44 protein-coding genes (1 of these 44 cut by a window edge) are annotated in these 41,497 nt (G+C 35.6%); 37 read left to right on the top strand and 7 right to left on the bottom strand.

All coding sequences use genetic code 11. From position 1 onward, the window contains the following. Positions 1-77 precede the first annotated feature (77 nt). The 3 genes from C1Y58_RS18910 to C1Y58_RS18900 all read left to right on the top strand — a co-directional run bounded on the left by C1Y58_RS18910 (position 78) and on the right by C1Y58_RS18900 (position 4,678). A complete protein-coding gene (locus C1Y58_RS18910; RefSeq protein ID WP_105617827.1) occupies positions 78-1,397 on the top strand; it encodes an MATE family efflux transporter in 1,320 nt (439 codons plus the stop codon). 128 nt (positions 1,398-1,525) lie between these two features. After that, positions 1,526-1,981: a GNAT family N-acetyltransferase gene (locus C1Y58_RS18905; RefSeq protein WP_157950200.1), complete on the top strand. Its 456-nt coding sequence runs from the start codon at positions 1,526-1,528 to the stop codon at positions 1,979-1,981. A gap of 159 nt (positions 1,982-2,140) precedes the next feature. Further along, a complete protein-coding gene (locus tag C1Y58_RS18900; protein WP_105617824.1) occupies positions 2,141-4,678 on the top strand; it encodes a glycosylhydrolase-like jelly roll fold domain-containing protein in 2,538 nt (845 codons plus the stop codon). A 20-nt stretch (positions 4,679-4,698) separates the two neighbouring features. Here the strand turns inward: C1Y58_RS18900 and C1Y58_RS18895 are convergent, their stop codons facing one another. Next, complete coding sequence (locus tag C1Y58_RS18895) at positions 4,699-5,034, bottom strand: winged helix-turn-helix transcriptional regulator (protein WP_330404478.1); 336 nt, start codon at positions 5,032-5,034, stop codon at positions 4,699-4,701. A gap of 142 nt (positions 5,035-5,176) precedes the next feature. Between C1Y58_RS18895 and C1Y58_RS18890 the strand changes: the two genes are divergently transcribed. The 10 genes from C1Y58_RS18890 to C1Y58_RS18845 all read left to right on the top strand — a co-directional run bounded on the left by C1Y58_RS18890 (position 5,177) and on the right by C1Y58_RS18845 (position 12,706). Continuing rightward, on the top strand, positions 5,177-5,704 hold the full coding sequence (locus C1Y58_RS18890) for an ECF transporter S component (protein ID WP_105617822.1): 528 nt from the start codon (positions 5,177-5,179) through the stop codon (positions 5,702-5,704). Continuing rightward, entirely contained in the window at positions 5,691-6,113 is a 423-nt protein-coding gene (locus C1Y58_RS18885) for a DUF1893 domain-containing protein (RefSeq protein ID WP_105617820.1), read from the top strand. Before C1Y58_RS18890 ends, C1Y58_RS18885 begins: the two co-directional genes overlap by 14 nt. 63 nt (positions 6,114-6,176) lie before the next feature. Further along, the gene (locus tag C1Y58_RS18880; RefSeq protein WP_105617818.1) at positions 6,177-7,286 is read left to right on the top strand and encodes an aldo/keto reductase; all 1,110 of its coding nucleotides are present in this window, start codon (positions 6,177-6,179) and stop codon (positions 7,284-7,286) included. 37 nt (positions 7,287-7,323) lie between these two features. Continuing rightward, positions 7,324-8,433, top strand: coding sequence for an aldo/keto reductase (locus tag C1Y58_RS18875; protein WP_105617817.1), 1,110 nt, complete (start codon positions 7,324-7,326; stop codon positions 8,431-8,433). A gap of 144 nt (positions 8,434-8,577) precedes the next feature. Then, positions 8,578-9,948 (top strand): MATE family efflux transporter, encoded by a 1,371-nt coding sequence (locus C1Y58_RS18870; RefSeq protein WP_157950199.1) that lies wholly within the window; start codon positions 8,578-8,580, stop codon positions 9,946-9,948. A gap of 7 nt (positions 9,949-9,955) precedes the next feature. Next, a complete protein-coding gene (locus C1Y58_RS18865) occupies positions 9,956-10,432 on the top strand; it encodes a MarR family winged helix-turn-helix transcriptional regulator (RefSeq protein WP_105617814.1) in 477 nt (158 codons plus the stop codon). A 54-nt stretch (positions 10,433-10,486) separates the two neighbouring features. Beyond that, positions 10,487-11,113 (top strand): HAD-IA family hydrolase, encoded by a 627-nt coding sequence (locus tag C1Y58_RS18860; protein ID WP_105617812.1) that lies wholly within the window; start codon positions 10,487-10,489, stop codon positions 11,111-11,113. A gap of 207 nt (positions 11,114-11,320) precedes the next feature. After that, entirely contained in the window at positions 11,321-11,527 is a 207-nt protein-coding gene (locus C1Y58_RS18855) for a TetR/AcrR family transcriptional regulator (RefSeq protein WP_105617810.1), read from the top strand. A gap of 54 nt (positions 11,528-11,581) precedes the next feature. Continuing rightward, positions 11,582-11,941 (top strand): hypothetical protein, encoded by a 360-nt coding sequence (locus C1Y58_RS18850; protein ID WP_105617809.1) that lies wholly within the window; start codon positions 11,582-11,584, stop codon positions 11,939-11,941. Positions 11,942-11,953: 12 nt separating this feature from the next. Continuing rightward, entirely contained in the window at positions 11,954-12,706 is a 753-nt protein-coding gene (locus C1Y58_RS18845; RefSeq protein WP_105617807.1) for an alpha/beta fold hydrolase, read from the top strand. A gap of 88 nt (positions 12,707-12,794) precedes the next feature. Here C1Y58_RS18845 and C1Y58_RS18840 read toward each other — a convergent pair whose 3' ends face one another. Further along, positions 12,795-13,637 carry a creatininase family protein gene (locus C1Y58_RS18840; RefSeq protein ID WP_242985433.1) on the bottom strand — a complete coding sequence of 281 codons (843 nt, stop codon included), beginning with the start codon at positions 13,635-13,637 and terminating at the stop codon, positions 12,795-12,797. Between the two features lie 285 nt (positions 13,638-13,922). Between C1Y58_RS18840 and fliB the strand changes: the two genes are divergently transcribed. Further along, positions 13,923-15,164 carry a flagellin lysine-N-methylase gene (gene fliB, locus C1Y58_RS18835; RefSeq protein WP_105617806.1) on the top strand — a complete coding sequence of 414 codons (1,242 nt, stop codon included), beginning with the start codon at positions 13,923-13,925 and terminating at the stop codon, positions 15,162-15,164. A gap of 25 nt (positions 15,165-15,189) precedes the next feature. On the opposite strand, the gene C1Y58_RS18830 is transcribed toward fliB, so the two are convergent. The 3 genes from C1Y58_RS18830 to C1Y58_RS18820 are packed head-to-tail and all read right to left on the bottom strand — an operon-like array spanning position 15,190 to position 17,304. Continuing rightward, positions 15,190-15,939, bottom strand: coding sequence for an alpha/beta fold hydrolase (locus C1Y58_RS18830; RefSeq protein WP_105617804.1), 750 nt, complete (start codon positions 15,937-15,939; stop codon positions 15,190-15,192). Positions 15,940-15,950: 11 nt separating this feature from the next. Beyond that, a complete protein-coding gene (locus C1Y58_RS18825; protein ID WP_105617803.1) occupies positions 15,951-16,685 on the bottom strand; it encodes an alpha/beta fold hydrolase in 735 nt (244 codons plus the stop codon). Continuing rightward, positions 16,672-17,304 (bottom strand): TetR/AcrR family transcriptional regulator, encoded by a 633-nt coding sequence (locus tag C1Y58_RS18820; protein WP_170311634.1) that lies wholly within the window; start codon positions 17,302-17,304, stop codon positions 16,672-16,674. Before C1Y58_RS18820 ends, C1Y58_RS18825 begins: the two co-directional genes overlap by 14 nt. Before the next feature lie 340 nt (positions 17,305-17,644). Here C1Y58_RS18820 and C1Y58_RS18815 point away from each other — a divergent pair, with 340 nt between their 5' ends. From C1Y58_RS18815 to C1Y58_RS18705, 23 genes are all read left to right on the top strand, one after another. After that, complete coding sequence (locus tag C1Y58_RS18815; protein ID WP_105617799.1) at positions 17,645-20,401, top strand: hypothetical protein; 2,757 nt, start codon at positions 17,645-17,647, stop codon at positions 20,399-20,401. A gap of 436 nt (positions 20,402-20,837) precedes the next feature. Then, positions 20,838-21,185: an ethanolamine utilization microcompartment protein EutS gene (gene eutS / locus C1Y58_RS18810; protein WP_105617798.1), complete on the top strand. Its 348-nt coding sequence runs from the start codon at positions 20,838-20,840 to the stop codon at positions 21,183-21,185. 69 nt (positions 21,186-21,254) lie between these two features. Further along, a complete protein-coding gene (locus C1Y58_RS18805) occupies positions 21,255-21,704 on the top strand; it encodes a EutP/PduV family microcompartment system protein (protein ID WP_105617796.1) in 450 nt (149 codons plus the stop codon). Between the two features lie 127 nt (positions 21,705-21,831). Next, positions 21,832-22,410, top strand: a complete 579-nt coding sequence (locus C1Y58_RS18800; RefSeq protein WP_105617794.1) for an ANTAR domain-containing response regulator — start codon at positions 21,832-21,834, stop codon at positions 22,408-22,410. Positions 22,411-22,443: 33 nt separating this feature from the next. Then, positions 22,444-23,853 (top strand): sensor histidine kinase, encoded by a 1,410-nt coding sequence (locus C1Y58_RS18795; RefSeq protein WP_105617793.1) that lies wholly within the window; start codon positions 22,444-22,446, stop codon positions 23,851-23,853. Between the two features lie 218 nt (positions 23,854-24,071). Next, positions 24,072-25,505, top strand: coding sequence for an ethanolamine ammonia-lyase reactivating factor EutA (gene eutA, locus C1Y58_RS18790; protein WP_105617791.1), 1,434 nt, complete (start codon positions 24,072-24,074; stop codon positions 25,503-25,505). A 55-nt stretch (positions 25,506-25,560) separates the two neighbouring features. Further along, a complete protein-coding gene (locus C1Y58_RS18785) occupies positions 25,561-26,925 on the top strand; it encodes an ethanolamine ammonia-lyase subunit EutB (protein WP_105617856.1) in 1,365 nt (454 codons plus the stop codon). 14 nt (positions 26,926-26,939) lie between these two features. Beyond that, entirely contained in the window at positions 26,940-27,812 is an 873-nt protein-coding gene (gene eutC / locus C1Y58_RS18780; protein WP_242985432.1) for an ethanolamine ammonia-lyase subunit EutC, read from the top strand. Between the two features lie 16 nt (positions 27,813-27,828). Next, a complete protein-coding gene (eutL, locus tag C1Y58_RS18775; protein WP_105617790.1) occupies positions 27,829-28,482 on the top strand; it encodes an ethanolamine utilization microcompartment protein EutL in 654 nt (217 codons plus the stop codon). 11 nt (positions 28,483-28,493) lie between these two features. Continuing rightward, positions 28,494-29,033 (top strand): BMC domain-containing protein, encoded by a 540-nt coding sequence (locus tag C1Y58_RS27280; protein ID WP_105617788.1) that lies wholly within the window; start codon positions 28,494-28,496, stop codon positions 29,031-29,033. A gap of 1 nt (position 29,034) precedes the next feature. After that, positions 29,035-30,483 (top strand): acetaldehyde dehydrogenase (acetylating), encoded by a 1,449-nt coding sequence (locus tag C1Y58_RS18765; RefSeq protein WP_105617786.1) that lies wholly within the window; start codon positions 29,035-29,037, stop codon positions 30,481-30,483. Between the two features lie 148 nt (positions 30,484-30,631). Next, a complete protein-coding gene (gene eutM / locus C1Y58_RS18760; RefSeq protein ID WP_105617785.1) occupies positions 30,632-30,916 on the top strand; it encodes an ethanolamine utilization microcompartment protein EutM in 285 nt (94 codons plus the stop codon). Between the two features lie 165 nt (positions 30,917-31,081). Beyond that, a complete protein-coding gene (locus C1Y58_RS18755; protein WP_105617783.1) occupies positions 31,082-31,861 on the top strand; it encodes a cobalamin adenosyltransferase in 780 nt (259 codons plus the stop codon). 12 nt (positions 31,862-31,873) lie between these two features. Continuing rightward, the gene (gene pduL / locus C1Y58_RS18750) at positions 31,874-32,512 is read left to right on the top strand and encodes a phosphate propanoyltransferase (protein WP_330404476.1); all 639 of its coding nucleotides are present in this window, start codon (positions 31,874-31,876) and stop codon (positions 32,510-32,512) included. A 20-nt stretch (positions 32,513-32,532) separates the two neighbouring features. Next, positions 32,533-33,354: an ethanolamine utilization protein EutJ gene (eutJ, locus tag C1Y58_RS18745; protein WP_105617851.1), complete on the top strand. Its 822-nt coding sequence runs from the start codon at positions 32,533-32,535 to the stop codon at positions 33,352-33,354. A gap of 12 nt (positions 33,355-33,366) precedes the next feature. Then, positions 33,367-34,011, top strand: coding sequence for a hypothetical protein (locus tag C1Y58_RS18740; RefSeq protein WP_105617781.1), 645 nt, complete (start codon positions 33,367-33,369; stop codon positions 34,009-34,011). Positions 34,012-34,075: 64 nt separating this feature from the next. Further along, positions 34,076-34,351: a EutN/CcmL family microcompartment protein gene (locus C1Y58_RS18735; protein WP_105617779.1), complete on the top strand. Its 276-nt coding sequence runs from the start codon at positions 34,076-34,078 to the stop codon at positions 34,349-34,351. Positions 34,352-34,437: 86 nt separating this feature from the next. After that, complete coding sequence (locus C1Y58_RS18730) at positions 34,438-35,784, top strand: 4Fe-4S dicluster domain-containing protein (RefSeq protein ID WP_105617778.1); 1,347 nt, start codon at positions 34,438-34,440, stop codon at positions 35,782-35,784. After that, positions 35,777-36,325, top strand: a complete 549-nt coding sequence (locus C1Y58_RS18725; RefSeq protein ID WP_105617776.1) for a BMC domain-containing protein — start codon at positions 35,777-35,779, stop codon at positions 36,323-36,325. Before C1Y58_RS18730 ends, C1Y58_RS18725 begins: the two co-directional genes overlap by 8 nt. A gap of 99 nt (positions 36,326-36,424) precedes the next feature. Next, positions 36,425-36,742, top strand: a complete 318-nt coding sequence (locus C1Y58_RS18720; protein ID WP_105617774.1) for a hypothetical protein — start codon at positions 36,425-36,427, stop codon at positions 36,740-36,742. Between the two features lie 50 nt (positions 36,743-36,792). Further along, positions 36,793-37,911 carry an ethanolamine utilization protein EutH gene (gene eutH, locus C1Y58_RS18715; protein ID WP_105617772.1) on the top strand — a complete coding sequence of 373 codons (1,119 nt, stop codon included), beginning with the start codon at positions 36,793-36,795 and terminating at the stop codon, positions 37,909-37,911. 36 nt (positions 37,912-37,947) lie between these two features. After that, entirely contained in the window at positions 37,948-38,412 is a 465-nt protein-coding gene (locus C1Y58_RS18710) for a cupin domain-containing protein (protein ID WP_105617770.1), read from the top strand. Between the two features lie 58 nt (positions 38,413-38,470). Further along, a complete protein-coding gene (locus C1Y58_RS18705) occupies positions 38,471-39,622 on the top strand; it encodes a 1-propanol dehydrogenase PduQ (RefSeq protein WP_105617769.1) in 1,152 nt (383 codons plus the stop codon). Between the two features lie 110 nt (positions 39,623-39,732). Here C1Y58_RS18705 and C1Y58_RS18700 read toward each other — a convergent pair whose 3' ends face one another. Beyond that, a complete protein-coding gene (locus C1Y58_RS18700) occupies positions 39,733-40,629 on the bottom strand; it encodes an MBL fold metallo-hydrolase (protein ID WP_105617767.1) in 897 nt (298 codons plus the stop codon). Positions 40,630-40,707: 78 nt separating this feature from the next. Next, a protein-coding gene (locus C1Y58_RS18695) for an ROK family protein (protein WP_105617765.1) crosses the window boundary here: on the bottom strand, positions 40,708-41,497 show its 3' portion. 440 nt of this gene lie beyond the right edge of the window; only the last 790 of its 1,230 coding nucleotides appear in the window; its start codon lies off the right edge, out of view — the gene reads right to left on this strand; its stop codon occupies positions 40,708-40,710.

Genomic DNA, 41,497 nt, shown 5'->3' with positions numbered 1-41,497 from the left:
GATTACCCCAACAAAAAGGTTGGGAGAAAGGAAGATAATCCAACCACCTCAAAAAGAGGATAATTGGATTATACGTGATGAAAATGAATAAAAAAGAATTTATAAAAATCTATAAGGAGTATTCCCATAGAGTTATCACAACAAAGGTCGTAATGGCACTTGCTTCAAGTGCTGACCACATTATAGCAGCAACAGTTATTAGTTCAGCAGTTCTTGCAGCTATTACCTTGATCAATCCGATGCTATTTTTCATATTTGCTTTTGCATTTATGTTTGCATCTGGATTAGGGTCCTATATTGGTTTGCTTATTGGAAAAAATGAGATTGATGAAGCTAATAAAACTGCCAGTTTTATAGTATTAATTTTTACTGCAATAGCTGCAATGTTAGCAGTTTTCAGTTCAATTAATGCAAGTAAAGTTGCTAGTTTACTGGGGGCTTCAGGTGATTATCATAGAATTGCAACTGCTTATTTAAGATATCTATCTATTGCCTTCTTCCCTCAGATGATATCTGTGGTTTTAGATGGGTTAGTTATGAATGATGGAAGTCCAAAGTATAATTTTAGAGTAAATATTATAGCGTTGGTTATGAATGTTATCCTAAATATGATTTTTGTTATTGTTTTCAAACAAGGTGTGGTAGGCTTAGCTATAGCAACTCTTATAAGTCACAGCTACCACCTTCTTGCAGACATTTATTATCTAGTATATAAATCTAAAACAATAAAAATTAGAATGCCTAAAAAGAACTATAAGGCACTTAAGAGGGTCTTATTTAACGGAAGCAGTGACTTCCTTGGTGTCTTTATTGAAGCAATAATGATTTATATTGTTAATCTATCAATACTAAAATTTTTACCAAATGAATACCTTGAGGCATATGCAGCTTCAGCAGTATTTACTTTATTTATTACCAAGATTTATCTTGGATCACAGTATGGATTACAGCCTATATCCTCTAAACTAATGGGGCAGGGAAAATACGATGAACTTAGATACCTTTTTGCTTTCTCAGTTAAGAGAAGTGCACTTTATGCAATGGGTCTCTATGTTGCTTTAATTCCTGTTGCATGGTTTGGCTTGCCATATTTCTTAGATAGTCCTGAACTTGCGAAAATTGCTTTTATCCTCTATTTAGGAGTTGGTTTTGCGATAGTATTATCAAATATAGGTATACAATCATCTATCTTTTTTACATCTATTAATAGACCGATGGAATCATTAGGTATAGCTATCATAAGAACTTTAATTTTAATCCCTGTATTTAGTTACACTATGATTTGGTTGTTTAAGTTTACTGGAATTACTCTTGGATTCTTAATTCCAGAAATCATATTGACAATTGGTTTTATGCATTATTTCAAAAGGTTGGATTTATCACGATTAAAAGTATAAAGATAAGACATAACGGTGTCAAAGAATAATTTTAAAACAAATTAACATGGTTATATTAAGTGTGTAAATATCAAGGAATAATTGTGTTAAAGATAAGCATAATGATTAACTACGATGGAGGTAAAAATATGAACAGAAAAACATGGAGTATACGAGAAGCTATTATTGGTGATGCAAAGAATCTTAAAAATTGTATGGATATGGCTTATTCAAAGTACTTGAATAGACTCAAAGGAAAACGACTTCCACCTATGGACGTTGATTATGCAGAGGAAATAGGCTCTTTTCCTGTCTGGGTTGCCGAATTGGACAAAGAGATAGTTGGTGGTTTGATTTTAACCTTTGAAGATGGCTATACTACAATATCAAATGTGGCAGTACGTCCTGATTTTCAAGGAAGAGGTTTAGGACGAGGGCTTATGGATTTTGCTGAATCAGAAGCAAGTCGGAGAGGGTATTTGGAAATACGTTTGGCAACTCATGTATTATTGATCGAGAATATTTCATTTTATCTTAAATTGGGGTGGATAGAGTTTGGTCGTGATGATACCCGTGTTTATATGAAAAAAAACATCAGTGTTTAAATTGGATACAGTGAAGGGGATCTTGTTAAAAGATAGCAAAATGTAGCCCATGTTGAATAGGAATAAACAAAATATGCACCGAAATGACCTTAAACATATGATTATAATAATAGCTATTACGATTAAAATAGCAAAGAATTTGTTTGAGGAGGGTCATATGTGAAAAAAGATAAAAAATCTTTAGAAAATATAAAAGCTAACTTCTTAGATCCAAACCCTGAATATACACCAATACCATTTTGGTTTTGGAATGATGCACTTGACCAAGATGAAATTAGAAGACAAGTTATGGATTTTCACGAAAAGGGTGTAAATGGTTTTGTTATTCATCCAAGGATTGGTATGCCAAAATCTATAGAATATTTATCTGATACATTTATGACATATGTAGATTGTGCTATTAAAGAAGCAAAACGACTTGACATGAAGGTTGTTCTCTATGATGAAGGGATGTATCCTTCCGGATCAGCTCATGGTAAAGTTGTTGAGAAAGATGCTAATTATGCATCAAAGGGGCTTAGAAAGTTCGAATGTCAGATTCAATCCGGTGAGATTAAGTGGCCTACACTGAGTGAGAATGATAAAATTGTTTCAATTCAATTAGCTAAGAAGATAGAAAATTTTTACGAGCTTGATTCCCTTAAGATCTTTGAGGAAAGGAACTTAGATGAATTTAAGAAAAGTTTTCAGGCTTCTGATTATTGTGATTCCTTAGATGATAGCTATGTTATTCTAATTTTTATACAAGTCTTTTCAAAGGGGACAATTAGAGGGATTCATGAAGGAGAAGATGATAGACAAGAGGATGCACCAGCTTCTGCCGATTTGCTAAATAAGGATGCTATCAAGGAATTTTTACATCAAACCCATGAAAGATATTACTCCAATTTTTCTAATGAATTTGGTTCAACTATAATAGGCTTTTTTACAGATGAACCATGCATACTTGGGAGATCACCAATAAAAGGGTTAATTCCTTGGACAGATGGTTTCTTTGAGAAATACCTTGCCAGTGGCAATTTGGAAACAGATCTAGTAACTTTATTTCAAAAAGGTAATGAGAATTATGCTAAGCAACAAAAAGCATTTAGAGTAACCATTAATAAAGCCATGGAAGAAAGTTATTACCTACCAATAAGTAAGTGGTGTGAGAATCATAAAGTAGAATTAATGGGTCATCCAGAAGCTAGTGATGATATTGGCTTACTGAAACATTTTCATATACCTGGTCAAGATGTAGTTTGGCGTTGGGTGGCACCGGAAAAAAATTTAGGTATTGAGGGGATCCATTCAACAATGGCTAAATGTTCATCAGACGCAGCAAGACATTATGGACGCAAGCGAAATTTAAACGAATGTTTCGGGTGCTGTGGACCAGACGGTGTACAATGGGCTCTTAATGTGGATGATATGAAATGGTATTTAGACTGGTTATTTGTGAGGGGTGTCAACTTATTAATTCCCCATGCATTTTATTATTCTGTGGATAGAGAGATTCAATTTGGAGAACGTCCACCAGATGTTGGACCCAATAATAGTTGGTGGCCTTTATATAAGTATATTTCAACATATATAAAACGTATGAGTTATCTTATGACTGATGTTATTAATCAAACATCTATTGCTGTATTATGTGAAGAAGACAAGTTACCATGGAAAATAGCAAAACCGCTATATGAAAATCAGATAGAATTTAATTATTTAGAAGAGCATTTATTAGTATCGGATTACTGTACCATTGATACAGGCAAAATTAAAATACAGCAACAGGAATATTCTATACTACTAGTTGAAGATAAGCAATTAATAGAAGGCATTGCTAAAGTCAAAATTAGGTCTTTCTTAGAGAGTGGCGGAAAAGTAATCATCTATGATGAGAAAATGATTAGAGAATTAAATAAGTTAGACTTTGCAAGAATTAGATGTATAACAGGAAATAATAACCTTCGGATGAGTCATATTATTAAAGATAATCGTTCTATTATTATACTTGTCAATGAGGGCGACGATACTATTATAGATAGTCTAGTAGTAGAGAGTAATGCGACTTTTGAACTATGGGAGCCATGGACAGGTAAGATTAAGACGAGACTCAATCATTCAGGAGAAGTGTTCTTTGAACTAAAAAGACGCCAAAGCTTAGTTTTGGTAGCTGATAGAGCACTTAAAGGTGTTTCAAATGGAATTTATCATGTATTAAGTCATAAAGAAAAGGAGAGAAGAGATGCCTTAGAAATTGTCAACATGAATAATGAAAGAGAAAATAAAAATCAAGAAGTGGTTGAAGTAATGACCTTTAAGCAACCTTGGAAGCAACCCTTACTTGGAACCCAGAATGTCTATGTAGATGAACTAAAATCATGGGCAGACTTAGATATAGATCATGGTTATGTGGGTAAGATGACTTACGAATTGGAATTTGAACTGAAGGAATCTTTTTTTACAGATGATGAGCAGATTTGGTATTTGGATTTAGGTCGAGTTAATGAATTTGCTCATGTTCATTTAAATGGTCAAGAAATAGGTGCCTGTATGTGGAGGCCCTATGTATTGGAAGTGAGTGATGGGTTTAAAACAGGTAAAAACAAACTCAGTATTGATGTGTATAACTCAGTGATACATCGATATGAGACAATTAAGAGCGAAGATGGGCTATTAGGACCAGTAAGATTATACTTAAGTAAAAAGAAAGTTTAGAACATAATGGGGCTCAATGTTTAGCCCCATATAGCACCCCAAAGTTTCATTTCTTTAATAATTTTCTTTAAGCTTTTCCCTTTTTCTGTTAGAGAGTATTCAACTGTAGGTGGAATAGTAGGGTAGGCAGTGCGCTCGATTATTCCTTTGCTCTCAAGTTCTTTTAGACGGACCGATAAGGTTTTTGGACTAATGCCGACTAGAGACTTGCGCAGTTCACCAAATCTTTTTTTCCCCTCAAACAGATCCCTGATAATGAGAAATGTCCATTTCCCATTGAGTACATCGAGTGCTTTCTCAATTGAACATTCAATATCTATAGGATACTCCATTTTACCTGAATCTAAATCATACACCTCAATAACCCCCAATAGTTTCTTTTTTGTAACTATATGATCAAAATGTAACTACTTTTCATATTATACCAGCCGTGATATACTGTCAATGAAAATAAGGAAAATTATGAAAGTAGACAATGGAAGAGAGGTGAAGCCAATAATGAATACTAAAAAAATTGTATATATTGGTTTATTTACTGCTTTTGGAGTTTTGATCCCACAAGTTTTTCATTTAATTGGAGGACCTGGGTTGGGACCAATTTTTTTACCAATGCATATTCCTGTTTTAATAGCTGGTTTTGTTGGGGGACCATTAGTTGGACTATATACAGGGATTTTATCACCTATTTTTAGTCATTTTGTCACGGGAATGACAATGCCCCCTATACCACTGTTATATTTTATGGTCTTTGAGTTGGGTACATATGGTTTTGTATCAGGTATATTATTTAAGAAATATAAATTGAATGTTATTTTATCACTTTCAGGAGCTATGATAGGCGGGCGTTTAGTTTATGGGATTTTATTGAGTATCGTTGTTTATTTATTCAACATTAATCTACCACCTTATATTAGCGTAACAGGCGCAATCATTAAAGGGTTACCTGGTATCGTTATTCAAATCATAGTTATTCCTATTATTGTTGTGATGCTGAAGAAAGGTGGTTTTATCAATGATAGATCTTAACTTAGCTAAAGAAATATTAGTATCCGAGAAACTAACATGTGTAATTGTTAAGGGAAATAATGTGATTATGACTTCCCATGAGAAAGGTGTTCGTCCATTGCTTCAGTATCTAAGAGATTCTAATGAAAAGCCTCAAAAGGTATTTTTGGCGGATAAAGTTATTGGTAAGGCAGCCGCGCTATTAGCTGTTTTGGCAGATGTACATACCGTTTTTGCAGATATATTGAGTGAAGAAGCGAAAAAGGTTTTAGATGAAAATAATATAGTTGTTGAATACAATCAACTTGTTCCTTATATAAAAAATCGATTAGGGACAGGACAATGTCCAATGGAAAATCTAGTCGCTGATATTCAAGAACCCAACATGGCTTATCAAGCAATATTGGATTTTATTAATCAAAATAAATAGTTCTATTTTGTTTATTCTGTAGTGATTTATAAAAAATTCTAAGAATAATAAGGGGGAAGTAAAATGATTTATAAGGAATATGGACGGACTGGCAAAAAAGTGTCAGCCATTGGTTTTGGAGGTATGAGATTTCCATCACACTACTCTATTGAAGAGTCTGCTCAGGTTGTACGCCGTGCCAGCCAGCTAGGAATCAACTATTTTGATACTGCTCCTTTTTACTGTGATGATAAAAGTGAAGACATCATGGGAGAGGCATTTAAAGATATGCCTAATCCTTTCTATGTATCAACAAAAAGCGGTATTGGGAATGAGCCTGACGCCAACGCTGTACGTAAGAGAATTGATAAATCTTTAAAAAGATTAGGTGTAAAAAAGATTAACTTCTATCATATGTGGTGTATTATGAATCTAGATCATTACAAAAAAGTTATTGCACCAGGAGGACCCTATTGGGGAGCTATGAAGGCTAAAGAAGAGGGGCTTATCGATCATATTGTTGTATCAACTCATGCGAATGGTAATGAAATTGCACAGATGATAAAAGAAGGTTACTTTGAAGGGGTTACTCTGGGTTATAACATAGCTAATTTTCCCTATCGTCAGGAAGGTATTGAAGCTGCTTATGAAGAAGGTGTAGGAGTAGTTACAATGAATCCATTGGGAGGGGGCATAATTCCTCAAAATCAGGAATACTTTAATTTTATAAAGGAAAATGAGAATGAATCTGTTATACAAGCGGCTTTGAGATTTAATGCTTCCCATGAAGCAATCTCTGTTACCTTAGCAGGTATGGGTACAATCCAAGAGGTTGAACATAATGTGAAAGCAGTAGAAAATCTGAAAATCTTAACGAGTGAGAAGATTAATCAAATAAAATCAGAACTGAAAAAGGATATGAATCAGCTCTGTACAACGTGTCAGTACTGCAAAAAATGTCCTAAAGATATCGATATTCCAAAGTATATGAATCTTTATAATATGAATGTCTTAAAAGGTAAGGAAAAAGTTATTGATCGATACCAAGAAATGATCAAATACAAAGACATTAAGCAGGGAGAACCATTACCAGCAGACTGTATTGCATGCGGTAAATGTGAGAAATTATGTACACAACACCTGAATATCATTGACAGACTTAAGTGGCTAGATGAAAATATCATTAATATGTGATACTTCTATATGGATATGGATTAGGGAGGTGTAGGTAGTGTTAAAAAGAAGGTTGGGTAAGACAGATCTTGAACTATCTATTATTGGTTTTGGTGGCTTTCATTTACTTGAGATAGCTTCCAATGAAGCTAAGACATTATTAAATGCTTATCTGGATGCTGGAGGAAACTATATTGAGACTGCTGCTAGTTATGGAAATGGAATGTCCGAGTATAAGATAGGAGAAGCAGTTTCCAGTAGGAGAAATGAGTTTTATTTAGCAACAAAAACTGGCGATCGTGGGAAAAAGGAAGCTATGCAATCACTAGAGGATAGCTTAACAAGGCTTAAAACAGATTATGTGGATGTTCTTTTTATTCATGGATTACAGAAGCAGGAGGAATTAGAGCAAATATTAGGACCAGATGGAGCATTAGAAGCCTTTGAAAAGGCTAAGAAGGATGGTAAAGTCAGACATATAGCTATCAGTTCACACGGTAGACCTAACACATTATATAAAGCCCTTCAATCCTATCCTTTTGACTTATTTATGACAGGAATGAACTATTATGATAAGTTTAATTATCCTCAGCTAGAAAATGAGATTATTCCATATGCTTTAGACGAAAATATAGGTATGTTAGCTATGAAATCATTAGCTGATGGTTATTTATATCGAAGTGTGGAAAATGCATTGAAGTATTCATTATCCTTACCAGTTACCAGTGTTGTTATGGGGATTAATAATATGGAGCAACTGAAGAAAGATATTGAGTTAGCACAAACATTTAAGACATTGACTTCAGAGGATAAACAGCAGATCTATGACAACGCGCCTGAATTAGGTGATTATGTCTGTAGATTATGTGGTAAATGTATAACAGATGATTTTGATCCTACAGAGATATTTTTATTAGAAGGTTTATATGATAGACAAATGGATAATAAAATAGTTGATGATACAGCTCTCTATGCCTTACGTGAAAGATTAAAACACTGGTTCGGTCAAAAAGATGAAGCATTGAAAGAGTATAGTATTGGAGAAACAGTTATAGACATTAACAAAGATTATTCCTACTTAAATCAAGTATGTCCTTATGGTATTGATATCGATAAAAAATTAAAGATATGCCATGAAAAGTTAAGTAATGCAGAGTATATATATTGATATTTAAATGAAGAAGACCTTATGGTCTTTTTTATTGCAGTAAATTTAGTTAGAAAAATAACTACTTTACATGGAAGTCAAACTGTGTTAAACTAATAGTTAGAAATCAAACTACTAGAAACTGACATGAGAAGGAGTGATGATATGGATAAAACAGCAGAATTAGGAACTAAATCCATAGGGAAACTATTAGCACAGTATTCTATTCCAGCAGTTATAGCAATGTTGGTGAATGCCATATATAATGTGATAGATCGCATATTTATTGGTCAATATGCAGGGGAAGAAGCTTTGGCAGGATTGACTATAGCCTTCCCCATTATGATGATTATATTTGCGTTTGCAAGTCTGATCGGTGCAGGAGGCGCATCTTTATTATCTATACGCCTTGGTGAAAAAGATGAAAAGGGTGCTAGCCATGTATTTGGTAATACATTAAGTTTTGGTATTATAGTAACGATTATAACGTTAGTAGGTATATCCACTAATCTTGAAAGCTTACTTGGAATATTTGGAGCAACGGATGATGTACTTGACTACTCCTTGACATATATGACAATTATCATCGGTGGCTTTATCTTTCAAATGATTTCATTTATTTTAAATAGTTCAGTTAGAACTGAAGGACAACCAATATTATCGATGATTGCTATGATGTCATCAGCAATTACTAATATTGTTCTTGATTATATTTTTATAGGACTATTAGGTTGGGGTGTTGCTGGGGCTGCTTATGCGACTATTGCAGGGCAATTTGTCGGACTTGGAATTTTACTTAGTTTTTATTTGAAAGGTAAAAGTCACCTTCATCTTGAATTGAAAGATTTTGTACCTGACATCAAAATAATTGGAAAGATAATAAGCATTGGATTTGCTACTTTTATATCAACTATGGGGACCAGTATTGCAATGACATTTTTAAACCGTGGGTTAGCAGAATACGGCGGGACCGCTGCTATTACATCAATGGGTGCCATCAACAGTTTATATACTTTCTTTATTATGCCAATCATGGGTATAACACAAGGTATGCAGCCGATTATTGGTTATAACCATGGGGCCAATAATAGAGGTAGGGTCAATAAAACTCTAAAGTTAGGTATACTGATTGGAGTATCATTCTCAAGTATTGTATTTCTAATATTACAGGTATTTCCTAACACCTTTGTAACAATGTTTTTAGAAGCCGGTTCATCAACTGTTGATATTGCCATTAATGGTTTGAGAATCTTTATGTTAATGTTACCTCTATTGAGCATTAACTTATTAGGAGTTGCTTATTTCCAAGCTATTGCAAGAGGCAAAATGTCTATAGTTCTTGGGATGTTGAGACAATTTATATTCTTATTACCATTGCTATTTTTTTTACCACAGTTTTTTGGATTAAACGGTGTATGGGCAGCTACACCTATAGCTGATTGTCTTGCAGTTATGGTTACTGTGATAGTATTGCTTAAAGATTCTAAAAATGATACTATTAAGAATAATAGTATGAATAATATTGTTTTGGAGTGATAAAGTAATGACTATAGATGAAGAAATTATTTTTGAATTAAGAGCAAACCTAGAACATGTAATAATTAAACAGTTTGTAGGTAACTATGATATGCCTGAAGGTTTGAATCAAACGCATATGATAACATTAATTGTGTTATACTTTAATGGGTCAGCACCCATGTCTGATTTAAGTCAGAAATTAAATATTGAAAAAGGTTCATTTACACCTGTTGCTAATAAACTTATACAATTAGATTATATTAAAAAAGAACGTAACGAAGTCGATAAGCGAGTTTATGAATTAAGCTTAACAGACCAAGGAACAGAGGTTGCTAAAAAGTTTGCAACAAGCCATATTGAATATATCAAGGATTTAGTAGGTACTCTGGATAATGAGCAAAAAGATAGCTTTTTTAATGCAGTGAGTATGGTAAACGAAGTACTTAAAGGGTTTTCAAATAATGTTGGGATTGTAAACTGTAAACAAGTTAATAATGATTAATTGATGGATCCCTTAGATCATATTAGATCTAGGGGATTTTTGAGGAGGTAGAAAATGTTTAAGCATATAATTTGGGATTTTGATGGAACATTATATGATACCTATCCAACTATTACTCTTTCTTTCAAAAAGGCATTAGAGCATATGGGTATTGTGGAGGATCATAATATGGTATCGTCTATGGTAAAGGTAGCTGAGGCTCATGCTTTAGATTATTATGAAAGGGTATATAAAATAGACCGAAAAGCGCTAAAAGAAAAGTACGATACCTTTAGGAAAGAAGTTCAATTAATGGATGTCAAACCTTTTCCATCTGTAGATGCAATCTGTAAAGATATTGTAATAGCTAAGAAGTATAATTACATATATACAAATAGAGGTAAGTCTATTATTGATCATTTAGATCACTTTGATCTGCTACAATACTTTACGGATATCATTCGTCGTGAGAATAACTTTGCTAGAAAACCAGCTCCTAATGCACTCTTATATCTGTTGGATAAACATAAAATGAATCCGCTCGAAGTAATCATGATAGGCGATAGAGATATTGATATACTAGCTGGAAAGAATGCTGGTATAAGAACCTGTTATTTTGACTTTGACAATGAGAAAAAGGTTGAAATTGCTGATTATACAGTTAATGATATGAAAGAGTTATATGGTATTATTGGATTATAAAATATAAATGGTATTATTAAGATGATAGATAAATAGCAGTAAAACTCAAAACTAGTTATGTGGGATGTTCATAGGAGGCATTGAGGATTTAAGCAATTAAAAAACATTCTGCTCCACTTATGTAATTGATAAGTGGGGTTGTTTTTTTTAGTCATTCTGTAATAATTATAACTAATAGAACTGACCCAGTCAGAAAGGAGTTAATCTATGGCATGTCTTTTTGAGAAATTGGATAGAAAAAAGCAGGAAAGAATTATTAATGCAGCATTACATGTTTTTTCTGTAAATGATTATAAGAATGCTCTGACAGATGATATTGCAGCAAAGGCAGAAATTTCAAAAGGTTCTTTATTCCAGTACTTTAAAAATAAGCTATCATTATACCTCCACTTATACAACTTTTCTTTAGAGTAGCTAAGTAAAGTTATTGATGAGCAGTTTGATTTTAAGGAAAAAGATTACTTCAAGTTGGTACATCAAAGTCTATTACTTAAAATTGCCCTTTATAAAGAGTATCCTTATCTATCTCAATTTATTATTAAAGCAAACGAAGAATTAAATCCGGAAATTGCTGAGGCTATATATAATATTAATCAAAGAAAAAAGAATAATTATCTTGGGCAAATTTTTGAGAATGTTGATTATAGTAAGTTTAAAGAGGGGACAGATATAGACGATTTATTCAAAATGATTGAGTGGTGCGGTGATGGCATTTGGAATGAAGGTATAAATAGCAATCATTCAGTAGATAGAATGTATCAGCAGGCTATAAAAATGATTGATTTCTTCAAGCAGGCGGTGTATAAACAAGAATACTTTGAAAGATAGGGGGAGAGGAGAATGCGTTTTTTAGAATTCGGAAATAAAGAAAATAAAGCAATTATTCTTATACATGGGTACAGTATATCATGGAAAATGTGGATACCTCAAATAGATGTGTTTAGTCAAGAATATTTCATTATAGTTCCAATATTAGATGGGCATGACACAGAGAATAGTTCTACATTTACGACTGTTGAAAAAGCAGCTACGGATATAATAAACTATGTGATTCAAATATACGGGAACCACATATTCGCTGTATGTGGTGCATCTCTTGGTGCAACGATAGGGATAGAGATACTTGCCCAAAATCGACTTAACATTGACAAAGCCATCATCGATGCTGGACCAGTGGTACCAACGAATAAATTGCTATTAAAGCTGATCATACTATTCCGATATCAACAAGCTCATGGCATGAAAAAAGGTAGTAAGTCTATTGATTACATGCTTAATCAAACGAATTACCCAAAGGGAATGAATGATGAGATTAAAAAGGTTGGAGGTAATATGTCAGATGAAAGTTGTAGGAATGTACATAGATCAGCTTTCAGATATTCAATACCAGCTTCGCTCAAAAATGTTAAAACTGAGATAGCTTATTGGTACGGGTCAAAAGAGCCTAAGTTTATGAAAAAATATGCTAAGGCTATCTTAAGGTTAAAACCAAATGCTCATATTAAAGTTTTTGAAGGATATGCCCACGGAGAAATGTGTATTGGTGATCCAGAATTTTACATAGATCAAGCAACTGCTTTTTTTCAGTTATAAGCTGTACTGAATAACATAATAATGTTATAGTTGATCTAGAAAAGACACGTCTCAGGTAACTTGAGTACGTGTCTTTTTCTATCGGTACTTATTCTAAAGTTTTACTTATAAGTTCTACTAATTCTAATGATGTAGCATCAACAAAGTTTCTAGCATCATCCATTCGAATATTAGATGGATCACCACAGTAGCCTAAAGGTGTTACTTCTTTTGCCTTTTTTCCACCTTGCCGCCACTTTTCAAATAATTCTATGGTTGTCTTAGAAGACTTTAGTTCTCTTGCAAGGGGTTCATCCACTAAATCATCAAAATCCATTAGCATTAAGCTGGTTTCTAATCCACCACCATGGCAATCGATATATGTAGGAGTTGTATTAACTTTATCTGTAGTATTTTCTTTAATATCTTCTCTGCGCTTAGCCAGTATGTATGGTTCATCACCATTTAATCCACATCGTTTTTGATGGAATTCTGACATCAGAAAATATACCTCTAAAGTTAAGTTTGACTGATAAATTTCTTCTACTATTTCAATAATTGTTTTTACATGTTTAAGGTCACCATGTAGATTATAGAGATAGACCTTTTTAAATCCCCAATTAGCTAAGCACTCCATACTATCTTTTAATAGAGCTTTCATTGTATCAACTTTCACAGTAAATGAACCTGTAAACCCATCTGTAATTGAATTGATTCCCCAATAAAAAGGTGGGGCTAATACAGAGGGGATAGCCATCTCCGTAAGCTTTTGCTGTGTATGCCTAAACATAGAGTAGGCGATATAGGTGTCAGTGCCTAGTGGTAAATGAGGTCCATGCTCTTCAATGACTCCGATTGGGAATAATACAACAGCTTCCTTTTTTATTAATTTTTCAACTTCAGTGAATGACATATCTGCCATCGTATCTTTGAAAATTGAATAGTTTTTCACTAGAATGCCTCCTTAGATATTAAGCTAAATATAGGAAAGGAGAAGATTTAGCTTAAATAATGCTTAATATTATACTACAAATTCAAAAATTTCACTACACTGGCATTAAAAAAGCAATCTGTAAAGATATTTTTAATTAGAATGACATCTAACTTAAGAATGCTATTTGAATTGTGTAAGAACTAAATATCTGATATGATAATAATTAAATTATGTGGATGATATATGTCTGTGAAGAGGTAGTAGAAGATAGATGATAGTTATAAGGGAAGGAATTTTTCAAATATGAATAGTAATAAAGAATATAGTGTATTACAACCAAAATATTATAGAGAGTTTCAGTGTGATCCAACTAGATGTTTGGAAACATGCTGTGAAAGATGGAAGATTACAATTGATAAAAGTACTTATCAAAAATATATAAAATCTGATAATGCTATTATTAAAGATATCGTTGCTTCGGGGCTTTCCAAAAATCAAGACTCAAAAAGTGATGATGATTTTGGAATTATTAACCTTGACAAAGACATGGAATGCCCTTTTTTAAATAAAGACGGATTTTGCGAAGTCATAATTAATATGGGAGAAAGCTGTTTATCAAAAACATGCAAAAACTATCCACGAGCTACATTTATGATAAATGATGTCATAGAACGTGGCTTACAAATGTCCTGTTCAATTGCTGCTGAACTGGCATTACTCAATGAAAATGGAATGGAATTTGAAAGAACTAAGGCTACTATTAATCCTAATGATATATTTATAAATTCTATGAACATAGATGAGTCTGACTGTATTAAAATATATATTGAAATTAGAGCTTTAATTATTGAAATTTTACAAAATAGGAAGATAGGACTAAATGAAAGAATTGTTACTGTAGGTAACTTCTTGAATCAGATAGTTGTGCATAAGAAATTTCCAGATTTTAATTATGAAGAAATACTTTCTTTGGTAGATGAAACAAGAAAATCATTGAGTGATAATAACTTCATATCAAGACTTAAAAGTGATCCGATTCAATATAAAGATCAGTTTAATATATTAAACTCTATATTAGCCATGAAATTTAGTGAAGGTAATGGTATAGCAACCGCTTCTAAAAGATATATTGAGTGTTTATGGCCAGTTCTTGATGCTTTTGATAACATAAAGGATTCAACTATTGCAACATTTTATAAAGGTAATTTTGAAAAGTATCTAAAACCCTATTTAAATGAAAAAGAATTTATCTTAGAAAATTTTCTAGTGAATTATGTGTTTATATATCGTGATGAGCTTTTTCAAATCGATAAACTATGGCATTTTTACATAAAGTTATGTGTGGTGTATGGTTTGATTAAGTTTAACTTAATTGGTTTAGCAACTTATTATAAAGGTATGGATGATGAATTGGTACTAAAATTAATTCAATCTCTAACAAAAACAATCATTCCTGATGATAATTATTTAAATTCTGTTGTCAACTATCTAGAAGAAATAAAAGTTACTGAACTTTCAAAGTTGCATACTCTCATTATGAGTTAATTCATAATGAGAGTATTATGCTTTCTTATGATATCAGTTCGCGTAACAGTCCAATGTATCTATCAGGTGAAGCTATGGAAAGTTCACCGTGGGCGAAGTTCTTTATACAGACCAATCTTGCAGACGGTATAGTTTCGCTGATTAGTACAGCGGATTTTCTAAAAACCTTCGCTTCCTTTTCGCCGCATACTACAAGGGATTTAGCTTTGATTGATTTTGCACTATCCTTTAGTTCGTATGCATAAGCAATCCTCAAAAGATTACTCAGTGAACTTGTGGACATGTTGGAAATTATCCTTTTTGCCAGTTCCATCATTTTGGAATCGTGGTATCTTCTATCCATCCACTTACGGATAATAGGGCTATCGGAAACCGTCATTTTCATAGCTATTTTTCCAAGCCAAACTATCCAAGCAATACCCAACTTGTTGTAAGGGATTGTAGGGGTTGATTCGATAAAGGCATATTCTGCGAAATCATTTCTGAGGCTTAATATTTCTACTACAAGCATACCACCCAAGGATGCCCCGCCTAAAAGAAAAACCTTTTTAATGCTTCTTCTATCAAAGAAATCGAAGATCTCCATCGCCTCCTGTTCAGGAGAGACAAAATCCGACTTCGAATCTAAATTGTGTCCATTTAGAACGGGAACAATAACATGGTAATCAGTTTCTAATGCTTTTATCTGAGCTTCCCACATTTCCCATGAGGCACAAGCACCGTGGATTAGTACGATTATTTTTTCATTATGTACGCCAAACTCTTTCATTTCCATACAATCACTCCTCAACGAATTCCCAAAAACTCTTCAATGTTCTTTCTAAAAACGTCTTTATTAGTGAGAGGATTATCATGTCCCATACCTTTAAGATACTTTACGCTACAATCAGGGCTCATTTTCTTTATCCAACTGGCTGAGTCCCTCATGCTTTTAATATCCTTTTGTGCATATACTAGTGTTATGTATACACTGCTTCTGCCAATCGCCATACACTCGCTCTGCAAAGGTATCTCTTTATACCAACGAGGGATATTATCCTTTTCCATTTTTGGCCATGTAGCTAGAAAAAAATCCCGTTGCTCTGGTGGATATTTAAGAAACATGTTAAGAAGCCTAGCTACAAATTTAGTCTTGATAAGTCCAGCAAATTTTGTTACACCTTTTGCCCATTTGTAATTGATTTGATGGTCGGGTACTACCCAAGGGCTGCTAATAAATGCCTTATCTATAAGTTCGGGAGCCTCACATACAAGAGTGACACAAAGACAAGCTCCAAGTGAGTGGCCAATAATACTTACCTTATCTTTCTCCAGCCCCGTGATAATCTTAATGATCTCCTCTTTTACTTCATTGTAGTGATAAGTTTTTTCAACTTCCATTCCAGACCCGTTCATATGGGGAATAATGAGATGATACCTACTCTTGAGGTCATATAAATTTACAAATGCGTCCACTAAACCAGCTGGATGCAGGAGTACTAGTGTAGGGTTTTCTTTTGAACCGTATTCAGCGTAATACATTGATAAACACCTCTTTATAATAATGCATTTTCAGCGAATCCAATAGGGTTTGAAATTCCTTTACTACTTCCTGGGGATGCTCAAATATCCGATTCATATTTTTGTAGGTATAGCCCTCCGCAATCCATGTAATAATGTCGATAAGCTTGTCAATTTCATTGGGATTTTTAAATTTTGAAATGTCAATACTTAGCTTTATGTCTTCCTTGGTGTCAATGAGCATTTTTCCGTAAAGTTTACTTATTTCATTCTGTATCGATTCATCCCTTTCGTAATATGCCCTTCCAATAAACTGGTATAGATATGGATATTCTGCGGAAAGCTCAACTTTCCGTTTCATTTCAAATGACATCCTTTCAAAGAAATCCTTACTTTGATTCTCTTGTTGTTGATGTATAATTTGGAGATTTAGATACTCAACGGCATGTGTGAACAAGTAGAGGTAATAACCCTTTTTATTAGTAAAGTAATGAAACAGTAGTGACTTGGACATGCAGGCCTCTTCAGCAATCATGGATGTAGGTGCTTTTTTGTAAGGATAAGTAGAGAATACCTTATATCCAGCGCTTAGTATCCTTCTTTGCTTTTCTAGTGGTAGCTTTAAAAATTTATTATTCATTAGAGCACCTTCTTTCATAGACCAAAACGGTCAATGGGTTCTATTTCATACTAAACCCATTGACCGTTTTTGAGAAGACCCTATTTCAAATTTGGCATTATAACCTTTGCATTCCATTAAAAGAAAGCATACCTATGAGTTGACTGTTCAATGATTATACTATTAATTGACTATCATCTTAGAAAAAGAAAAAAGTTCATATACCTATATGCTTACTACTATAAAGTCAATAGTTATATGATTTGATATGTAATAATACCAGTAGTTGACATACGTGTTCAATCTTTCATATAATCTTTAATATGAGGGTGTTTAAATAATAAATAAAGGAGGGGAAGTTTTGAACCTAAGAGAAAAGAACATGCTGTTCACAAGTGAATTGAAAAAGCTTTACGATAATCACTATATTGACATAGAAGACTATAATAAAATTGGAAAAGCCCATTTTGATTATTGTGTTAAGCTGAGTGAAAAAAGTGTTAATGAACAAAAAGCAGAAGCTGAAAACAAAGTAATAACAAAAGTAGACGTTAAAAAAGTCAAGACATCAGAGGAAATCAGAAATAGAAATATTACAGTGATCTTGTCAATAGGTGTAATGATGGTCATATTAGCTGGTTTAATTTTTGCAACCAGCAGTTGGAATAGTTTTACAAATGGCGCAAAGGTTATAATGCTTTGTTTATTCTCGCTGTTTTTCTTCGGAATCAGTCATATCACTGACAAGAAGCTACATGTACATCAAACAGCCTCAGCTTTTTGGTTTCTAGGATGTATATCACTACCTATAGTTGTTCTTGCACTTGGAGCACTTGGGTTGTTAGGAGAGTCATTAACCCTAGCTTCAAAAGGAAGGTTTTGGTTATTATCACTTGTAACATTAGTTGGTATTCCAATCAATGTTTATAGTAGTATTAAGTTTAAGAACACATTATATGCCTGGTTTTCCTATCTATTTCTTGTCTTATTTGGGTTATTTCTTTTTCCAGCACTGCGGATTCCAAGAGAGTGGATATTCTTGTTTGTAGCAATATTCCATGGCTTGTTGACTTATTATGTGTTGAGGAATAAGAGTAATGAACGATATCATTACTTAGTAAAAGCTTATATCGACTTAGCACCTATACTTATCATGATAACATCTTATACGAGCTTAATCATCAAGGATGGTACACTGGGTTCAGCAGATCTAAGTAATGGAGCTTTTGTTGTATTTGGCATAGGTTTTATAGTTCTAGCCATTGATTATATGCTTCTATCAATTGTCGTTCAAGGTACATACGCTGAAAAGGTTAGTGGTTATCTTTCTCCTATTCTTATAGCCATAGGTATTTTGATAGCTTCAAGAATAGGTGATGATGAGTATATTTCCTTTAACAGCTTTATATTATTTGGGTTAGGCTGTATGTTATATGGTATCTATTTATTCGCTCCATTGAAATTAATTGAGAAGTATAAACCAGCCTACGGTATATGTGCTATGTTCCTTATCCTTATGGGGTGGATCACAGCCTTAGCGGATGAAATGTTTGTCTTACAACTTGTGCTAGCGCTTATCGTATCAGTTATCTTATACATTACTTATTTATTAAAAGAAAATGAAATTATAAGGTGGTTCATTAAGATTAGCTTGCCTATTATCCTTGCATTAGGTATTTTTGTATCTGTTCATGAAATAATCTATGAACCTCTTAATGATTATTTTATATCAGTGAGTTTAGGTGTTGTTTTACTGATCACCACAGGAATAGGTCTTTTACTACGTTACCTTAATAAGAAAAGAGCTTTGGAGGATGACATTTCAGCAGCCTTTTGGCCAGTATCCTTATTTATGAGTTTCATAGGGATTCTAGCGCTTATATATGAAAATAACTTTATGAATACTCAAGACATACAATTGATTATTCTTCCTTTTTCTATGCTACTCATTTATTTTTATCATTTCATAAGATCTAAGATCACAAAAGTTCCAAATATGTATATAATACTCGTAACGTTATTCATAATACTCAATCAGTTACTTTTGATCATGGATATACAATTGCCGTTGATATTAAACTTGATCAGCCTTTATGGAGTAGGATTAATGATAGTCGCATATATCGTAAAGCATCAATGGAAGAGATGGATTTATTACTTTGCTCTTATTTTATCGGTAGTTGGTTTATTATTGATGGGAATGGACATTCCTTATGAAGGAGGTCTAACAGGGATGTGGAATTTCTTCATTATAGTCATCATGTGTGGAATTCTCATAGTATCTCTGCATAAGTTTAGAATGTCCTATCTCAATATTATTCCTCTAGCCATATTTGCTATAATGATAATGGAGTATTTAGACTTACTCATTACAACCCCATGGCTGTATATTGCATCCGTAATTGTCATAGTCTATTTATTGATATTTTTAGGTAGATGGCAGTATATAAAAGTGGATAAACTCAAGAGATATAAACTGGAATGGTACTCTCTAATTAGTTTTATTTTACTACTAGGACTTTTTACTGATGTCATAAAAGAAGAGTATATGGTACTGAGAATCATTACAGCTTTGTCTTTTGTTATCTTCTTTGGAGCCCAAATAAGGCGTTATACTCATAAAGGGGCTATTAAATTATTTAAAGGACTTACATGGGCATCTGGATTAATCGGATTATTTACAATCTATGAATATATGTCAATACCGCACTTAATAGAAACAGAACTTTACGTTTTGCCTATTTTCCTTACAGCTTCTTTGATTATTCATTTTCTTTATAAAGAGCACTATGCTAAATTAAAGTATTTAGAATATAGTTTATTAACTATTACTACCCTTATATTATTTTTAGATATCATGCCCGATAAGACATTTGAAGGTATTCTATTTGGTGGACTGATGATTGGTATGATTATAATTGGCTTTTATAAGAAGCAGCGATTTTACTTTATATCAGCTATTGTATTTCTAGGTCTAGATGTTATCTACTTCACTAAAACATTCTGGCTGAGCATTCCTTGGTGGGTTTATTTATTGGTTGCAGGGCTCTTCTTAATCATCTTCGCAAGCATCAATGAGTATAAGAAAAGTAAAAAGAAAGATTCAGAGGTAGATTAAAATACCTCTCAATCTTTCCTGTATAGCCTCTTAGGCAGAGGGGAATCTCTTTTGCATTAACCCAAGCTTACTTTCTCTAAAAATTTTTGGGCAACATGCATTGAGTCAGTATAGATTTTGCTTGTTTCAAGAAATTGTTTACAAGAGACAGTTGATTTATTCACTGGTTTTTGTTATAATTTGATTAAACAATTCAATAAAGTTGATTACACAACGGCGTGTAATCCTAAAAGAGCAATGAGGCTCGCATAAAAACGATATAGGATAGCGTTTTTGGCGAGCTTTTTATTTTGTGTAGGAAAGTACTGCATTTTGCTCGCAAGAACCATATTTTCCTAACGAAAAAACTTCCAAAGGAAGACGTAGCGTAGCTACTTTTCATGTGTACAAATGTTTGTGCAGTAAGATATCAGTTAGTTTTGGAAAGGTTGATACGATGGAGCAAAGTAAACAAAGAGTTATACAAGAATATGTGCCAGGTAAACAGGTGACATTAGCTCATTTGATCGCTAACCCACAAAACAACATATACAAAAAAATAGGATTATCCGCCGAATACAGTGATGCTCTTGGAATTCTCACCATTACACCTAGTGAAGCAGCCATAATAGCAGCTGATGTAGCAACAAAAGCCGCTGGTATAGAGATAGGATTTGTTGATCGTTTTAGTGGTTCATTGATCATCGTTGGCGATGTATCCAGTGTGGAATCGGCATTGAAAGAGGTTTTAAATGTCCTTGAAAATGTGCTTGCCTTTACACCAGCTAAAATAACAAGATCATAGAGAATGTAAATATAGAACTTCCACTACAGAGCATAAATACAGACATAAGAAATAATGGGAGTGAATATAATGAGAAAGATAATATTGATTGGACGCTCAGGAAGTGGGAAATCAACATTAACACAAGTGATGAACCAACAAGAAATAGAATATAAAAAGACTCAAACAATGGAATACTATAATAGTATATTAGATACACCAGGTGAATATCTTGAAAACCCAAGGTTTTATAAGGCATTAATTACAGCATCTTATGATTGCGATGTGATTGGATTGGTATTAGATTGTACCGACGATAGGTCACTCTATCCACCTAATTTTGCATCCATATTTAATAAACCTACAATAGGTATTATTACTAAGATAGACCTCAAGCCGGACAATGTAACTTGGCATGAAGAGTGTTTACGGGCGGCTGGTGCTGAAGAAATATTTAGCGTTAGTTCCTATAATCATGAAGGCATTAATCAAGTACAAGAATATCTAACCAATAGCATGTTATACCATACCCTAAGATAACGTATGGTATAACTTGTAAAATACAACATGATAAACACAGGATAAGTGTGATGATAAATCACACTGTGGTTATGACTTAGCAAACAAAGTCATGACACATATTATGAATAGCTTTGGAGGAGAATATATGACTAAAAGGATAGTAATAGCCGATGATGAGCCTGTTACTAGAATGGATCTCTGCGAAATTCTTGAAGATGCTGGCTACAACGTAGTAGGATCAGCTTCTGATGGTTTTGATGCCATTGAATTGTGTCGAGAATTTAGACCTGATTTAGTCTTAATGGATGTGAAGATGCCACTGCTTAATGGTCTAAAAGCTACTAAGATTATTACAGAAGAACAGTTAACCAATTGTATAATCTTATTGACAGCCTATAGCGGACAAGAATTTATTGAAGAAGCTAAGAACCTAGGTGTGATGGGATATCTCGTAAAACCTATTAATGATAGGAACCTGCTTCCAGCCATTGAGATAGCCTTATCTAAGAGCAGGCAAATTGAAAACATTAAAAATGACGCTAAGAAAGCCAAACAGCAAGTAGAGGATCGTAAGTTTATTGAGAAAGCTAAAGGCGTTCTTATTAAAAATTACTGTATGTCAGAAGAGGATGCCTATAAAAAAATACGAAAACTGAGTATGAATAAGGGTCGTTCTATGAAAGACATTGCCCAGGCAATTATACTTAATGAAAAAAGCAGCTAAAGAAAAAAGGTGAAATAATTTGGAGTGAAGGGTATGATTGAAAAACTATGTGTAAAACATACGGATTTATCACAAAGTGACATTGAGAAGTTAATTAAAACTTCTGAGATGCTGCCGATGATTGCCGATTTAGTACGGGCCGACGTCTTCATTGATTGTCTTATCAAAGATTCAGATGTAGCCATTGTTGTAGCAGAAGCAAAACCCTCCATAGGAAAATCCATGTATGAATCATCAGTTGTAGGACAATTAGCCTATCGTGTTAATGAGCCAGCAGCTCTTCGAACACTAGAAGTGGGCATGGCAACCAGAGACTTAAAAGCCATTACCCAAGAAAATAAAACGGTCATACAAAATACCATACCGATCAAGAATAATAATAACAAAGTGATTGGGGTGCTCATCATGGAAATGGATGTGACCCAGCACTTAGCACAGTCGAGACAGATGGAAATTCTCTCAGAGACCACAGAGCACTTAAGTGAAACTCTTTTATCTTTCAAAGAGCAAGAAAGTAACATTACCCATCATGTGAATGAAGCCATTATTATATTTAATAACAAGAAGATAGCTACATATGCTAATCCAGGTGCTATTAAGCTTTACAATAAGTTAGGATATCGAGATAATATTGTTGGTATGAGCTTTGACAATTTGGTCCTTGGTGGTATATCTTTTGAGAAGATTTGGTCTGATTCTTCTTATGAGACCTGTGAAGTGACCATTGGCAACCTTTGTTTACAAACAAAATATGCATTTTTAAAGCATAAGGATAAAATTAATGGTGTTGTTATGTTTATCAAGGATAACACAGATGTAAAGGAGAAAGAAAAGGAACTGATTCTTAAGTCTGTGGTAATAAAAGAAATTCATCACCGTGTAAAGAATAACTTGCAAACCATAGCAAGCCTACTTAATCTTCAATCAAGACGTATTGATAATCAAGAGGTTAAGAAGTCTTTTAATGAAAGTATTAGTCGTATATTAAGCATAGCAGTTACCCATGAGTTGTTAGCTCAAAAAGGTGTGGATGATATTGATATTAAGACCATTCTATCTAAGCTAAAAGATACCACGGCGGTATATGGTATTTCACCGGATAAGAGAGTGCAGATTGAGGTAAAAGGCGACAGTGTTATTGTTAATAGTGATAAAGCAACATCCATAGCACTTGTAGTTAATGAACTTTTGCAGAATTCGGTGGATCATGCTTTTAAAGATCTAGATGAAGGTGCTATAGAGATTAGAATTCAGAAGGGTTCTCTGTATTCCAGTATATCGGTGATCGATAATGGAGTTGGATTTAATAAAGAATCTGTGAAAAGTGGAAGGCTGGGTCAGAAGATTGTAGAGCAGATAGTCAAGGATAAGCTATCTGGGCATTTGACAATTGAATCCAGTCTAGAAGGAACAAAGACCATGTTTGATTTTAAAAGTGAATAGTAAGTACAACGATGTACTTAGGAAGGCGACGAAGCCAAAGAGATATTAGTAAATAATATCTTTTTGGCTTCGTTGTTTTTTAAATCTACTATTTTACGTGACAAAGTCACTTTTATTCTAGCATAGGAAAGCTCATCTTACTCGCAAGGGATCAAATTTTCCTGTGCTTCCTGAAAACGAATACTTACTTTTCTGGTACTTGAAGGAGGTTGGTGGTAGTGGAACAGCAAATGTTGAGTGTTGGGATTGATATAGGGACGTCTACTACTCAGTTGGTGTTTAGTCGATTGTTAGTAAGAAATACAGCTAATATGGTAACTGTGCCTTGTATTAAAATTGTGGATAAAGAAGTCATTTATCAAAGTGAAATACATTTTACACCCCTTAGATCGGTGACAGAGATAGATGTGAAACAGGTTCGGCAGTTGATTGAAGAAGAGTATCATAAGGCAGGTGTCAAACCTTCTGAAGTGGATACAGGTGCAGTGATTATTACAGGTGAGACGGCTCGTAAGGAGAATGCTAGGGAAGTATTGAAGGTTCTTAGTGGATTAGCTGGGGATTTCGTTGTGGCTACTGCAGGACCTGTGCTAGAGGGAATTATTGCTGGTAAAGGCGCTAATGCAGCCAAAGTGTCTAAGGACCGGTCATGTTCTGTAGCCAATTTAGACATTGGTGGAGGTACGACGAATATTGCCGTATTCAAAAATGGTGATGTGATTGACACAGCTTGCTTGGATATTGGTGGCCGATTGATTAAATTAGATGGCAAAAACAGAAGAGTACTGTATGCTTCTCATAAGATTAAGTTATTAGGTGAGAGTATTGGTATTCATATCGAAGAAGGTAGAATCTTAGAGCAGGTGGAATTAGAGCTTATAACCGAACGGATGGCACAGTTGTTGGAAGAGGTAGTAGGTGTTAGAACTAAGACAGCTTTGCTTGATGTAATAGCAACAGATCATGACCTTAGACGGGATTATGATATTGATATTGTTACTTATTCTGGTGGAGTTGCTGACTGTGTGCAAATGATAGAAGAAGAGGACCTATTTCAGTTTGGTGATATTGGTATTTTGCTAGGGCAGGCCATAGCAAAGAGTGGTATTGATAAGAAAGTAGAAGTAGTAATGTCTGGAGAGACTATTCGAGCTACAGTAATCGGGGCAGGTACCCATACCACGGATATTAGTGGTAGTACTATTACTTTTTCTGAGGAAGCATTACCTCTAAAAAATATCCCTATATTAAAACTTACAGAAGAAGACGAAGCTTTACCTTTACATAGATTGCGTCAGATCATTTCTGACAAGTTAAAGTGGTTTCAGTTAGAGAGTGATGATCAGCACGTAGCTCTTGCTTTTCGGGGGCAGAAAAGTGCTAGTTTTCAATATATTACTGAGTTATCTAGGTGCATTATTGAAGGAATGGCAGAGACTATTAAGAAGGATAAGCCTCTGGTAATCATTATTCAGAATGACATGGCAAAAGTCCTTGGTCAAACGTTAAGAACCCATCTTAATTTTAAGAAAGATGTGGTTTGTATAGATTCAGTACAGGTTGACAATGGTGATTATATTGATATTGGTCATTCCATAGCTAATGGTAATGTTGTCCCTGTAATTGTAAAAACACTGTTACTAAGTTACTAATGGCAATAATTTATTAAATTAACACTTATATAGCCATGAAGAAGGGAGAGAAATGATGAGACTTAAAACAAAGCTTTTTGGAACTGTATATCAGTTCGACAATGTAACGCAAGTGCTTGCAAGAGCCAATGAAGAGAAATCTGGTGATAAGCTAGCAGGTATTGCAGCCAGCTCAGTAACCGAAATGATTGCAGCAAAAGAAGTATTAAGTAACATGACACTTGAGAACCTTAGAAATAACCCAGTAGTACCCTATGAAAAAGATGAGGTAACACGTATTATTCAAGATGCTGTTAATGAGAAAATCTATAACAGTGTCAAAAATTGGACAGTAGCTGAACTAAGAGAGTGGATTCTTGATCAGAATACCACAGGGGCAGAGATCCGTCGTGTTAGTAGAGGTTTGACAAGTGAGATGGTAGCAGCTGTAACTAAGATTATGTCTAACTTAGACCTGGTATACGGTGCTAGCAAGATAAGAGTAACAGCTCATTGTAATACGACTATTGGTCTTCCTGGTACATTGGCTTTTCGTCTACAGCCTAACCATACAACAGATGATCTTGATGGAATTATGATTTCATTATTAGAAGGTCTTAGCTATGGTGTTGGAGATGCTGTAGTAGGTCTTAACCCGGTTAATGATACTGTAGAGAGTGTTAAGAACGTCCTTAAAATGTTTGAAGATCTTAAGCAGAAATGGCAGATTCCAACACAAAACTGTGTACTTGCTCACGTAACAACACAGATGGAAGCTGTTAAGCAAGGAGCTCCAGCTGATATGATATTCCAAAGTATTGCTGGAACGGAGAAAGCTAATGAAGCATTTGGTGTTACAGGACAGCTATTAGCTGATGCCGAAGAACTCATGCTAAAAGAAGGGACATCAACAGGTCCTAATGTGATGTATTTTGAAACTGGTCAAGGATCAGAGCTATCATCAGAAGCACATCATGGCGTAGACCAAGTTACCCTTGAGGCAAGATGCTATGGTTTTGCTAAGAAGTTCAATCCATTCCTAGTAAATACAGTAGTTGGTTTCATTGGTCCCGAGTACTTATACGATAATAAGCAAGTTATCCGTGCAGGTCTTGAAGATCATTTTATGGGTAAATTAACAGGTATTCCAATGGGGGTAGATGCATGTTATACCAACCATATGAAGGCAGATCAGAATGATATAGAGAACCTAGGTGTGTTATTAGCAGCAGCAGGTTGTAACTATTTCATGGGTATCCCTAATGGCGATGATATTATGCTTAACTACCAATGTACTGGATATCATGAAGCACCATCCCTCAGACAAGTTCTTAATTTAAGACCTATTAAAGAATTTGAGCAGTGGTTGGAGAAAATGGGGTTATATGAAAACGGTAAGTTAACAGCAAAAGCTGGAGATGCATCAATTTTCTTGAAGTAGAAGGAGGGATATGAGTGATTTCTGAAAACCAGATCAAAAGTATGATTGAAGATATATTAAGTAAGATGGAAGCGGAAGCTCCAGTAGCTAAGGAAGAAGCTCCAGTATGCACACCTATTGACGATGCTAATATACCTGATATAACAGCTTTAGAAACCAATAAAATATTTAATGTTCCAAATCCAGAGAACGAAGATGCATACATGAAGTTAAAAGAAAGAACACCTGCTCGAGTAGGTATATGGAGAGCTGGTCCAAGATATAGAACAGAGACGTTACTTCGGTTCAGAGCAGACCATGCTGTAGCCCAAGATGCTGTATTCAATAACGTATCTGATGAATTCATCAAGGATATCGGAGAGTTCTCAGTAAATACGGTATGTAAGGATAAGGATGAGTATCTTACACGTCCTGACCTTGGTAGAAAGTTTGATGAAGAAGCTATTAAAACGTTGAAAGAGAAGTGCAAGGCAAAGCCGCGTGTACAGATTTATGTATCTGATGGACTAAGTTCTACAGCAGTTGAAACCAATGCTAAGGATGCAATTATGGCAATTCAGCAAGGATTGAGAGCCTATAACATTGAGATGGGCACACCTTTCTTTGTTAAGTACGGTCGTGTTCCAGCCATGGATGCAGTATCTGAAGTACTGGATGCAGAGGTAACAGTAGTACTTATTGGTGAAAGACCGGGACTTGCAACAGGTGAAAGTATGAGTTGTTACATGGCTTACAAGGCGACAGTTGGTATGCCGGAATCCAATCGTACAGTCATTTCAAATATTCATAAAGGTGGTACACCGGCTGCAGAAGCAGGAGCACATATAGCAGATATTATTAAGAAAATGCTTGATAACAAAGCAAGCGGTTTAGACTTAAAACTATAAGAGAGGTGAATAGATAATGAGAAATGATCCATTACGTGCAGCGGTTTTAAGTGTGAAGCTCATTCCTAGTCTTGATAAAGAGATGGCTAAGAAACTTGAGCTTCCAGAAGGACACAGAAGCATCGGTTTGATGACTACAGACTGTGATGATGTAGGTTATACAGCACTTGACGATGCTACGAAGAAAGCAGATGTAAAAGTGGTTTATGCAAAATCATTCTATGGTGGGGCAGCTAATGCCAATACCAAGTTAGCAGGAGAATTTATCGGTATTCTCTCAGGCCCAAGCCCAGCAGAAGTTAGAAGTGGACTTAACGCAGCTGTGGATTTTATTGAGAATGATGCATGTTTCTATAGTGCTAATGATGATGATTCCATCGCTTATTATGCACATTGTGTATCTCGTACAGGTTCTTATCTATCTGAGACAGCAGGCGTTGAAGAAGGGCATGCACTTGCCTATCTTATAGCACCTCCAATCGAATCCATGTACGCTCTTGACGTTGCCCTTAAGGCAGCAGATGTTCAGTTAATGGAATTCTTTGGACCTCCTTCAGAGACCAACTTTGGCGGTGGATTGCTAACAGGTAGTCAATCAGCATGTAAGGCGGCATGTGATGCATTTGCTGATGCTGTCAAATTTGTTGCAGATAATCCAAATAAATATTAATTGGTGATATTATGTTAAAAAAGGCGCTTGGTTTTATAGAGACCTATGGTTACGTTGGTGCTATCGAAGCAGCAGATTCTTGCTTAAAGGCAGCAGATGTTAAACTAATCAATTGCCAATTTGCTGGTAAAGGTCTTGTAACCATCATTGTAGAAGGGGATGTTAGTTCAGTAAAAGCATCCATTGATGCTGGCGCGACTGCAGCAGAGAGTATAGGTCAGGTGGTAGGTATTAATGTCATAGCAAGACCAGGAGATGGTCTTGAGAAGATATGCCTTACTCAAAAGTCAGCTGAAGTTCCCCAAGAGGTTGTAAGTGAACAAGTTGATGCTATCAGGGCAGATTCAAAATCAGCAACTTCTTTTGTTTATTGTGAAGGTGAAAAGATACCTTTTGACAACATCGAGACCTTTCAGACTATGAAAGTGGTGGAGTTACGTAAGATAGCTAGACAAGTAAAAGATATTAGTATTAAGAAAGATCAGATTAAATATGCTAAGAGAGATGAATTATTAGAGGCAATAAAAAAAGCTATAGAGGAGGTGGATTAGAATGTTCATAGAAGACAAAGATCTACAGTCTGTTCAGGAAGCTAGAATACTAATTCGCCAGGCAAAAGAAGCTCAGAAGGTTTATGCTCAGTTGGATATGGCGACCATTGATAGTATTGTGAAGAAAGTGGCGGATGCTGCATTAGGAGCTTCAGAAAGCTTAGCCAAGATGGCAGCTGAAGAAACAGGCTTTGGAAAATGGCAGGATAAAGTGCAGAAAAACATTTTAGCTAGTGAGAAACTATATGATTTTATCAAAGACATGAAGACATTAGGCGTTATACATGAAGAGAGGGAAAAGAAGATCGTTGAGATAGGAACACCAGTTGGTGTTATCACAGCTCTTGTACCATCAACCAACCCAACATCTACAACTATCTATAAAGCGCTAATAGCTCTTAAGTCAGGTAATGCTGTTATTTTCAGTCCACATCCAAGCGCTATTGGCTGTATTACAAAAACTGTTGAAATTATTAACAATGTACTTGATGGACTAGGTGTGCCAGTAGGATTAATTAGCTGCTTGAGTATTCCAACATTACAAGGTACCAATGAATTAATGAAGAATAAAGATGTATCCTTAATACTAGCTACTGGTGGTTCTGCAATGGTTAAAGCTGCATACAGTTCAGGTACGCCAGCTCTTGGAGTAGGACCAGGTAATGTACCAGCCTATATTGAGAAGAGTGCTGATATCAAGATGGCTGTTAAACGTATCATTGCTAGTAAGACTTTTGATAACGGCACAATATGTGCATCAGAACAATCTATTGTAACGGATAAAGCAATAGCTGAAGAAGTAAAGAAGACATTCATCGATCAAGGTGGTTACTTCTTAACAGGAGAGAAGTTAGATAAGGTTGTTGCAATCATGGAAAGACCTAATGGTGGTATGAATCCTAAAATTGTTGGTAGGTCAGCAAAAGACTTGGCGAGAATCGCTGGCATTGATATTCCAGAGGGTACCAAAGTGTTGATTTGTGAAGAAAAAGGTATTGGCAGACAGTACCCATTTTCTAAAGAGAAGTTAACATCACTCCTTGGATTCTATACAGTTAATGATTGGTTAGAAGGCTGTGAAGTATGTTTTAAACTTTTAGAAAATGATGGTATGGGGCATACCTTGGTTATTCATTCTAGAGATGAAGAGGTCATTCGAGAATTTGCTCTTAAAAAGCCTGTATCAAGATTATTGGTTAATACACCATCGTCGCAAGGAGCTGTTGGTATAACAACAAACCTTGCACCATCCTTAACATTAGGTTGCGGAGCTGTTGGTGGAAGTGCTACATCTGATAATGTAACACCTATGAATCTGGTGAATATTCGACGCTTGGCATATGGTGTGAACGATCTAGGACTTGATCAGGAAGAACCTGTTAAGAGTATGGATGTAGATATTCAACTCATTACCAAATTAGTAATGGAACAATTGAAAAAGTATTCATAAAGGCATAACATACATAAATAAGCCCTGGGCTTAAGTTATGAGTGACATGGATTCTTAAGTGTAATATTACACTATAATATTGCATAGCAAGAATAGAGTATGATGAATTATATAAATGAAAATAAAAGATTATAAGGAGGATTTTATTATGGCAAGCATGAACGCATTAGGTATGATCGAAACTAGAGGTTTAGTTGGAGCAATTGAGGCGGCTGACGCAATGGTTAAAGCTGCAAATGTAACTTTAATTGGTAAGCAACAAATTGGTGGTGGACTTGTTACAGTTATGGTAAGAGGCGATGTTGGTGCTGTTAAGGCTGCAACAGATGCTGGCGCAGCAGCTGCTGAGAGAGTTGGAGAACTATTATCTGTACATGTAATTCCAAGACCTCATAGTGAAGTGGAGATTATACTACCACATGTTGAAGGATAAAGTTTGTTTCTATTAAGGGCTAGTGCAGGGCTTCTGTAGCTAATATACTCATCCACTAGGTTACATTAGATTATACTGAGCACGTAGCAGTGGGTAGAGAGTAATAGGAGACCTTGCATGCCTAATACCAACCTAAGTCAAATGATGTGAAGGGAGCGTGAAGTCATGAGAGTTTTGACTGAGACAACGCTTCGAGGTGAGTTTAGGAGTAGTATTCCTGAGAAATTTTCAGTGAGTCGCGAGACCATCATAACCCCATCAGCTAAGCAGTATTTGAACGAGAAGGGTGTTATGTTAGTATTTGAAGAGGATAATCAGGAACAGCAAGAAAGAGTGCTAACCAGGCAGAAAGAAGGAAATGTCTACAAGCCCATTGAAACACCAGATAATAAGATTGTTCCAAAATACTTGGATTATTATACGGGTGGTGCTTATGAAGAAAAACCAGAGTATATGACCCATATTTATGGAAATAGGCTGGTCTACAAGGATGATTCTCGGATTGTATTCCGGGGAAAGTTGGATAGCTATCAGTCAAGGATTTTAGAGACCATGGTTTATACGGATAGCCAAGGATTACAAGGTTTGACAAAGGATCTAAATGAAGTTCTTGAGTTTGTTAGAAAGATCTTGAAAGCTGAAGTACTTGATGAGCCACTTAAAGATATGAAGATTTTTGGACTAGATGAGAAAGAGTTACGGGAAATGTCTCATAACCCTAAAAAACATTTCGGAATCTTACATATTATGCCTAGTTTCGACATGGGAGAAACCTTGATACGTCTTAACTCATTAAGGAGTGCAATTCGCGAGGTTGAAATTTCAGGTATTCAGACATTTAAGAAACATCATGTGGTAGATAGACAGGATATTTTACAAGCTCTTAATCGCCTTAGTAGTGTAATTTACATTATGATGTGTCGTGAGAGAGCAGGTAAGTATTAAGGAGGTGTATTCGTGGAAGAAGCTATGATTGAGGACATTATTCGTCAGGTAATGGATGCACTTCGTGAGAAGGAGCAAGTAAATAATGCATTTCCAGTAGAGGCTTCTGCAAGGCACGTTCATCTTAGCCCAGAACATGTCAGCGTTTTATTTGGGCCAGAATATGAGATGGCTAAGAAAAAGGATTTATCCCAGCCTGGGCAATATCAGTGTGAGGAACGTGTTACGCTTATTGGACCGAGAGGTGTGATTAAGGGAGTAGCCATACTGGGACCTCCAAGAATCAAGACACAAGTAGAGTTATCCATGACAGATGCCAGGGTCCTTGGTGTTAATGCACCTGTTCGAGAGTCTGGTCAGCTAGAAGGAAGTGCTACGATTTATATTGCTACTGAACGAGGCGTCATTGAAGCTAAGGAGTCTACAATAGTAGCTAAACGGCATATCCATATGGACACTAGGGATGCTCAACGTTTTGAGGTGGTTGATAAGGAGATTGTTGCAGTAAGAGTATTAAGCCATCGTCCTCTCATATTTGATGATGTAGTCGTGAGAGTTAATGATAGTTATCGTTTAAGTATGCATATTGACTTTGATGAAGCCAACGCTGCAGGATATACACAGGGTGTCTTTGGAGAGATCTATAAATAAGCATGGAAAGGGTTTTTTGTATGAATTTTGATAGAGTCGATAACCTTATAAGACAGGTTGAATCCAGCATCCAAGTGACAGGAGAGTTTAATAAGCGTAAAGAACTTCTTGTTGGTGTGGATTTAGGTACGGCATATATTGTTCTCGTCGTTCTTGATGAGGAGCAAAAGCCCATTGCATGTGAAATGCAGTTTGCCCAAGTACTAAAAGATGGTTTAGTGGTGGATTATATTGGAGCATCTCGTATTGTTAGAGAGCTAAAAGCTAAATTGGAAGAGCGGCTTGGAGTTGAATTAACGAAAGCAGCTATTGCCGTTCCACCAGGAACCAGTGAAGGTGATAGCAAGACCCACTGTTATGTAGTGGAAGGTTCTGGAATGGATGTAGTTGCCATCTTAGATGAACCATCAGCAGCTAATGCTGTTCTTCAGATCAAAAATGGAGTTATAGTGGATATCGGCGGAGGTACAACAGGCTTATCAATTTTAAAAGATGCAGAAGTGATCTATACAGCCGATGAGGCTACAGGTGGAACCCATTTATCTTTAGTCGTTGCTGGTAATTACGGTATTAGCTTTGAAGAGGCTGAAGTTATCAAGAAAGACTCTAAAAGGCAACGAGAGATATTCACTATCGTTCGACCTGTGATACAGAAGATGGCTTCCATTGTCAGTCACCATATCATCCATCATAAGGTAAGCGATATCTATCTGGTTGGAGGTACATGTTGCCTCGAAGGTATTGAAGAAGTATTTCAGAAGGAAACAGGGATTAGAACCCATAAACCCACGAACCCCTTTTTGGTGACACCATTAGGGATTGCGATGAATTGCAAGGTCTAGGGGGAAGAAGGAATGAATATTGATCAAATTGTCGCTATGGTAACGAAGGAAGTACTAAAGCGAATAGAAGATACAGCTGACATTCAGGCAAATTCATCTACAAAGGTATTCATAGCAGACACCAAAAAAGCAAGTTATAAAGAGCTTGAGGAACTGCTAACATTGGGTGGTTTTATTACCTTATATATGGATGAAAATAAAGAGATGGATTGGAAAGATATTAATTATGTTATTGTACCAACGCTTACCCCTAATCTGTTATCAAAAGTTGCTTTGGGTCTTGTTGAAGAACAGATAACAGAAGTACTACAGGAAGCCTTTCTATGTGGCAAACATGTTGTGGTTTTAGAGGAGGGCGCTTCTTATAGAAAATATAAAACTATTGCAAGCAGTTCCTATTATAATATGTTAGCTGGTTATGAAGAGCAGTGGACACAGTTTGGTGCATCCTTTATACGAGAAGAGGAACTTATTGCATTCTTAAAAGGATTACCGACTTGTGTAAATGTAATTGATAAAAGAGTTGTAACAGAAGCAGATCTAAATAGGTTATATGAAAAAGGACATCATGAGATTAGAATTAGCAAAAGGTCTCTTATATCCCCTTTAGCTTCTGATTATGTCAGAATGCATAATATAAATGTAATTCGTGTGTAAGAAGATAAGTATCGTGGTACATAGTGAATAGGAACGATGTGCCTTATTGAAAGGAAAGATAACTATGATTCTAGGAAAAGTAGTGGGCAACGTATGGGCCACAAGAAAAGAAGAAGCTTTAAGAGGTCTTAAGCTGCTAGTTATTAAACCCATCGATTATCATTCCAAACAGCCTTTGAGTACTTTTGTAGCAACAGATCGTGTTGGGGCAGGTATAGGCGATACGGTTTTAATAGTTACTGGAAGTTCAGCTAGAAAAACAATAGAGGTAGATAATGCTCCTATTGATGCTAGTATTGTAGGAATTGTTGATGAGGTCGAAGTAGATATAGACATATAATAGATATTTCCTTTCACTAATAATTACTAGCATATACTTACTAGACCACGTAGTAACATAAGTGTTTATAGGAAGGGAGGCAACATATGGAACTTATTGAGAAGATATATAATGCCGGTGTGGTTGGAGTCGGTGGCGCAGGTTTTCCTACGCATATTAAGCTAAAGTGTAAGGTTGAATATCTGATCATTAATGGTGCTGAATGTGAGCCTTTGTTGGAAGTGGATAAATATCTTATGCGTGAGAAGAACAGAGAGATTATCCGTACTACTCAGATGGTAGGTCAACTGATAGGAGCTAAGCATATGTTTATTGGCCTCAAGGAAAAGTATCATGAAGAGATTCTGTATCTCAATGAGGCTATTAAGGAGCTAGATGCACAGATTCAGTTATATAGCTTAGATAATTTTTATCCAGCTGGCGATGAACAGGTGATGGTTCATGAGATTACTGGAAGAGTCATACCAGCGGGAGGAATACCACTGGACATTGGTGCTGTGGTCAGTAATGTGGGTACAATTGTTGGTATCCATGATGCTCTGGAAGATAAACCCGTTACTGATAAGTATATGACTGTTGTTGGTGATGTAGTTGCACCCGGATTTCTACAAGTACCTATTGGAACAAGTGTACGAACATGTATAGAAGCATGTGGTGGCACAAGTCTTGTTGATTATAAAGTTATTCTTGGTGGACCTATGATGGGGAAGGTAATCGATGGGCAGGAAATAGATGCGACTTATGTAACGAAGACGATGGGAGCATTAATTGTGGTACCGGCTGATCATTATATTGTAAAGCGTAAAGAACAACCTTTAACCCACAGCATTAATCAAGCAAAGACAGCTTGTATACAGTGTAAAATGTGTACCGATATGTGTCCACGTAATTTGATGGGACATCAGTTAAGACCCCATAAAATTATGAGAATAATGGGGCTAGGAACAACAGATGAAGAAATTCTTAAAGAAGCCATGATCTGTTCAGAATGTGGCATATGTGAGCTTTATGCTTGTCCTATGGGTCTTTCGCCACGTTTAGTCAATGCTTATGTCAAACAGGAGTTGAGGCAGAAAGGGATCAGGTATGAGAGGCAGCCCCTTAATGATGTGAATTCTCTTAGAGACTATCGAAAAGTACCTGTACCTCGCTTAGTAGCTAGGCTGGATTTAAGCCGGTTTAAAGGTGAGAAGTTGAATGATATGAAGGTGTTAGAAGTTGATAAGGTATGTATATCATTATCACAACACATTGGTAAGCCTGCTACGCCTAGAGTAACTGTTGGTGATTATGTTAAAAAGGGCCAAATAATCGGTGATGTCGATAGAGAAGATTTTGGTGCTGTTATACATGCTAGTATCAGTGGTAAAGTATGTGAGGTTAGCCACTACATTACTATTCTACAAGATAGCGAGGTGATTCTGGGTGATTAGAACCATAGGCTTAATAGAACTGAATAGTATTGCTAAGGGAATTGAGGTTGCAGATGGAATGATAAAAGCCGCATCTGTTGATTTACTGCAGTCAGGTACTGTATGTCCTGGTAAATATGTTATTCTTATAACGGGAGATGTTGGAGACACCAAAGCTGCGATAGAAGTAGGGGAAGAGATCGGTGGGCCTTTTGTAGTGAATACTTTGGTATTACCAAGCATCCATCCAGATTTGATTTCTGCTATTAATGGAGCAACTCAAGTATCTCAGGTTAATGCACTAGGCGTATTGGAGTTTTTTAGTATAGCTACTTGTATCATTGCAGCTGATGAAGCGGCTAAGGCAGCTTCTGTAGAATTAATTGAAGTTCGACTTGGCTTTGGAATTGGTGGTAAGGCATTCATTACCTTAACAGGTGATGTAAGTGCTGTGGAGGCCTCTGTGGAAGCTGGTGCACGAGTGGGGCAAGAAGGTGGAATGCTTGTTAATCAAGTGGTTATACCATCCCCACGAAAAGAGTTATTTGATAAGTTATTATAGTGAGATAGCAATTAGCTTAGTTAGTACATTAATTAAGGTGAAGGGTAGATATCTCTTCTGTGAAACAAGGAAAGCAGGGAAAGCAAGAGGTGATAAGTGATGGGAAAAATTCTTATAACAAGGAAAAATTACACCCAGTATTTCCAAGAACAAGATAAAGCGTTTTATGTCAATAAAACAATGATTCTATCCCCATCCGTCAAAGATATTTTGCGGGATAATGGTATTGTTATCAGGTATGGGGAAAGACCTAATAAAGAAATAAGTGTTTCTGCATGTAAGAATAATAAAGAAGATTTATCAGAGATAATTACTACTATAACGAAGGTTCTAGAAAGAGACTTTCAAATAACAGACCAAGACAAGATATGTATGGTAACTAAAGAATTATTAAAGCAAATGGGTATGAGCAATTAATATTAGGTGAAGAGTTTTTGAAAGCATGTAAAATTTGAGGAGGCGGTTACATGAGTATTAATGAACTGATAGTTTATATCATGGTTGGATTTATGGTATTAGGAGCAGTGGATAAGATCATAGGCAATAAATTTGGTCTTGGTGAGCAATTTGAGGAAGGTATCATGGCAATGGGTTCTCTAGCACTTGCTATGGTTGGGGTTGTTTCACTAGCACCAGTGCTTGCTACCATTCTTAAGCCGGTGGTTGTACCTGCATATACAGCATTGGGAGCAGACCCAGCTATGTTTGCAACAACCTTATTAGCCAATGACATGGGGGGTTACCCATTAGCAATGGAGTTAGCTCAGAGTCAGGAAGCAGGAACATTTGCAGGATTAATCCTAGGAAGTATGATGGGTCCTACAATCGTATTTACTATTCCTGTGGCCTTAGGAATTATTAAAAAAGAAGATCATAAGTTCTTAGCTACCGGTATTTTAGCAGGTCTTATTACAATTCCAATTGGATGTCTTGTAGGGGGGCTTGTAGCGGGATTTGGTATTACTATGATTTTAAAAAACCTTGTACCAATTATTATTGTATCTCTCTTATTAGCTCTTGGTCTCTGGAAGATTCCTGATCGCATGATCAAAGGATTTAATGTATTTGGTAAGGGTGTAGTAGCAGTAATAACTATTGGTCTTGCTGCTATTATTATAGAAACACTTACTGGTTTTGTTGTTATTCCAGGTATGGCACCTGTTTCAGATGGTATTGAAATCGTTGGATCTATAGCATTAATGCTTGCAGGTGCATTCCCTATGGTTTATGTGATTACCAAGGTATTCAATAAACCATTATTAAAGCTTGGTAAATTACTCGGTATGGGAGATGTAGCTGCTGCAGGTATGGTTGCAACATTAGCAAATAATATACCTATGTTTGGCCTTATGAAAGATATGGATAACCGTGGTAAAATCATCAACGTAGCTTTTGCAGTAAGTGCATCTTTTGTATTCGGTGATCACTTAGGTTTTACAGCTGGTGTTAACCAAGAGATGATTTTCCCAATGGTCGTTGGTAAGTTAATCGCTGGTGCTACAGCAGTTATGATAGCAGTAGTTATCGCTAACAGAACATTAGGAAAAGCTACAACAAAAACCGCATCAAAAGCTGTAGCAAAATAAGATTTATGACAGAATATGTAGTAAGTGGGTGGGAGTATGATTGACAATATCAATGAAAAAATGATTGAAGAAATCATTCGCAAAGTGATAGAGCAACAAATGGTAACAGCAAAACCAGCATTTAACAAAACAGTAGATTCTAGTGGTGTTATCTCCATAAAAGCCAATACAGTTAAGTGTGAGAAGTTCGATACAGGTAAGGAAGGCGATCAGGTATATCTTACAGATGTATTAACATTAGATGAAAGTCCTAGGCTAGGTTGTGGAATGATGGAAATGAAAGAAACAACTTTTGACTGGACCCTTACATATGATGAAGTGGACTACGTAATTGATGGTACATTGGAGATTGTCATTGATGGTAAAAGAGTAGTTGGGAACAAAGGGGATATTATCTTTATCCCAAAGAACACATCCATTCAATTTAGTGCACCTGAATATGCAAGATTTATGTATGTGACTTACCCAGCTAACTGGGAAGAAACCACAAAAGAAAACTAAGATAGAGGGGGTGTCTTACGAGGCAGCCCCTATCCTAACACAATTGGGAGGCATCAAGATGAAGTTTCAATCTAAAACCGAGATTCACTATGGGATGAATTCAGTTAATTATATTCATGATTTAGATTACGAACAAGCTTTAATAGTAACGGACCAGTTTATGGTCAAACTTGGATTAGTTAAAAAAATAACAAACTTGTTGGATGAGAGAAAGGTTCCATACACGATCTTTGATGAGGTAGAGCCTAATCCCTCTGTTGAAACTGTTACAAAAGGCCTCCATCACATTATTAGGATGAAGCCTGATCTCTTACTAGCAGTAGGTGGCGGGTCTGCTATTGATGCAGCTAAGGCAATTATGTATTTCTGTATTAAGACCAAAGAGGAATTGGTGGAGAGTAAAGCGATTAAAAAACCTTGGTTCGTGGCTATTCCTACGACCAGTGGTACTGGGTCAGAGGTAACGGCTTTTTCAGTGGTGACAGATAAGAAAAACAAGGTTAAGATTCCACTAGTGGATAACATGATGATTCCTGATGTTGCCATATTGGATGCAGAGTTCACAAGAACAGTACCACCGTCTGTAACAGCTGATACAGGAATGGATGTCCTTGTACATGCTATTGAAGCATTTGTATCAACAAATGCCTCTGACTATACAGATATTTATGCGAAGAAAGCCATAAAGGATGTTTTTACTTATCTTATACGAACGTATAATAATGGCAATGATATGGATGCCAGACAGAAGATGCAGGAGGCTTCATGTATGGCTGGTATTGGTTTTACCAATGCAGGTCTAGGTATTAATCATAGCCTAGCTCATGCAATAGGAGGCATGTTCAAGATATCCCATGGTAGAGCCAATGCAATCTTACTGCCCTATATTATTAAGTATAATGCTGGATTATATAGTAAGCTGACTCATGCAGCTGAGGGCTATTATAGTATAGCAAAAGACATAGGGTTACCAGCTTCATCCATAGAAGAAGGTATTAGAAGTCTCATTGAAGCTGTAAAAATTCTCAATGAGAAGATGGGAATCCCACTAACCCTACAGGCTTATGGTATAGATACAGACAGATATGAGAGGAAAGTGGATATTATGGCCCGTTCAGCTTTAGAAGATGTATGCACAGGTTCTAACCCTAGGAAGCCTGAATTTGAAGAATTGACAGAAGTTTTAAAAGAAGCTTATACTGGCAGGTAGTTCAAATGCCTCTCTGCATAGGTTTAAAGTGTCTTATTTAAATATCATACCTGATAATAAATAGGAGGAAAGATGAGTCGTATGCTTAGCTACGACAATTTAGTAATCTTTTAATATACATCTAAGTCTTTTCCAGATATAACTTCTCCATCAAATATTTCTTTAACTTCTTCCACAATTTCGTACTCGCGTTGTGCTACTTTTGAGACTAAGTCTATATCATCACTATGTATATCTAACATGAATAGTTGATGATATAGAACAAGTAGTTTCGGCTTAGCTTTTGAGGCAATTTCACCAAGTTCATAGGAAGATGTATGGACATTGGTATGATATTTCTTCCACTCCTTAGACCTTTCTTTTACACCTGCTGATGAATACACTTCATGAATTAAAATATCACAATCCCTTGCATAATCAATGATTGTTTCTGTTGGAGCGGTATCACCAGAGATGACAATTGTTTTATCAGATGTGTAAAATTTATAGCCATAGGCTTCAAAGGAACCATGCTTGACAGGAAAAGCCTTAACCTTAACATTTTCATCTTGATAGATTATACCAGGGGTGATTTCATTAACTTCAACCTCACAACCTCTATTATTAGCTGGTTCTAGACCATTTAACCTTTCATCAATATCTTGTTGATAGGCAGCTAAAATGTGATCGGTCATAGATCTTAACCCCTTTGGGCCAAAAACCTTTAAGGGTTCATCCCTATCAAGAACCCATGGTGTGAATATTAGATCAGGGTAGCCAACACTATGGTCAGAATGTAAATGAGTTAAGAAAGCTCGTTTGAGATTCTTTGGTTTCAGTTCAACGATTCCATCTCTATATGCCTGGGCTGCTCTTCTAACAATCCCTGGACCAAAATCAACTAAATAAGAATTATCACCTACGACGATGGCTACTGCTGGACCTGACCTATCGGGGTCCGCATTAGGTGTACCAGTTCCTAATAGTACAACTTGTGTCTTTTTTGCATGGTGTAATTTCTCGTTCATTATTTCCCTCCTTGGTAAATATGATTCTCTATATACTCAACTAACTGTATAACTGAAGTCCATGAATAAAGCTTGGAATTAATCCAAGCTTAGTTTCTCCAAAAATCTTTGAGCAACATGCAATGAGCCACCTAATGTTCCGCGGTCTTTTCCTAAGGTAGACAAATCAAGCGTAACATTTATATTAACAAGTATAGGAGCATACTGAGAAATCTTATTATGGATAGCATCAAGAAATGGTTTACCTCCATGAGAATAAGCTCCTTGTATAACAATGATCTCAGGGTCATACATCAAAACGGTATTGATGATACCTATAGCAAACCATTTTGATACCTCATCAATAAGTTGTACGGCTAGTAGATCATTAAGTTTTGCAGCATCTAAAATAGAAACAATAGTTACTTCATCATGATTTTGGAATAAAATTGAATTAGGATAAGTCCCTCTCATTTCTTGAGCTAGTCTATGCAATCTTTTCTCCGAAACCAGTGCTTCAAAGCATCCTTTTGCACCACAGGAACAACATTCATCTGATTCAGGATTTAATGGCATATGGCCAATTTCACCAGCAAAGGAGTGGGTTCCCCGTTTAATTTGTTCCTTTACTATGATACCTGCTACTAAACCAATACCAGCCTCAATGACAATAACATTCTTCTTGTTAATTGCGCAGCCCCTATTTTTTTCTGCCAGTGTTTGAAACCTTATTTGATTATCAACGAATATTTCAGTTATTTCAGGAAATTGCTTCTTTAAAGCTCCTTCAATGGAGCTATCCTTCGGCCAATTTTTGAAATGAGGTGAATAATGAGTAATACCAGTTTGATAGTCTGTTAAACCATGAGAGCCTACAGCTATTCCAGCA

Origin of the sequence: Vallitalea okinawensis, from assembly GCF_002964605.1 — a bacterium.
GTDB classification, from domain to species: domain Bacteria; phylum Bacillota; class Clostridia; order Lachnospirales; family PQDH01; genus Vallitalea_A; species Vallitalea_A okinawensis.
This window is presented reverse-complemented; position numbering and strand designations above follow the sequence as displayed.

Excerpts from the sequence above, each read along its gene's own strand:
- C1Y58_RS18740 (WP_105617781.1), top strand. The coding sequence starts at position 33,367 with ATGAATATTGATCAAATTGTCGCTATGGTAACGAAGGAAGTACTAAAG.
- C1Y58_RS18785 (WP_105617856.1), top strand. The coding sequence starts at position 25,561 with ATGAGACTTAAAACAAAGCTTTTTGGAACTGTATATCAGTTCGACAAT.
- C1Y58_RS18805 (WP_105617796.1), top strand. The coding sequence starts at position 21,255 with ATGAGAAAGATAATATTGATTGGACGCTCAGGAAGTGGGAAATCAACA.
- eutJ (WP_105617851.1), top strand. The coding sequence starts at position 32,533 with ATGAATTTTGATAGAGTCGATAACCTTATAAGACAGGTTGAATCCAGC.
- C1Y58_RS18870 (WP_157950199.1), top strand. The coding sequence starts at position 8,578 with ATGGATAAAACAGCAGAATTAGGAACTAAATCCATAGGGAAACTATTA.
- C1Y58_RS18825 (WP_105617803.1), bottom strand. The coding sequence starts at position 16,685 with ATGTATTACGCTGAATACGGTTCAAAAGAAAACCCTACACTAGTACTC.
- C1Y58_RS18910 (WP_105617827.1), top strand. The coding sequence starts at position 78 with ATGAAAATGAATAAAAAAGAATTTATAAAAATCTATAAGGAGTATTCC.
- C1Y58_RS18795 (WP_105617793.1), top strand. The coding sequence starts at position 22,444 with ATGATTGAAAAACTATGTGTAAAACATACGGATTTATCACAAAGTGAC.
- C1Y58_RS18830 (WP_105617804.1), bottom strand. The coding sequence starts at position 15,939 with ATGGAAATGAAAGAGTTTGGCGTACATAATGAAAAAATAATCGTACTA.
- eutS (WP_105617798.1), top strand. The coding sequence starts at position 20,838 with ATGGAGCAAAGTAAACAAAGAGTTATACAAGAATATGTGCCAGGTAAA.
- C1Y58_RS18855 (WP_105617810.1), top strand. The coding sequence starts at position 11,321 with ATGGCATGTCTTTTTGAGAAATTGGATAGAAAAAAGCAGGAAAGAATT.
- C1Y58_RS18730 (WP_105617778.1), top strand. The coding sequence starts at position 34,438 with ATGGAACTTATTGAGAAGATATATAATGCCGGTGTGGTTGGAGTCGGT.
- C1Y58_RS18735 (WP_105617779.1), top strand. The coding sequence starts at position 34,076 with ATGATTCTAGGAAAAGTAGTGGGCAACGTATGGGCCACAAGAAAAGAA.
- C1Y58_RS18885 (WP_105617820.1), top strand. The coding sequence starts at position 5,691 with ATGATAGATCTTAACTTAGCTAAAGAAATATTAGTATCCGAGAAACTA.
- C1Y58_RS18765 (WP_105617786.1), top strand. The coding sequence starts at position 29,035 with ATGTTCATAGAAGACAAAGATCTACAGTCTGTTCAGGAAGCTAGAATA.
- C1Y58_RS18820 (WP_170311634.1), bottom strand. The coding sequence starts at position 17,304 with ATGAATAATAAATTTTTAAAGCTACCACTAGAAAAGCAAAGAAGGATA.
- C1Y58_RS18710 (WP_105617770.1), top strand. The coding sequence starts at position 37,948 with ATGATTGACAATATCAATGAAAAAATGATTGAAGAAATCATTCGCAAA.
- C1Y58_RS18800 (WP_105617794.1), top strand. The coding sequence starts at position 21,832 with ATGACTAAAAGGATAGTAATAGCCGATGATGAGCCTGTTACTAGAATG.
- C1Y58_RS18865 (WP_105617814.1), top strand. The coding sequence starts at position 9,956 with ATGACTATAGATGAAGAAATTATTTTTGAATTAAGAGCAAACCTAGAA.
- C1Y58_RS18755 (WP_105617783.1), top strand. The coding sequence starts at position 31,082 with ATGAGAGTTTTGACTGAGACAACGCTTCGAGGTGAGTTTAGGAGTAGT.
- C1Y58_RS18845 (WP_105617807.1), top strand. The coding sequence starts at position 11,954 with ATGCGTTTTTTAGAATTCGGAAATAAAGAAAATAAAGCAATTATTCTT.
- C1Y58_RS18880 (WP_105617818.1), top strand. The coding sequence starts at position 6,177 with ATGATTTATAAGGAATATGGACGGACTGGCAAAAAAGTGTCAGCCATT.
- eutM (WP_105617785.1), top strand. The coding sequence starts at position 30,632 with ATGGCAAGCATGAACGCATTAGGTATGATCGAAACTAGAGGTTTAGTT.
- fliB (WP_105617806.1), top strand. The coding sequence starts at position 13,923 with ATGAATAGTAATAAAGAATATAGTGTATTACAACCAAAATATTATAGA.
- eutH (WP_105617772.1), top strand. The coding sequence starts at position 36,793 with ATGAGTATTAATGAACTGATAGTTTATATCATGGTTGGATTTATGGTA.
- C1Y58_RS18705 (WP_105617769.1), top strand. The coding sequence starts at position 38,471 with ATGAAGTTTCAATCTAAAACCGAGATTCACTATGGGATGAATTCAGTT.
- C1Y58_RS18860 (WP_105617812.1), top strand. The coding sequence starts at position 10,487 with ATGTTTAAGCATATAATTTGGGATTTTGATGGAACATTATATGATACC.
- C1Y58_RS18905 (WP_157950200.1), top strand. The coding sequence starts at position 1,526 with ATGAACAGAAAAACATGGAGTATACGAGAAGCTATTATTGGTGATGCA.
- C1Y58_RS18700 (WP_105617767.1), bottom strand. The coding sequence starts at position 40,629 with ATGAACGAGAAATTACACCATGCAAAAAAGACACAAGTTGTACTATTA.
- C1Y58_RS27280 (WP_105617788.1), top strand. The coding sequence starts at position 28,494 with ATGTTAAAAAAGGCGCTTGGTTTTATAGAGACCTATGGTTACGTTGGT.
- C1Y58_RS18890 (WP_105617822.1), top strand. The coding sequence starts at position 5,177 with ATGAATACTAAAAAAATTGTATATATTGGTTTATTTACTGCTTTTGGA.
- eutL (WP_105617790.1), top strand. The coding sequence starts at position 27,829 with ATGAGAAATGATCCATTACGTGCAGCGGTTTTAAGTGTGAAGCTCATT.
- C1Y58_RS18720 (WP_105617774.1), top strand. The coding sequence starts at position 36,425 with ATGGGAAAAATTCTTATAACAAGGAAAAATTACACCCAGTATTTCCAA.